The following is a 57671-nucleotide window of genomic DNA, read 5'->3' as shown; positions in this document are numbered from 1 at the left end:
GCGCTGAAGCCGCTCGCCAGGAAGCAAATGGATACTCAGTGGTCTAGCCTCATCCGGCGGTTATGGCGCTCCAAGCCTCGTACGTTCGAATACGAGGCCGTCCTGCGCTCCGAACTGTTCAGTGCAGAGCAAATGGCAACCCATGGTGCCGCGCTCGCACATCAGCATCGACTCAGCCAGCACACCACCTCGGACGCCTTGCTCGAGCGACTGACCGAGAACGCCGGGGTACTGGCGAGCAGCTGCCAGGCCATGACAGCCGCGACGCTTTCCAGCCAACGGGCTACGCCTGCCGCCGAGTGGTTGCTGGATAATTTCTATCTGATCGAAGAGCAGATACGAACCGCCCAAAAGCACCTTCCCAGAGGGTACTGCCGCGAGCTGCCTGGGCTGTCCAATGGGCCATCGTCCACCCTGCCCCGCGTTTACGACATCGCCCTGCAAACCATCTCCCATGGGGATGGACGAGTCGACAGTGAAAGCCTGGGGCGTTTCATCACCGCCTATCAATCCACCACTCCGCTAACGCTGGGCGAACTGTGGGCTGTCCCCATAATGTTGCGCCTTGCTCTGATCGAAAATCTGCGCCGTGTGGCCGCTCGTGTCATGGCCAGCTGGAATGATCGCAATCTGGCCAATCATTGGGCAGACCGCTTGAGCGAAACCGCAGAACGTGATGCCAAGAGCGTCGTGCTGGCCGTAGCGGACATGGCGCGCTCACCACTGCCCATGACCAGCTCGTTCGTCGCCGAGCTGGCGCGTCGCCTGCAGGGGCAGAACACGGCGCTCATCCTGCCGCTGACCTGGATCGAGCAGACATTGGCGGAGTCCGACCTGAACATAGAGCGCCTGGTGCAACAGGACGCGCAATCACAAGCGGCCGAACAGGTCTCCATCAGCAACAGTATCAACAGCATGCGGATGCTCTCGGCAACCGACTGGCGCAAGTTCGTCGAGCGCATGAGCGGCGTAGAACAGGTGCTACGCGAGGATCCTGCGGGCATCTACGCGCGCATGGATTTCGCCACCCGCGATCACTATCGACATGCAGTGGAGCGCCTGTCACGGGCTTGTCAGCACGACGAGACAGACGTCGCGCGCACGGCGCTCGAGCTGGCTGCCGGCGCATCGTCTGGTATTCCGCGCATGGCCCATGTCGGGTTCTACCTGGTAGACAAGGGCGTGCCCACACTGGAGCAACTGCTCGGAGTGCGGTTGTCGCTCATCGAGCATGGGCAACGGCTGCTGAGCCGTGCACCACTGCATTTTTTCCTGATTCCAGCCCTGCTGCTCACCGGCCTGCTGGCCTGGCCTCTGTTGGCCCAGGCTCATGCTGAGCATTGGCCGCTCGTGTACTTGGCCATGCTCAGCATACCGATCCTACTGATGACCAGCCGGCTGGCCATCGCCCTGGTGAACTGGCTGGTGACCCTGACGATGCCGGCGAATATGTTGCCGCGCCTCGATTACAGCGAAGGCATTCCCGCGGACGCCTGCACCCTGGTGGTAGTGCCGACACTCATTGGCAGCACGCTGGATGTCGACGAGTTGGTGGAAGGCATGGAAGTGCGCTACCTGGCCAACCGCGACAGCAATCTGCATTTTGCCCTGCTCACCGACTTCCTCGACGCGCATCAGGAGACGCAGGATGAGGACGCGGCTCTGCTGGAGCGAGCCACCCAGGCAATCGAAGCATTGAACGACAAGTACCCGGCCATGGAAGGCAGCCGGTTTAACCTGTTGCACCGGCCCAGGCGCTGGAATCCGGCTGAACGCCGCTGGATGGGGCATGAACGCAAGCGCGGCAAGCTGAGCGAGCTCAATGCCGTGTTGCGCGGCCAAGGGCAAGAACGCTTCGCCTTGATCGTTGGCGATTTGGCGAGGCTGCAGCAGACTGTCTACGTAATCACCCTGGATACTGACACACAGCTACCGCGTGATGTCGCGCGCCAGCTTATCGGCACCCTCGCTCACCCCCTGAACATCGCGCAGTTCGACGCCAGCAAGCGACGTATCACCAGCGGTTACGCAATCCTGCAGCCACGGGTCGGCATCAGCCTGTCGAGTATCGCGCGCTCGACCTACGCCCACCTGTTCGGCAGCGATGCCGGGATCGATCCCTACACACGCACCGTTTCCGACGTCTACCAGGATCTGTTCAGCAATGGTTCGTTCATCGGCAAGGGCGTCTATGCCGTGGATGCCTTCGAGCGGGCGCTGGAGGATTGCCTACCGGAAAACCGCATCCTGAGCCATGACCTCATCGAGGGGTGTTATGCGCGCTCCGGCTTGATCAGCGACATCCAGGTCTACGAGGAGTACCCCGCCTGCTACAGCGCCGATGCCAAACGGCACTACCGCTGGATTCGCGGCGACTGGCAGCTACTGCCCTGGCTACTCTCATGCCCCCCTACGGCGGGCTGCCAGCCGGCTGCCCGCCTGGATGCCCTGGGCCGCTGGAAGATCTTCGACAACCTGCGTCGCAGCCTCGAGCCGACAGCGTTTCTGTGCGGCCTCTTGTGGGCCTGGTTCGCCAGTTCGCAACCGCTGCTGTGGGTTCTGGCCATCCTGGCGCTGGTGATCACGCAACCTCTGCTGAACCTGCTGTTTGAGTTGCTGCGAAAACCTCACGAGGTGCCGCTGCGCTTGCACCTGACGACGACCCTGCGCGGCAGCGGATCGAGCTTTCATCGAGCCATCCTGCCGCTGGTCTGGCTACCATTCGAGACGCTCAATAGCCTGGACGCGATTGGCCGAACGCTGTGGCGAATGCTGATCAGCCACCGCAACCTGCTGCAGTGGAACCCTTCACGCCAGGTTGAACGCTTTAGTCGTAATGATCTATCCGCGCTGTACCGCCTCATGTGGGTGTGCCCAACGCTGGCTTTCGGCCTGCTCATAGCATTGCTCATGCAACCGCTGACGCTGGCGGTCGCCGCGCCCTTCCTGATCGCCTGGTCGATGGCTCCCGCCCTCGCCTGGTGGCTGAGCAAGCCATCGGCCTCACCAGCGTTCGAACCCACTGTGCACGAGCGGCGCTTCCTGCGTCAGCAGGCCCGGCGGAACTGGGCATTCTTCGAGGACCTGGTAGGCCCCGCAGACAACTGGCTGCCGCCGGACAACATCCAGGAACAGCCAGTGGCCGCAATCGCACATCGCACCTCCCCCACCAACATGGGGATGGCCCTGCTCGCCCACCTGGCCGCCCATGACTTCGCCTATATCGGTGGCGGGTGCTTGCTTGGGCGACTCGAGAACATGCTCACCAGCATGGCGCTCCTGCCGCGCCATCGCCGACATTTCTACAACTGGTACGACACACTCACGTTGCAACCGCTACCGCCGCATTACATCTCGACGGTGGACAGCGGCAACCTCGCCGGCCTGCTCATGACACTGCGCCAGGGCCTGCTGGAGTTGCCTGATGCGCTGCCGGATGACGCACGCACGCTGCAAGGCCTCAGAGATTGCCTGGATGTCCTGCAGGAGTCCGTGCTGGATGCCGGTCTGGATGAACAGCTGCTGGACGAACTGTTCAAGGCGTTGGCGCAGCCTGCGACCACGCCCGAGCCCTCGAGCGACCTGCTACCGACCCTGCAACGCTTTCTCGAGCAGACGGAAAAACTGACCTCACCCCTGGCCCAGCAACAAGAGCCCACTTACTGGTTACAGGTGCTGAGCGCGCAATGCCGGGATCTGATCGCCGATGTGTCCAGCCTGCTGCTGCCGGGCGAGCGCTCGCGGCTCGTCACCTGGCGACAACTGGCAGCACTCGATGCCCACGCCTGGCCTGCGGGCGAGCAGGCGCCGACGCGCAAAGTCAAAGCCTGCGCGATGGAGCGAATCGCCCAGGTAGAACGCCTGGCCACATTGGCCGGCGCCCTTGCAGACATGGATTTCACCTTTCTCTACGACCCGCAGCGAGACCTGCTGGCCATCGGCTACAACGCCGATGAGCAGCGTCTCGATGGCGCCTACTACGACCTGCTGGCCTCCGAGGCGCGGCTGACCAACTTCGTCGTGATTGCCCAGGGTCAGCTACCACAGGAGGGCTGGTTTGCCCTCGGACGCCTATTGACCAGCAGCGGTGGCACCCCGGTACTGCTGTCGTGGACAGGCTCGATGTTCGAGTACCTCATGCCGCTGCTGGTCATGCCCAGCTACCCGAGCACCTTGCTGGATCAGACCTGCAAGGCCGCAGTCGCGCGCCAGATCGATTATGCAGGCAAGCTCGGCCTGCCCTGGGGCGTATCCGAGTCGGGCTATAACGCCCTGGATACACAGTTGAACTATCAGTACCGAGCGTTCGGCGTTCCAGGTCTTGGCCTGAAACGCGGGCTCGGCGACGACATCGTAATCGCCCCCTACGCTTCAGCTCTGGCGCTGCTGGTGGCACCAGTCGAGGCCTGCCGCAACCTGCAGGCGCTGGCCGGCATGGGCATGGCGGGTCGCTATGGCTTGTACGAAGCGCTCGACTTCACCAGCACGCGCTTGCCCCTGGGACGGAGCTCGGCGGTGATCCAGTCGTTCATGGCCCATCACCAGGGCATGAGTTTCCTGGCATTAACTGCCATCCTGCTCGAGCGCCCCATGCACAGGCGCTTCGAAGCTGATCCACAATTCCAGGCCACTGCCTTGCTGCTCCAGGAGCGCATGCCCAAGAGTGCGACTCAATACCTGCATGCGCCCCAGGTGGCGCAAGAGGAAGCGGCGACTCGGGCCGATGAAAGCAAGTTGCGCGTCTATACCCACCCTGATCGTGCTCATCCTGCCGTCCAGTTGCTCTCCAACGGCCATTACCACGTGATGATCAGCCATGCCGGTGGAGGCTACAGCCGTTGCGACGAGCTCGCCGTAACCCGCTGGCAGGAGGATGTCACCTGTGATGCCGCCGGGATGTTCTGTTACCTGCGCGACACCGAAAGTGGTGCATTCTGGTCAAGCGCGTTCCAACCAACGCTGCAGCGCACGGAGAGTTTCGAGGCGATATTCACCGACGCCAGGGCCGAATTCCGCATACGCGAGCAGGATATCGACACGCACACGGAGATCGTCGTTTCTCCCGAGGACAATGCCGAGCTGCGTCGTCTGCATATCAGCAATCGTGGCGCCACGCGTCGCTCCATCGAGCTGACCAGCTACGCAGAAGTGGTGCTGGCGCCACAGCGCAGCGACTCGGCCCATCCAGCCTTCAGCAAGTTGTTCATAGAGACCGAGCTGCATGCGGATCTACAAGCGATTCTGTGTACCCGCCGACCGCGCTCGAAAACGGAACGCAGCACTTGGCTATGTCATTTGCTGGCAGCCCATGGCGTGGACATCCAAGCGATTTCCTACGAAACCGACCGAGCCCGATTCATCGGCCGCGGGCGCAACCTCGCACAACCGGCGGCGATGGACGTCGATGAGCTCTCAGGCACCGCCGGCGCCGTGCTCGATCCAATCGTGGCGATACGCTGCCGATTCGTTCTGGAGGCCGGCCAGGGTGCAATCATCGACCTGGTAAGCGGCGTCAGCGACAGCCGCGCCGGGTGCCTGCATCTGATCAACAAATACCGCGACCGTCACCTCGCCGATCGCGTCTTCGATCTGGCCTGGACGCATAGCCAGGTACTGCTGCGGCAATTGAACATCAGCCACGCCGATGCACGCCTGTTCGAGCAGATGGCCGCGTCGATCCTCTACAGCGCGCCCACATTGCGTGCGTCCCCTCAGATTCTGGCGGCCAACCAGCGTAATCAGAGTGGGCTATGGGGCCAGGCCATCTCGGGCGATCTGCCCATCGTGCTCCTGCAAATTTCCAGCGCCGGTAACATCGAACTGGTGCGGCAACTGGTACAGGCCCACGCCTACTGGCGCCAGAAAGGGCTGGTGGTCGATCTTGTGATCTGGAACGAAGACCAGGCCGGCTATCGACAAAACCTGCAAGACCTCATCCTGGGCCTGGCGACCTCCGGCAGCGAGGCCCATCTGCTGGATCGACCCGGCGGCATTTTCGTGCGCCCGGTACAACAGTTGTCCAGCGAGGATCGGATTCTAATGCAGGCGGTGGCGCACCTCGTGCTCAGCGACAGGCACGGCCGTCTTTCCGAGCAGATCCGCCATCGCAAAGCCGGTCCGGCCTTGCCCGCATTCGATGCGCGTTTGCTGCGTAAGCCCGCGTGCAGCTCAATAATTCCGGAGCCAGATCCAAGCCTGTTGCTGAGCAATCCCTATGGAGGATTCAGCGCCGATGGCAACGAATACGTCATTGACCTGACACCAGGCCAACCCACACCGGCGCCCTGGGTCAACGTGATCGCCAACCCTCAATTCGGCACGGTGATCTCGGAAAGCGGCAGCGCCTACACCTGGCATGAGAATGCTCACGAATTCCGTCTCACGCCGTGGTGCAACGACCCCATCACCGACGCCAGCGAAGAGGCCATCTACGTGCGTGATGAGGACAGTGGCCACTACTGGTCGCCGACTGCCCTGCCCTGTCCGGGAAACGGTCGTTACCTCACCCGCCACGGGTTCGGCTACAGCCTGTTCGAGCATGATGAGGACGGCATCCAGACCGAGCTGCGCATCTACGTGGCACTGGAGGCACCGATAAAGTTCTCGCAGTTGCTGGTGCGCAACACCTCGGATCGGCCACGGCGACTCTCTATCACCGGCTATGTGGCCTGGGTTCTGGGCGAACTGCGCAGTCAATCGACCATGCACATCGTCACTGATGCAGACTTGGACACTGGCGCCCTGTTCGCACGCAACGCCTACTCGATCGAGTTCCCTGGCCGGGTGGCGTTCTTCGACGTCGATATGCCGCTCATGAGCAGTACGGCCGACCGCAGCGAATTCATCGGCCGCAATGGCAACCTCAAGGCACCGGCAGCCATGGCCCAGGAGCAGCTGTCAGGGCGCAGAGGTACTGGGCTCGACCCCTGCGCCGCGCTGCGCGTGGAGATCGAACTGGCGCCAGGGGAAAGCCGTGAGGTGATCTTTCGCCTCGGCGCCGAGCAGAACGCAAAAAGCGCCTCTCGCCTGGTTCAACGCATGCGCGGTAGCGCGACAGCAGCGATCGAGCTGGAAACCGTGCGCACCCACTGGCGCTCGACGCTGGCAGCGGTGCAGATTGAAACACCCGAGCCGGCGCTCGATGTCCTGGTGAACGGCTGGCTGATGTATCAGATCATCGCCAGCCGCTTCTGGGCACGCAGTGGTTACTACCAGTCTGGCGGCGCCATCGGCTTTCGCGATCAATTGCAGGACGGCATGGCCATGCTGCACACCGAGCCGGCAGCGGTGCGTCGGCATCTGCTGCTGTGCGCAGCCCACCAGTACATCGAGGGCGATGTGCAGCACTGGTGGCATCCACCGATGAACCGTGGTGTGCGTACTGGCTGTTCCGATGACTATCTCTGGCTGGCACTGGCAACCAGCCGCTACGTGCAAGTCACGGGTGACCACAGCGTACTTTCGGAAAGCGTTGGATACTTGGAAGGGCGCGCACTCAATAACGGAGAGGAATCCTACTACGACCTACCCGGCCAGTCGGCCCGGTACGAGACCCTCTATCAGCACTGTGTGCGTGCCATCGAGCACAGCCTGCCACGCGGCGTTCACGGCCTGCCGCTGATGGGGCACGGTGACTGGAATGACGGGATGAACCGGGTCGGTGAACAGGGCAAGGGGGAAAGCGTCTGGCTAGGTTTCTTCGGCCACGAGGTGTTGCGCCAGTTTGCGACAATCGCCGAGCTCAATGGCGACCCGGACTTTGCCCGCCTCTGCCTGGAACAAGCCGCAGCCCTCGGTAACAGCCTGGAAGCATCCGCCTGGGATGGTGCCTGGTATCGCCGCGCCTACTTCGATGACGGCACGCCGCTGGGCTCTGCCAGTAATGACGAATGCCGAATCGACTCCATCACCCAGAGCTGGTGCGTACTGTCGGGCGCAGCCCCCGAGAAGCGCCAGCGCACGGCCATGGAGTCGCTCGACCGTCACCTGTTTCGTCGTGACATAGGTCTAATCAAGCTGCTCACCCCGCCCTTCGATAGCGGCGCCATGGATCCGGGCTATATCAAGGGTTATCTACCCGGCATCCGCGAGAACGGCGGCCAGTACACCCACGCTGCCGTCTGGGCAAGCATGGCCTTCGCCGCGCTCGGCGACAGCACGCGAGCCTGGGAACTCCTGCACGCCATCAACCCGATCACGCATGGAGACAGTGCTGCTGCGATTGCGACCTACAAGATCGAGCCCTACGTGCTGGCTGCAGATGTCTACGGCATGCCCCCCCATGAGGGGCGTGGCGGCTGGAGTTGGTACACCGGCTCCGCCGGGTGGATGTACCGTTTGATCGTCGAGTCTCTGCTCGGTGTGCAGCGCAGCGGCGCCTGCCTGCACATGCGCCCGCTACTGCCGGCGCACTGGCCAGGCTTCACCCTGCACTACCGTTACGGCGCCACACCTTACCGAATCACGTTACGGCGCACAGAGCAGGATGAGCAGACGATCGACCTCGATGGTATCCGCCTTGAAGGCGATAGGGTGCCAATGCGTGATGATGATCGGGAACACCATGTGGACATCAAGCTGCCACTGAATCTCATCGGCAGCCCTGACCCCGTCATGCCGCCCACTCAGCCTTTGGGCATCATGGAGTAACCTCAAATGAGCCGACTACTTAGCGACATCATCAAAGGAAAATGGCGGCAGCTGGCTGGTCCGGCCATGATCAACTGGGATGAGTTGACCCTTGATGAACTGATCAAATTCGAAGGGGATCAAGATAAATTGACCCACCTCGTAGAGGCACGCTACGGCATGACCCACGAAGAAGCAGAAAAACAGGTGCTGAGCTTCTTCGAGCGCAATCGCACCACCTGATACCTACACACGTCTTGAAGACGCAGTCTGCTGGAATGACCGAGCAGACGAGCAAAAGCCACCAGCCGAGCTAGCTATCCATCAAGTCATCTTGCAAGTCTCGTGTCGATTGTTCGCGCTTATCGCGCCTGAGAAGTCGACGTTCACGCTGCTCAACCTCTTGCTGGTGACTGCTCGAATCAGAGCTCCCGGGCAAGTACTGGTCAGCAGGTTTACTTGGTTGGTCAGATTTCTTGGGCTTGTGCATATCGTTCACCAATCGGAATTATCCGACGCGAAGCAGACGCGCCATCCATATGGATACTGCCACCCCATAACCACTGGATCCGTACGCTGGCACGCATACGCTGCGGTCTTCACCCGATAGACTGCAGCGCATCGACATGAGAGATACCAGCATTCATCGGTGACGCCCTTGGCTTGCCATGACTGACTGCAGAGTGGATGAAAACCAGGAAGAGATGACACAAGCAACAGCGCTGGCTTGACTGTTTGCGGGCGAGCCCAATGACTTGATGCGACATGACATTCGGTAAGCACATTATCGAACCGGAGGCCCTTGAGACGATGATCGATTCCCTGATGTTGAGCGTGGCACGTATCACCACTATTGCCGGTACGCAGGTGCTAACCAATGCTAGCGGTTTCTTCTTCGCCCGCGATGAGCGCTTGTTCCTGGTCACCAGCCGCCACGTATTGATCGATGAGCCCAGCGGTCATCACCCGGACAGCCTGGAGATAGAGGTCCACACTGATTCGAGCAATATGGCCAGTTCCACGGGCTTCTCCATCCCTCTTTACCGCAACGGCGGCAGTCTATGGCGCCAAGGCCTGGATGGAGCTGGCGAGATTGATGTGGCTGCCATCGAGATCGAACGCCCGGCACTGCCCACGGCCATCGCTTACCACGCCTTCAGACCGGAACATTTGCTGCAGCCTGAGGAACACGTCGAGATCGGCGCTCAGTTGCTGGTGGTTGGTTTTCCACTCGGTTTCCACGACAACCTTCACCATATGCCTGTGGTACGCCACGCAGTTCTGGCGTCCTCGTTCGGCCTTCGCTTTCAGGGGCTCGGCTATTTCCTCACCGATGCTCGCACTCACCGCGGCACCAGCGGCGCACCAGTGGTAATGCGGGCCAGCAATCCCAGCACCGGGCAGCAATCCCTGCCTTGGCGCCTGCTGGGTATTCACTCGTCCCGAGTCGACCTGGGTAGCCGTGATCTGTTGCTGGACGAGGCGCTGGGCCTCAACTGCACCTGGTATGCCGATATCCTCATGACGCTGACCGAGCACTGACGTCCAAACTAAGCGCGGCAACGCACCGACTGGCCAGTAGCAGCCTGTCACAGTCCTCTTCCCGGCACCTCGCACCTTTGCAGTGGCCGGTTTTACCAGAGGTCACCATGCACAAGCCCACCTATCAACAACTGGCCAAGAATTCGGGTAAAGCCGAAGGCCAAACCCAGAAACCGTCAACCGCCAGCAACACCCAGCCGTTCTACAAGGCGGATCGCGATCCGGTAATCAGCAAGGACTCCTTCGAGGGGCCCGCCGAATCGCCTCAACAACCCAAGGAAGCGGCCAACCAAGCCAAGCCGCAGGCCGCTCAGGACAAACGCAACGCGCAGAACCGGGAGCCGAAAAAGTCATGAGCCTGCCCAGTACGGATGCCCTCAAAGGCAAATGGCAGCAACAGGTCGGTGCCGCCAAGATCGCTTGGGGCAAACTGACCGAGGACGAGTTGCTGCAAACCGAAGGCCAGGAGCAGAAACTGGCTGGTCTGATCAAAGAGCGTTACGCCCTCACGCGTGAGGAGGCCGACAAACAGGTCAAGAGCTTCCTGCAGAAATGCAAAAACTGATCTGACCGCGCACTCCATCGCTCCGCCCTATGCGGAGCGTTTGGCTGCCTGGCGTTCAGCGCCAAAGCCCCCTCTCCTGCCCGCTGCAACTGCTTGCAGCGCTATCGCCTGCTTACGTGCGCAGCCGTACAGATCGGCAGCCTTGTCTACGCCATGCTGATGCCATGCATAGCGCCGCTCCCCCCAGCGCCTGCTAAACCCACCCCGTCACCAACGCTGCAAGGAGCCACCTCATGAGCCTGGGCACCATTTTGCTGATCGTGCTGATCCTGCTACTGGTCGGCGCCATTCCCACCTGGCCCCACAGCCGCAGTTGGGGCTACATGCCCAGCGGCGCTCTGGGCCTGATCGTCGTCATTCTCCTCATTCTGGTGCTGCTTGGCCGGATATGAACCTGGGCCTGCCCACGGTGCGCCAACGCACCGACTGACAGCCCACGCGCTGCCAAGCTGCATCACCGGCATCCGCCACTGCCGATGCCGGTGCAACGCCCTCCCCCCCCCATCGGCCAGGCTCCAGCTACACACACAGCGCCGCCGGTTTTCTCGCAAAGGATGATCATCATGCATAAGCAACCCCGCACCCTTCTACTGGCGTCTTCACTCGCTCTGGCCATCGCCACGGCGAGTGGTGGTGCGTTAGCGCAAAGCACGTCCCAGGACATCACCGAAGCGCGCCAGGAAAGCCAGATCTGGACCGCCTACTCCATCAGCCCCTACCTGCGCGCCAGTGACCTGAAGGTCTCGGTGGACAACGGCAAGGCGACCCTAAGCGGCAAAGTGACCGAAGAAGCCAACAAGGAACTGGCCAATGAGATTGCCCTCGGCGTCAGCGGTATAGACTCGGTGACCAACAACATCGTCGTCGATGCCAATTTCACCCCTAACAAACCCAACGGTGAACGTAGCTTCGGCGACACCATCGACGATGCCAGTACCACGGCGGCAATCAAATCCAAGTTGCTGTGGAGCCGACATGCCGAAGGTATGGATACCAAGGTGGTAACCCGCGATGGCAAGGTCACCCTCAGTGGTACCGTGGGCAGCAGCGCAGCCCGCGAACATGCAGCCAGCCTGGCAATGAGCACCAACGGTGTGACTGCCGTCGACAATCAGCTCAAGGTCAAGGCGGCCAAACCGGGCATGGTTGAAAGCGGCAAGCAGGCAGCCAGCGAAGCCGGCGACGACATCGCCGATAGCTGGATCACCACCAAGGTGAAATCCACTCTGCTCTATTCGCGCAATGTCGGCGGCACGGGGATCGACGTCAGCACCGATAACGGTATCGTCACCCTTAGCGGCAAGGTTCACGATGGTGCCGAGCGAGCCCTAGCGGTGAAACTCACGGAAAATGTACGCGGGGTGAAAAGCGTGCAATCGAAGTCGCTGACCTTCTGAGCCAATGACGATAGGTCGGTTCAGCCCAGGCAGGCTGACCAGACTTCGCCACTGCAAACTACGCCACACTAGACACCATGCCCCACGCAGACCGAGCGACTGTCCTGCTTGACACGAGACAGTCGCCAGCAGGCGCTTGAATGGCTCGGCAGGCGCCCTATGAGCCCTTCAGCTTAACCAGCCGTCACGCCCACTCTTGGCCATATCCACATCCTTGCAGACACCACTGGACGCCATCAGCACTTCACGGACCATACGGGTTTGCTCGGCACTGCAGGTATTGGCCAACAGCACGCTGCCACCAGCTGCAATCTCCTCAGGAGTCAGATTGGTACGCCACGGGACAACCGCAGCGAGCCCGCCCAGGGCACCTATGAAGGCCCCCAAAAATGCGCCCCAGCCCATTAGCATGATCGGCGTAAGCTGTGGGCTGGCAGTCAGCACGCCCATGTCCGAGATGACCAAAGCGGCTTGGAGCAGCGCGCCCAATACCCCACCGACCAAAGCGCCGATGGCGCCATAGGTCAGCATCCCATTGCGCACCGAGCGGCTTTTGAGCCGAGCCGCCAGGCTCAGCGGCGTGTGCTCACTAGCATCCAGTATCTGCAACTGCTCGCGTGATAAGCCGCGCTTGAGCAGTTTAGAGAGTGCGCGCTCTGCTGCTGCACGCTGGGCAAAACTGGCGGATACATTATGACGATAGGTGTCCATCGCTCTACTCCCGATTGGCTCCACGCACAAAGCGCGTACGTCTTCAGGCTAAGGGGACGGTAACGCGGCGTCTGTGCGTTCGCGTACCCCCACAGCTCTGTGCCGCCGCCCCTGGGTGCGCTAACGCACGGTCGCCACGCCGCGCATGGCGCAATCTGTGCCGCAGCCCCCCTTTATGCGCGGCACCGTACCGACGGGTATCTGTACGCCAGGCACGCTGCTGCATCAGGAGCAGGTACTCCCGTCGGCTCCGTTCCCCAGCAGAGGTGCACGATGCAGAACCCCACGCAACCCGACCCCACCTATCAACCGTCCCGGATAACCGAGCGTCGGCGCCCGCCAGAACCTGGCTCAATCCCTGAACCCGGCTTTCAACCCAAGCACCAGGGCGATGCGGACAAGAGCACAGCCCCGCAGCAGTAGCCGACGTCGTTGGAGCTGGAGCCTGGCGGCCGCCCTACGCTGAACGCCAGAAAACGCTAAACCGCCACCTAATTATCACTGTGCAGGCAGATGCCAAGGCTCCGCCTGCAACCAGGACAGTCAGATGAACGAGATCAAGAATATCGCCCATGGCAGACCGCTATTGGGCCTTGCCGAAACCATCCTGCTGCTCGGGGCCTATGCCGCCTACCCAGGACCTGCAAACCGCACAATTTGCCACCCAGAGTGACGAACCGGCCGTGTCGGCGAGCAGGCTGCTCACGAAGTGGCCGTGGCCCGTTCGTAAATAGCTAAAGCGAGCATCGTCAATCAGGAAATGCGCGACAGCACCGAGAGCCTGAAGCCGCCCGCAACGAGCCAACCGGCAATCAGAAAGAGGACACGTCATGACCTATCGAATTCTCCTGGTCACGGCGGATGCCGCAGCCGGCAGTGATTTCCAGACCGTAATGAACCAATCCGGCGACGGCTGTTTCGTCGTTGAATGTCTGGATCGGTTGGACGACGCGGTAGCGCGGGCACAGGCCGGCGGTCTGGATATCGTCCTGTTCGAGCAGAGTCTGCACTCCAGTAACGCCCTGACCACGCTTGAGCAGTTGTCACGTATCGCCACCGCCGTACCGCTGATGCTCTATCGAGCCCTGGGCGATAGTCGTGACTCGCCGACCACGCAGTCGCCCTGCGCACCTATCCCGTCAAACCAACTGGCCCATGAGCACGCACACGCCCAGGCCATTCTCGACTCGATCAGTGCCGCGGTGATCACAACCGACCTACTAGGCCATATTGATTACCTCAACCGCGCCGCCCAGCGCATCAGCGGCTGGACGCTGGAGCAAGCGCGCGGCCACTCCATCGGCGAAGTGATGCCGCCGCCCGATGGCCACTCCAGCCGCTGCACTGCCAAAGTACCGCAGACCCTGCGGGAGAATCGTCCAAAGTCCCCCATCAAGGGCAGGCGTGCGCCGCGAACGTTCGAGGACTCGTCGGCACCTATTCACAATGGCGATGGGCAGATCAGCGGAGCGGTGGTTGTCTTTCACGACGTCAGTGCGGCGCAGGCGATGGCCGACAGAATGACGCATCTGGCCCAGCACGACATACTTACCCACCTGCCCAATCGTCTGTTGCTCGATGATCGAATCGCCCAGGCGATCCACCTGGCGAAGCGGCATGCCGGGTCGCTAGCGCTGATGTTTCTCGACCTCGATAACTTCAAGCAGATCAACGACTCGCTTGGCCACGCTGTCGGCGATCAGCTGTTGCAATCCATATCCCGGCGCCTGCTGGCCTGCGTACGCGGCTCGGACACCGTCAGCCGGACCGGCGGCGATGAATTCATCGTGTTGCTGAGCGAAATCCAGGACGAACGGGATGCCGCCGTCAGCGCACGGAAAATTCTCGACGCCCTGGGGGCACAACACTGCATCGAACATCTGGAGGTACAGATTACGTGCAGCATCGGTATAAGCCTGTTTCCAGGCGACGGCAGCAGCGCAGGGGCGTTGCTGCGCCATGCCGACAGCGCCATGTATCAAGCCAAACAGGCTGGGCGCAACCGTTACCGATTCTTTCAGGACCACGTAGAGGTGCATGCAGACGGGAGTCCGTAAGGCTGCGCGTGACTCAGGCCAGACGGCGCAGCGGCAGGCTGAACTGCCGGCTGTAGTCGTCAAGCATCTCGACATAGCACTCGCAGGCCGCCGCCTCCAGCCGCGGCCGGTCGAGAATACTGATTTCGCCGCGGCTGTAGTGGATCAACCCACGCAACTGCAGGGCGCCAGCGGCAATGGTCACCCCGCTGCGGCGCACCCCGAGCATGTTCGCCAAGTATTGATGAGTCAGATGGAAATGGTCGGCATGAGCTCGGTCGTGTGTCATCAGCAGCCAGCGTGCCAGACGTGGCTCCAGTGCATGGAAGTGACCGCAGGCCGCATTCTTCGAGAGCTGTACCAACAACACGTAAAGATAGCGCTTGAGTCGACGCTGCAGCCGCAGGCTAGCCAGCAACTCCCCTTGCAGCGCTTCGATGGTGATACGCAAGGCACTGCCTGCGCCCTGCACCACCGCCCGGCTGGGCGCCGTCTCTACCCCTAGTACAAGGGTGGCACCGAGCATGCCTTCGTGGCCGATCAACCCCAACTCCAGCGGCTGATGGCCGCTCAGGGTGATCACCTGCGAGACAAAGGCTGTAAGCGGAAAGTACAGATAGCGCATCGGCTGGTTGGCCTCGCACAGGAGACTGCCGAACTGCAACTCCACTGCCTCACAGTGCTGAAGCACGGCATTACGTTCTCGGGCCGGCAAACCGGCGAGAAGCAGATTCTGGATGAACCCTGACATGGGCGAGTCTCTGCGGCACGGACGAATCGGAGGTGGCGGAGCAGGTGCCTGACAATCCCGCTTCGCCAGTCTGGGGCAAGCCGCTACCGGCGCTCTGTTCGCTATGGCACGCAACGCCTCTGTGGCACGTATGGCAGCAGCCGGTCGGTCTCCTTCTTCACCACCGCGTAGCACTCGCAGCTGAGCTGTTCCAGCTTGTGCCGATCGAGCACGGTGATATGTCCACGGCTGTACTCGATCACGCCCTGGCGCTGCAACTTGCCGGCCGCCTCGGTCACGCCTTCGCGGCGCACACCAAGCATATTGGCGATCAGTTCCTGGGTCATGGTCAGCTGGTTGCTCGGCAACCGGTCGAGAGACAACAGCAGCCAGCGACACAACTGCTGATCGATGGAGTGGTGACGGTTGCACACTGCAGTCTGCGCCATCTGGGTAATCAGCGCCTGGGTATAACGCAGCATCAGCACCAGCAGTTCACCGTGGCGATCGAATTCTGCTTTGATTAGTGGCCCCTTGAGCCGGAAGGCATACCCGCCGCTCTGTACTACCGCCCGGCTCGGCGTGCTCTCGCCGCCCATGAACAGGGCGATGCCGACCAGTCCCTCGTTGCCGACAACGGAAATTTCCGCCGACGCACCACTCTCCATCACATAAATCAGCGAGATGATCGAATTGGTGGGGAAATAGACATGCCGCATGGTATCGCCCGACTCGTAAAGCACCTTGCCAAGCGGCAAGGGGACCAGCTCAAGGTGCGCGAACAAGCGCTGACGCACCTCTGCTGACAAAGCCGCCAGCAGATGGTTCTGCTGCGACTGATGCAACTCATGCATGATCAGCCTCTCTCGGTGCAAAGCGCAGCGCAAGGCTCCAGCATACGCCCAATGGCTGGGCACTCTGTACGCTACCGCACAGAGTCCGGTCGATGGCCACTCACGGAAGTGAGAATTCAAGTCAACAGAGGTAGCTGGTATGCCCCTCTGCCCGCCTCCACCATCAATAGCGAAATTGACGGGACCCAACACTCGATCCAAAACTACGCCGCAACGGGTTGCCATCCTGAAACCCTGTAGTGGTCTACTAAACCCGGACACCCATTTAGGGCGAGAATACTCGCGATAGAGGGGTGTCTGATGACCAAGCAACGTCGTTCCTTTACGCCTGAGTTCAAACGAGAGGCTGCCAGCCTGGTGCTCGACCAGGGCTATAGCCATATCGAAGCAGCACGTTCGCTGGGGCTGGTTTGGTCGACACTGCACCGATGGGTAAACCAGCTTCAAGAGGAGTGCCTGAGTGTTACCCCGAAGAGCAAAACATTGACTCCCGAACAGCAGAAAATCCAGGAGCTGGAAGCCAGGATCGACCGACTGGAACGGGAGAAAGCAATCCTACAAAAGGCTACCGCTCTCTTGATGTGACGAGTTCAATCGTACGCGCTGATTCCAAAGCAGGGGTTCTTGCCCCCTCAAAATCAAGAAAAATAGACGGTTTCCACCCGGCCGCTGCTCTGGGTGGAGCCTCCGCGATTTTTCCTGATTTTTTCACGACCGCCTTAGTCGCCCTAGTCGGCAGGGGTTCATGCGCAGCGCAAGCGCAGACCCCTGAAGACGAAGGAGCGAAAGCCATGAGCGAACACATCAGGATCTACGTTGCCGACCTGGCCGCCTACAACGCCGGTCATCTGCATGGCGTCTGGATCGACGCCACCCTGGAGCTGGACGACATCCAGAAACAGGTCGACGCCATGCTGGCGAGCTCGCCGGTCGAGGGTGCGGAAGAATACGCCATCCATGACTTCGAGGGCTTAGACGGCTACCGCCTCGGTGAGTACCAAAGCCTCGAGAGCGCCCATGAGATTGCGTGTTTTATCGAGGAATACCCCGAGTTCGGCGGCGCGCTGCTCGCTCACTTCAACGACCTGGAGCAGGCGCGCAAGGCGGCTGAGGAAGATTATTGCGGCTGCTACAGCTCGCTGGCCGACTACGCCCAGGAGCTGACCGAGGAAACCACCAGCATTCCGCCGCACCTGGCTATGTACATTGACTACGGTGCCATGGCCCGCGACATGGAATACAGCGGCGACGTGTTTACTTTGGAGACCGGCTTCGAGCAGGTGCATGTGTTCTGGAATCGCTAACCCAGCGGAAGGCACCGGGAAGACCCGGTGCCTTGTTTTTTTGCGCCCCTGTCCTGCCGGCCACCCGCGCGCCCCACCCGGACGGCTGATGCACAGGCGTCTGCACCCAGCGATCAGCCTGGAGCAACCTCGTTGGGTCGTCCGCTGATTGAGACCGTTACGGTCTTACGGTTTTGCCCAAATCCGTCGATCCGTATCCACGGATTTACGGGTTTGTGGAGAAGCGGATTTACGTTTTTACGGATTTACGGAAATCCGCCGATGCGGTTTTCCGGTTTTGTGGAAAGCCGTAGGCCCGTAAATCCGTAGGATGCGCGCGCGGAGCTTGGCGTGCTTGGGCGCCATGGCCAGTGACCCGCGTAGATGGGCGTATACGGTCAGCGTCCAGACCATCCCGGTATCAATCCTCGCCCCTCCTGCCTGCGCATTCGCCCAGACCCAACCCGGCATGATCGAGCGCGACGGCTGTCGCACGGTGCACCTCCCACGTCAACGGAGGACACACCATGTCGCACTCAACCAATCTTTCCCGCCAGCCGCGCCGCATCGATCTCGATGCCCCGCTGCACCGCAAGGCCGGGCCAACGACGCATGCCATGCGGCCCGTGGAGGGCACTGGCGAGGCGCAAACACCACAGGCCTGCCCTACCCCTCGCTACCTCACCAACAACGAAGCTGCGGCTTTCCTGCGGCTATCGCCGCGCACGCTGGAGAAGCAGCGGGTAATCGGCGGCGGGCCGCGCTTTCACAAGTTCGGTCGGCGGGTGATGTATGCACTCACCGATCTCGAAACCTGGGCCAGTGAGCGCAGTTTCGAGACCACCTTCGATCCCGAGTACATCGACCGCCACCCGGGAGCAAACCGTGATGATCAGTGAAACCTTCGCTTATGAATCGTCGGCCTCACGATCTGCCTTCGCAGAACGAACAACTGGATCTGTTCCGCGCCCTACCCGGCGACATGGCGCCACGCGACGCCCAGGACCTGATGGCGCATCCGTTCTTCTCGCTGGCCAAGTCGCGGCGCACCGTACCCATCGACTTTCGCTCGGGCGAGGTGACGGTGCGTGTGGAGGGCACGCTGGAGCATGGCATCGCCACGATCTGGGACGCCGACATCCTGATCTGGGCGGCCAGCCAGCTTGTCGAGGCGCGCGATGCGGGCATCCCCACTTCGCGGCTGATACGTGCAACGCCCTACCAGATCCTGCGCTTCATCGGCCGCGGCACCTCGCTGCGCGACTACCAGCGCCTGAAGGCGGCGATGGATCGGCTGCAGTCGACCAGCGTGGCCACCTCGATCCGAGAGACCACTGGCCGACGCTTGCACCGTTTCTCCTGGATCAACGAGTGGAAGGAGCTGGCCGCGGCGGATGGCCGGCCACTGGGTATCGAGCTGATCCTGCCAGACTGGCTCTACAGCGGCGTACTGGATCAGGCGCTGGTGCTGACCATCGACCCGGCCTACTTCCGCCTCACCGGCGGCATCGAGCGCTGGCTGTACCGCCTAGTGCGAAAGCACGGCGGCAAGCAGGAGGACGGCTGGCAGTTCGACTTTCGCCACCTGTACCGCAAATCCGGCAGCTCTGCGCGCTATTCGGACTTTGCTTTGGATGTGCGTGCGCTGGTCGCCCGGCAGCCACTTCCAGGGTATCGCCTGGAGGTCGTTCATCTGCCCCCATCGACCGAGTTGCTCGCCTTCCGGCGCGTGCCGTAAACGGCACGGGGATAACTTGCGGAAAAGCTGTGAATGCAGTCGTGCTATCAGGCGCAACTGGGCTCGTGCTATCAGGCGCATCCCCATCGTGCTATCAGGCGCACGAACTCCGCTACAGGCCAAGACTGGCGCGGCTTTCAGCTCTCCTTAACTTAACTAACTTAAAAGCTCTAACTTGTTATTGGGGTAGCGTCTGTGTGTGGACAGGTGCTGATCGGGGCAGTCTGACCGGGGAGATCCGGCCATGATCGTCGCCCTGCTCAACCAGAAAGGCGGGGTGGGCAAGACCACCCTGGCCACCCATATCGCCGGCGAACTGGCCCTGCGCGGGCAGAACGTCATCCTGCTCGATGCCGATCCACAGGGCTCGGCACTGGACTGGACACAACGGCGCAGCCAGCAGGGCTTGCCTAGGCTGTTCAGCGCCGTGGGTCTGGCGCGCGAGACGCTGCACCAGGAAGCCCCAGAGCTCGCTCGTCGCGCCGATCACATCATAATCGACGGACCACCGCGCATCGCCGCGCTCGCCCGCTCGGCGTTGCTGGCGGCAGATCGCGTATTGATCCCGGTACAGCCCAGCCCCTACGACCTGTGGGCCAGCGCGGAGATGGTCAACCTGATCCGCGAGGCGCAGGTGTTCAGGCCGACGCTGCGCGCGGCGTTTGCCATCAACCGCCGCGTCAGCACCACGGTGATCGGTCGCGAAGCCCGCGGCGCCTTGGCCGACCAACCGCTGCCGGCGCTGCTGGCCGAAGTACGCCAGCGCATCGTCTTCGCCGAGAGCGTGGCAGCCGGTCGCCTGGCGCGTGAACTGGCGCCGGACAGCGCCGCCGCGTGCGAGGTCAGCAGCCTGGTCGATGAGCTGCTGAGGTGGTCGCCATGAGCGGCAAGCGCATCGGTATCGGTGCACGCCCGCTTGCCGATCCGCAGGCCGAAGCCTGGATACGCCAGGGCGCTGGAGTCGACAACAGCAAAGTCGAACGCTACAGCGCCCGGCTGACGCTGGACGTGACGCCGGCGCTGCGCACACGGATCAAGCTGGCAGCCTTCGACCGCGGCGTGACCATGGCGGAAATGCTGCGCGAAGTGCTGGAGCGGCAGTTTCCGGAGGCTACGTCATGACGTTAGGTGCTCGCGGCGTGCGGTGGCCACTGGCGCTGCTCGCCGGCAGCCTGGCAGCACTGGGTTGGGCAGCGCTCACAACGTCGCCGCCGCGGCTAGTCTACAACGCGTCCGACAGCGTGCCCGTCGGCTGGTACCGCATCTCGCCGGCCAACTCGTTGGTGTCTGGCGATCTGGTGCTGGTTCGCCTGCCGCCGGAGGCGAGGTCGGTGGCGGCTCAGCGCGGCTACCTGCCGGCGAACGTTCCGTTGCTGAAGAGCGTGGCGGCGGTGGCGCCGCAACGGGTGTGCGTGCACGGCAGCCAGGTGCGCATCGATGGCGTCCTTGTGGCCAGACGCTTGTGGTGGGATCGGCAGGGTCGCGCGCTACCGGACTGGCAGTCCTGTCGGCGCCTGGTTGGCGATGAGCTGTTCCTGCTCAGCAGCAGCAACCCGGCGTCGTTCGACAGCCGCTACTTCGGCCCGGTGTCTGCCGACGCGGTGATTGGTCGGGCGCAGCCCTTGTGGCTGGAGTCGCTTCGATGAACAGGTCTCCTGCGCGTCGATCCGCATGCCGAATGTATGCGCTCGGTGTGCGCACTCGCGCGCCGCCTGGCTGCAGGTACTGCTGTCCCTCACATACCAGCCAGGTGCTCTGGAAGTCACCGCCCCGCCTCTACTGATTACCTAACTCAGCAGCGCAAAGGCACGGAAAAAGCGGAGGGCAAGATAAAAGGGGGCGGCACTTCGTTGGCCCATAAAGCAGTCTGCACGGGGGTTGACGGCGACACAGAGCCTACGTCGCCAGGTGCCGAAATCGTGTTCGCCCCACAGCGACACAGGCTTAAAAGCGTGCCTGACACGCCGTACTGCGATCAACTTGGAGGAGCCCAAACATGAGCAAGGGAAGTCGTCAGGATGATGAATTGCGCTTTCGCCCGCAGCCGGGCAAGCCGCAGCAACGCGGCCAACCCTTCGTCAACCAGGTGCTGCGTCAGGCCAACAAGGCCGGCACCGGCAAGCCGCGCAAATCGAGCCACCAGCCCGGCGCTCGGCTCGGCCGCGGGCATGTCGCCGCTCGCTTCAGCGCGCAGCAACTGCCCTACAACACCCGGCGCATCACCATCAAGACGCGTCTGGTGAACCTGCGCCAGGCCGGCAAGCGCTCGACGCTCAGCCACCTGCGCTACATCGAGCGCGACGGCGTCAGTCACGAGGGCGATCCGGGCCTGGCCTACGGGCCATTGACCGACCAGGCCGACCTCAATGCGTTCGAGAAACGTGGCCGGGACGACCGCCACCAGTTTCGCTTCATCGTCTCGCCCGAGGATGCCGAGCAACTCGACGACCTGCGCACCTACACCCGCCACCTGATGAGCCGGATGGAGGCCGACCTCGGCACCAGTCTAGACTGGGTGGCGGTCGACCACTGGAACACCGACAACCCGCACATCCACATCGTCCTGCGCGGCAAGGACGACACTGGCAAGGACCTGGTGATAGCCCGCGACTACATCGCCGAGGGCATGCGCAACCGCGCCTCGGAGCTGGTCACCGAATGGCTCGGCCCGCGCACCGAACTGGAGATCCAGCAGAGCCTGCAGCGCGAGGTGCAGCAGGAGCGTTTCACCAGCCTGGATCGCACCCTGCTGCGCGAACGCCAGGCCGGCGTGCTCAGCCTGAAATCGCTCGCCAACCATCCGTGCCGGCAGTTGCTGATCGGCCGACTGCAGCAATTGCAGAAGCTTGAACTCGCACATGAAGGTCGGCCCGGACAATGGATCCTGCGTGAAGACATCGAGGCCACTCTGCGTGCCATGGGTGAGCGCGGCGATATCGTGCGCACGATGCAGCGAGTCATGGGTAGCGTGCAGCGCGAGCTGGCGGTCTTCGAGCCGGGCAAGGATGGCTCTGTTGTGGTCGGTCGGATCGTGGCCAAGGGGCTGGCCGACGAGCTACACGACCGCGGCTACCTGGTGGTCGACGGTCTCGACGGCAAGGCTCACTACCTGGCCTTGCCTGCCCGCGCGGAACTGGCCGACTACCCAATCGGCGGCGTGGTGGAAACACGCAGTCTGAGCGAGCCGCGCGTGGCGGATCGCTCGATTATGGCATTGGCTGCGGACGGCCTGTATCGCACTGATCACCACCTGGCCCTGGCACGATCACAGTCAGTCGAAGGACAGGATCCCGAGGCACTGGTTGAGCGCCATGTTCGGCGTCTGGAAGCCTTGCGCCGGGCCGGTATCGTCGAGCGTCTGGCCGAGGGCGTCTGGCGGGTGCCGGCCGATCTGCCCGAGCAAGGCCGACAGCATGATGCTCAGCGCCTGGGCGACGTTGCTGTCGAGGTACGCACGCCGCTGCCCCTTGAGCAGCAGGTGCGCGCCTTCGGCGCGACCTGGCTGGATCAGCAGTTGATCGGTGGCAACCGCGAGCTGGTCGACACGGGCTTCGGCAAGGAAGTGCGCGAAGCGTTGCGGCAGCGCGCGGACTTTCTGGTGGAACAGGGCCTCGCCGAACGCCAGGGCCAACGCGTAGTGCTTGCACGCAACCTGCTGGCCACCTTGCGCGGGCGGGAGCTGACGGCAACGGCACGTGAGATCTCGGCGCAGACGGGCATGCAGTACCGCCCGGCGGTCGAGGGCCAACGCGTCAGCGGGATCTACCGGCGCAGCATGCAACTGGCCAGCGGCCGTTATGCCCTGCTCGATGATGGCATCGGCTTCAGCCTGGTGCCGTGGAAGCCGGTGATCGAGCAGAAGCTCGGGCAGAGCGTGTCGGCAGTGATTCAGGGCAACAGCGTCTCCTGGCAACTGGGTCGCCAGCGCGGGCCGTCGATTGGTTGAGAAATCGGCGCGGGGCTTATACCAGCGCCGGCTCCTGCTGCAGCCACTGCTCGAAGTCGCGGCTCTGCGGCATACCTTCCTTGGCTGCGTAGTAGACCAGCCGCAGGTGGCGATCCTCGTCGATGGTCAGCGTGGTGTGTTCGAACACCACCTGGCCGACCGAATCGATCTTCAGGTGACGGATCCCCTGGCACGGGCCGTGGATGTCCTGCTGTCGCCACCATTCCCTGAAGTCCGGCGAGGCCTTCTCCAGATCCTTCACCAGTGCAGCGATATCCGGATCCTGAGTCGCCCTCACGAAGTCACGACGGAAGCTGGAGAGTATCTGCAGCGCCTGCTCATCCCAAGGGTTGAACAGCTCGCGCATGGCCGGGCTGGTGAACAGTATCCACAACAGGTTGCGGCGATCTGCCGGCAGCGCAGAAAAACCGAACACCCGATCTGCCGCAGCGTTCCAGGCCAGCACATCCCAACGCAGATTGAGCACGTAGGCCGGACGTGACGGCAGATCCCCCATCAGGCGATGAATCAGCGCTGGCACCGTGCACCAGGTTTTGCCCGGCTCCGGCGGCAGGCGTTGGTGGGCGAGCAGGAACAGGTGGCGACGCTCGGTGGCATCCAGCTTGAGCGTGCGCGAGAGGTTGTCGAGGAAAGTCGCGGACACGCTGATGTCCCGCCCCTGCTCCAGCCATGTGTACCAGGACAAACCCACACCGGCCAGGGCTGCGACCTCCTCGCGGCGAAGCCCAGGCGTGCGTCTTCGACCACCTGAAGGCAGCCCCACCTCCGCAGGCGAAATGCGTTCGCGGCGACTACGCAGGAATTCGGCCAGCTCTACCCGAGTGCGTTCAGCTGTGCGAGGCGCGCTCATCCGGTTACCTCCAGTACTAGGATAAACAGTCAAATTGTAACCCCTATAAATCCCGAGAAGAATAGCCCGACCTGGCCGCAATTACCCGCGCCAGGGCTCTCGCTTGATGAGGAAACACACAGAGACGTGTCATCAACTCGCTAAGGAGATAAACGGATGTACCAAGCACTTCTTCGGGAACAACTGGAGACATTGAAGTCCTCCAACCAGTACCGCACCTTCACCACACTCAGCCGTATCTGCGGCCAGTACCCGCTGGCCAAGCTGGATGGCCGCGAGCAAGAACCGGTGGTGGTCTGGTGCAGCAACGACTACCTCGGGATGTCGCAACATCCTGCAGTGCGCGAACAGATGCACGATGCGTTGGAGACCTACGGAGCGGGCTCCGGCGGATCGCGCAATATCGGCGGTTCGCACGAGGTGTACGCCAGCCTGGAAGCAAGCCTGGCCGACTGGCACGGCAAGGAAGCGGCGCTGGTCTTCCCAACCGGCTTTGGCTCCAACGACGCCACCCTCCAGTGTCTGCTGCGGCGTATCCCCGATTGCGTAGTAATCAGTGACGAACTGAATCACGCCTCCATCGTCAACGGCATTCGCTCGACGCCCAACGAGCGCAAGATCTTCCGCCACAACGACGTCGAGCATCTGGAGCAGATTCTCGCTAGCTACCCTCAGGGCCAGCCGAAGATCGTGGTGTTCGAGTCAGTCTACTCAATGGACGGGGACATTGCCCCAATCGCCGAAATCGTTGCGGTCGCCAAGCGCTACAACGCCCTCACCTACCTCGACGAAGTGCACGCCGTGGGCATGTACGGCCCACACGGCGCCGGTATCGCCGCCGAACTGGGCGTAGCCGATCAGGTGGACATCATCCAGGGCACCATGGCCAAGGCCCTCGGCGTAATCGGCGGCTATATCGCCTCGACCCAGGTGATCGTCGATGCCGTTCGGTCCTTCGCCACCGGTTTCATCTTCACCACCTCGCTGCCGCCAGCTATCACTGCAGGCTGCCTGGCCAGTGTCGAGCATCTCAAGGCCAGCAGTACCGAGCGTGATCGCCTGCATACCCAGACCGCTAAGCTGCGCGAGCGCCTCAAGCACCATGACGTGCCGGTGATGCCCTGTTCGCAGACCCACGTGCTGCCGGTGCGGGTAGGTGAAGCCAAGCGCTGCAAGGCAGCGGCCGAACGCTTGCTGCATAACCATGGTGTGTACCTGCAGCCGATCAACTATCCATCCGTGCCGGTAGGGACGGAGCGCTTCCGCGTCAACGCTACGCCGAACCACAGCGATGCGCAGATCGAGCACCTGGCGCTGTCGCTGCGCGAGACCTTCGATCACTTCAGCATCCCACTGGCATCCGAGGTGTTTGCTGCGGAGGTGGCCTGAGATGGAACAGTCCTTCTTCACAGTACGTCCGGCGACCCAGGCGGACCTGACCAGCCTGGTGGAGCTACGCGCGTATCTGCTGGACGGCACCGCCGCCAGCTATTCGAGCAAGACGCCGGAGGACGCGGCGCGCTGGCGGCCGGCCTACCGTACCTGGCTGAGCAGCCGCCTGAGCGAGAGCGACTGCGTGCAGATCCTCGCCGCCGAGCACAAGGAATCCGGCCAGGTGCTGGGCTGCGCGACGGCCATTATCGACCAACGCGCGCCGGCACCGGGCTGCCTCAATGGCCTGTCCGGCTGGGTGCAATCGGTGGTGGTGGAGCCGCAGTGGCGGGGCCGCGGCATCGCCCGGCATCTGATGCAGCACCTGCTGCGCTGGTTCGCCAACCGAGGCGTCGGCTGCGTGGTACTGCAAAGCACCGAGGCTGCCGGCGCGCTGTATCAAGCCCTGGGTTTCATCGCCAGCGACGAGCGCCTTCTGATCCGCCAGGAGGCCTCGGTATGAAGATCCTGATCATCGGTCTGGGTTACGCCGGCAACCGCTTCCGCCGCGCCTTCGAGCATATCGCCACGAGCACCGGGATGCCGCTGTCGCTGGCCTATGTCGGACGCCGGCAGAAGACGAGCGAACTGCCCTACTTCGACAGCGTCGAGCGGGCGCTACAGGTATTCGCGCCGGACATCGTGGTGGTCAGCGTCAACGACCACAGCCATGCGCCTGTGCTCATGCAGCTCGCCGGCTACCGGGGGTTTGTGCTCTGCGAGAAGCCCCTGGCCACGCCTGCTGACGACATGGATGAGCTGCTCGGTGCGCTGGAGCAGGTCGGCGGCTTTGCCCTGGATCTGGTGGAGCGTTACTCGGACGCAACCCAGCAGTTGCGCGAGTGGGTCGAGCGCCACGACTGGCAACTGGCTCGAGCCAGCTTCCACTGGGGCAAGGATCGTATCAACGACTACCGCCCCACCTGCGGCGTAACCAGCGAGGTGATCCATGCCCTGGATCTGGTCGGCTGGATCTGCCCGCGCGCTGGCCAACTCAAGCTCGATGGTGTGCTCGGTGTGCGCTCGGACTTCTCGATCTCCGCCGCAGAGGTACTCGACACCGTGCAACTCACCGCCAGCCTGGGCGAAGCGCGGGTCACCGGCTACGCCAGCTTCGTCAACATCGTGCGCCAACGCACCGTGGATTTCAGCTTCGTCGATCGCGATACCCGCCTTATCCATGCGCGCCTGGTGTTCGATACGCCGCGCTGGGATCACGACCAGTTGCGAATCTGGACGCGCGGCGCCAACGGCGCCGAGGAGCTGCTGCACGAGTTCGCCACCGCCCCCGACGAGCCAGGGCTGGACACCCTGCACAAGCTCTCGCGGCTGTGCCGGCAGGTGGTGCGCGCCGTAGCGCTCAAGGAGCCGCCCCGCCAGCCCTTCGCCGGTCTCGACACAGCCGTGGCGCTGCAGCGCTTGCTCAACGACATGGAAACACATGCCCAAACCCCAGCACCGGCGCGCTACGTCCATGGCGAGACGCGCGTACTGCTGGCCGAGGACAGCGACCTGGAAAGCCTCGGGTAACTCAATCACAAGGAGAACGACTATGTGTGGAATCGCTGGATGGCTGTCCTACAGCCAGAACCTGGAAACGCAACGCGACACCCTGCGGCGCATGACCGACACCATGGCCCTGCGCGGGCCGGATGCCGGCGGGCTGTGGATCGACGGACCGATCGGCCTGGGCCATCGGCGCCTGTCGATCATCGACCTGGAAGGTGGGCGCCAACCGATGACGGCCCTGCACGGTGGCCCACGCGAGGTCGCCGCCATCACCTACAGCGGCGAGGTCTACAACTTCCGCGAGCTGCGCACCGAGCTGCAACGACTCGGCCACCGTTTCGAGACCCGCAGCGACACTGAGGTGGTGCTGCGGGCCTATGTCGAATGGGGCGAAGCCTTCGTCGAGAGGCTCAATGGCATGTATGCCTTCGCCATCTGGGACCTGCGTTCGCAAGAGTTGCTGCTGATCCGCGACCGCATGGGCGTCAAGCCGCTTTATTACTTCCCCACCGCGGACGGTGTGGTGTTCGGCTCCGAGCCCAAGGCGCTGCTGGCCAACTCGCTGGTGCCGCGCAAGGTGCGTGCAGACGGCCTGCGCGAAATCCTGGAGATGGTCAAGACGCCAGGCCATGCTGTGTTCGATGGCATGCGCGAGGTGATGCCCGGCGAGATCGTGCGCATCAACCGCCAGGGTCTGGGCCGTCGCCACTACTGGAAGCTGGAGGCGCGCGAGCACGAACACACGCTGGACGAGACCATCCGCCATACCCGCGATCTGCTGGAGGACATCGTCGATCGCCAGATCGTCGCCGACGTGCCGCTGTGCAGCCTGCTCTCCGGCGGCCTGGATTCTTCGATCATCACCGCGCTGGCATCGAAGAAGCTGCTGGCCGCCGGCAAGGAGAACATCCGCTCCTTCTCCGTCGACTTCGTCGATCACGGCAGCGGCTTCACCGGCGACGCCGTGCGCGGCACCCCGGATGCACCCTTCGTGCGTGACCTGGTGGAGAAGATTCGCTCCAGCCACCAGGAGATCATCCTCGACAGCCGCGAGCTGGCCGACCCGGCATTGCGTGCGCAGATCGTTCGCGCCCTCGACCTGCCACCGGCGTTTTGGGGTGACATGTGGCCGTCGCTCTACCGGCTGTTCCAGGAGGTGCGCAAGCACTCGACCGTGGCGCTGTCCGGCGAGAGCGCGGACGAGGTGTTCGGCGGCTACCGCTGGTTCCACGATCCGGAGGCAATCCAGGCCGACACCTTCCCCTGGCTGACCTCGGTCACCGGCAAGTACTTCGACGGCAAGACCCTGTTCGACCTGGGCCTGCTGGCCCAGCTCGACATGCACAGCTTCCTGCGCGACAGCTACACCCAGGCCATCGCTGAAGCGCCGGTACTACCCGGCGAGAGCGCGGTCGACCAGCGCATGCGGCAGATGAGCTACGTCAACCTGACCCGCTTCGTGCAGACCCTGCTCGACCGCAAGGACCGCATGAGCATGGCCGTCGGCCTCGAGGTGCGGGTGCCCTTCTGCGACCACCGCCTGGTCGAGTACGCCTTCAACATCCCCTGGGCGATGAAGGCCTTCGACGGGCGGGAGAAAAGCATCCTGCGCGCGGCGACCCGCGACCTGCTGCCCGAATCGATCAGCGAGCGGGTCAAGAGCCCCTACCCCTCGACACAGGATCCGGCCTACGAGCAGGCGCTACGTGATGCCCTGGCCGCCATCCAGGCAGATCGCAACGCGCCGGTGACGCCCCTGCTCGACAGCGGCCGTATCCAGCAAACCCTGGCCAAGCCGCTCGGCAGCGTCTCGCCCATGTATGAGCGCATGGGCATGGAACTGGCGGTCGGCCTCAACACCTGGCTGCGCGAGTACGACGTCAGCCTCGAACTCTAGTCCCCAACCGGATGCGGCCCCGGTGCGGGGTCGCATCCCTCCGCTGTACCACCCACGCGTTCCTGCAACGCAAGCGAGTCCGAGCATGCACACACCCAACCAATCACCCATCTACCTCATAGCACTGGGGGCCTTCGCCCTCGGCATGGCCTCATACGTCACCGCCGGGTTGATCCCGATGATAGAGGCCTCGTTCGCGGTCTCCGTCGCGGTGGCCGCCCAGTTGGTCACCGCCTTCACCCTGGCCTACGGCCTGGGTTCACCGATCTTCGTCGCCCTGACCCCGGCGCATCGTCAGCGCGCCGGCTTGTTGCTGGCCCTGAGCCTGTTCGTCATCGCCAACGCCGCCAGCGCGCTGGCCGAGAGCTTCACCGCACTGATGGTCTGGCGCGCCATCGCCGGTATCGGTGCCGGCGTCTACCTGGCCATGGGCATCGGTGCCTCGGCCGCGGTATCGACCCCGGAGCGCCGCGGCAAGGCCATCGCCATCATCATGGGCGGCATGGCCAGTGGCGTGGTGCTGGGCGTGCCGCTCAGCCTGCTGATCGCCGAACAGCTCGGCTGGCAGGCCGCCCTGTGGCTGGTCACCCTGCTCGGTTTGGTGGCTTTCTTTGGCCTGCTGCTGAAGCTTCCTTCCCTACCCGCGGCCACCGCCACCACGCTGGGCCAGAAGCTGGCGATCCTCGGCGATAGCCATGTGCTGGTCATCCTGCTGGTGTCGCTGCTGGCTGCTATCGCCAGCCTGGGCATGTACACCTTCATCGCCCCACTGCTGGCTGACCCGGCATACGGCGCGGTGCGTTCGGTCACGCCCTATCTGTGGGTCTGGGGCATCGGCGGTGTGCTGGGCAGCTTCCTGATCGGTCCACTGGTGGATCGCATCAAGGGCCCGGTGCTGACCTTCGCCATCATGCTGATCCTCGCCGTGTCGCTGTTCGTGCTGCCGCTGACGGCGGCCCTCAGTACCTGGCTGGTGATGCTGCCCATCGCCCTATGGGGCGCGGTCGGCTGGGCACTGCAGGTGCCGCAGAACAACGAGCTGATCCTGGCGCGCCAAGCCCAAGGCGACGGCAACCTGGCCATCGCCCTGAACGAGTCGGCGCTCTATCTGGGCAGCGCCATCGGCGCCGCGGCGGGTGGGTTCGTTCTGCTGTTGCAGCTACCCACCTGGACCCTGGCCGCCAGTGCTGGCGGTGTCGCAGCACTGGGCGCCCTGCTGCAGATCGTCAACCTGCGTCGTCAGCCAACCTGGAACGGCGACGTGCAAGCCGAACCCTACAACTGACGGAGGAAAGGCCGTGGAACTGCGCCACCTTCGCTGTTTCATCGCCGTCGCAGAAGAACTGCACTTTGCGCGTGCCGCCGCGCGCCTGCATATCGAACAATCGCCCCTGTCGCGGATCATCAAGGAGCTGGAGTACCGTCTGGGCGTGCAACTGTTCGAGCGCACAACGCGGCGCACGCGCCTGACCTGGGCCGGCAAGGTGCTCTTGGAAGAAGCGCGCCGGGTGCTGGCCGTGGTCGACCAGGCCAAGGCAAGCGTCAAGAGCGCGGCGGCCGGCTATCGCGGGCGCATCCGCGTCGCTCTGTCCGACGGCATACCCCAAGTACGCCTGGCCACCCTGCTCGCCCAGTGCCGCGAGGAGGAACCCGAGGTCGAGATCTGCCTGTCGGAGGTCACCTTTAGCGAGCAGGTCAGGGGCCTCAACGATGACCTGTTCGACATCGGACTCGCCCAGTCCGACGAGGTGGGCGATGGGCTGGTGGCCGAGCCGGTCTGGTTCGATCCATTGGCTGTGGCGGTACCTGCCCGCCACCCACTGCTGAGCTACCGGCGTGTGCCGCTCGATGAGGTCGTGCGCTACCCGTTGGTCCTTTGCGATCCGCAAGTTTGCGAAGGCTTCTGGCAACAGCTACAGCGGGTGCTTGGCGCCATCGATACACGTCTGACCATCTCCGACCGCGTACCGACATTGGATCTGATGATGGCGTTGGTGGCTGCGGGTTACGGCCTGGGCTTCTCCAGCCTGGCGCGCATCAAAGAACTCAACAATCCGGACGTCGTGGCCAGACCGCTAGACGGCTGTGCATCGATGCTAACAACGTACTTGGTAAGACGCGAAGGCGAGCCAGCCGAGCAGCTGGCCCGATTTATCGGACGGGTGAGACCGGCGGAAAGCCAAGTTTTGCTGCCAGAACACAGGTCACACAAGTAGATCGCCTGATCGCCCCAGGTACAAAATATCCCCTCACGGCGAGCCCCCTCAGAAGAGCGTCTTAGCGGCAGTCCAGCCAGGCTGCCGAATTTCTTGTATCTAGCCAACTACCCGTTCTTGAAAAAAGAGCTCCTGGCAAACCTGAAGGCAGCCACAGTAATCACCAACAGCGGTGGTCTGAGGACGATCCGCTTCGGATGGACTTACCCCTATCGAACCTACGACAGGTGCAGATGCCCCAGGGCGCATTTGCCCAAGCCAGCCACGCCACGCCAAGCCGGCAACCCTCAAATACTGGAACTAGAACCACTCGACGCCCAACGATCAGGCCACCATCCTGATCCGTATCCTAAGCAATCCTCCAGAACTCCTACGAAAACTGGCATAAGCCAGGAAGCGCTACCCTTGTTTAATGCTCGGCGCCCACTTGCCTGGAAGGTGAAAGCCTGCAGGCCTACCGTTTGGTCAGCTCCAAGTTTCCGCCCGTTGCCCCATTCGATGATATCGACGACGCAGATTTCATTTTAAATCTACAATTCTGGAGGGCTTTTCAGCTTCGTTACCCTGTAGCCTCTGAGCATGATGAAAACGAAGATTCCTAAAACACCCATTATTGCCGAGGACGTCATCAGCAATATGGTATGCGCCCCCGAAAAAGCGTCTTTCGCCGCCTCAATCAGGGCAGCGCTCTGGGGCTCGATCAAGCTGTGAGCGACAACGTAGCTATCACCAATCGAGCGCTCTGCTCGCTCTGCTAATGGTTTTGCAAGATCCGCTGGTAGTGAGATTGTGCGGCCATATATATTTGACATGAATACGCCGAAGAAGGTGATCCCGAGACCTGTTCCCAACTCGTACGCAGTGGCTTCTAGCGAGCCCGCCGCACCTCCCTTGCTGGCTTCTACCGAACCCATGATCGCAATGGACGACGCAGTCAGGCCGATACTAAGGGTCAGGCCCAGTAGTGCCAGCATTGCCGGCACACCGAAGCCTGGCTCCTGGAAATCGGCCAGCGCTAGAAACGCAAGAGCCACGGCGGAGAGCAGCAGTGAGGAACTGGCCACTAGGCGCAGGCCACAAAGATTGGACAGATAGCCGGCAACTGGGCCACCGATGGCGGCTGCGGCCATAATCGGGATCATGAAGATACCGGCCTGCAACGGCGTCCTACCCAGCACGTACTGTAGCTCCTGCGCCAGCGTCAGCTCGACCCCGGCCAGTGCGCCAGTTGCCACCATCGCCATGAGGATTCCAGTTAAAATAGCCGGACGCGAGAACAGTGAAAGATCGAGCATTGGCGCAGCCGAACGCAACTGCAGGCGGACAAAGATCACCAGCAGACCAATCCCAAGCAACATCATTGCCACAACCTCGGCTAGCGGTTGTGTAGCGCCGACGGCAGCCTTAATGCCGTAAACCAGTCCCAGCATGCCAGCGATCAGCAGCAAGGCTTGACCGAGTGCCCATGTGCCGGGTGTGGTTTCTTCGGTTCGCGGCAGCAGGAAGTACACCAGCGGCGCGACCACTAGCATGATCGGCACGTTGATCAGAAAGGCCGAGCCCCACCAGAAGTGCTCTAGCAGCACTCCGCCGATCAATGGCCCCAGCGCGGCACCAGCGGCCCCTACCGTACCCCAGAGGCCCAGAGCAATCGCACGCTCATGTTCGTCCTCGAAGGTGCGACGGATGATACCCAACACGCAGGGCATAATCATCGAACCGCCGAGGGCCAACAGCACACGGGCGCCAATGAGCAAGGCAGGGGTCGGAGCGAAGGCTGCCAGCAAAGAAGCGATGCCGAACACAACCAAACCGGTTAGCAGCACGCGGCGGTTACCGATCCGATCAGCCAGTATGCCCATCGGCACCAGCAGACCCGCCATCAGCAAAGGGTATATGTCGATGATCCACAGCACCTCGGTACCCGAGGCTCCGAGCGCCAGAGTCAGCGAGGGTACGGCGATATGCAGGATGGTCATATCGATGACCACAGGCAGGAAGGCCAGCATGACGGCCAGCAGGATAAGCCAGCGACGAGGAATAACAGCAAACATGGAAGTACTCATATGTGACGTGAATGGACTCTACTGAGCAGCCGTGACAGCAGCAATCTCCGCCACATCACGCGCGTGAAGACCGCCACCGAGCGACCTGTAAGGTGCCACCCGTGTGGCAATTGCCGCGCGGCGCTGCTCTAGCAAAACCTGCCAAGGGGCGTGCATCATCGGGCTTAGGCACTCGGTCTCCACACCCGCCCGCCAGGGTCGCCTCGGTGCTCTGCAAGGCGGCTGCGGCGCTGCGCACGGCGGCCACACGGGCTGGCAGGTCCTCGCTGACCGACAGCTCCTGCGTCTGCAATGTCAGCACCGACACCTGCAGCGGCGCGGCCGCCTCGCTTTGCTCAGGCGCGGCGTCGCAGCCTGTCAGAGCCCATACGGCTAGCCCTGCGAGCACGATGCCCAGATGCCGCTGTTTACTGCCCATAACCCACTCCTCGTTGCACGCTAGGCTCCGGTGACCTGATGGCGACCGGGAGCTGATCGAGGCTGCAGTCTGAAGCGGTGCTGTTGCGAATGATTCGAGGCTATGTGGAGAAAGCATGGAGGCCGCGATAGTATTTGCCGCCCCTCTGCGCGAGCCCGCCCATGTCCGATCCCCACGCCCGTACCAGCACTGCCTCCCCTGCCCCGGCATTGGTGCTGATCGCCGAGGACGAGGCCGAGATCGCCGACATCCTCATCGCCTACCTGCAGCGCAGCGGCCTGCGCACCCAGCACGCCAGCGATGGCCAGCAGGCCCTGGCCCTGCACCAGACGCTCAAGCCGGACCTGCTGCTGCTCGATGTGCAGATGCCGGTGTTCGATGGCTGGAAGGTACTCAGCGAAATCCGCTCCCGTGGCGACACCCCGGTGATCATGCTCACTGCGCTCGATCAGGACATCGACAAGCTGATGGGGCTGCGCCTGGGCGCCGACGACTACGTGGTCAAACCCTTCAACCCGGCTGAGGTGGTGGCGCGGGTGCAGGCGGTGCTGCGGCGTACACGGGGCAGCGCGCCTGCTGCCACGCAGATGCTGCGCGTCGGGCCGTTCCAGATCGACCTGGACAGCCACGAGGCCAGCGTGATGGTCGATGATCAGCAGCAAACGCTGGAGCTGACCCTGACCGAGTTCAAACTGCTGGCCTGCCTGATGCGCGCGCCGAAACGGGCGTTCAGCCGTGCTGAGCTGCTGGTCACCTGCCTGCCCGAAGGCGACACCCAGGAGCGCACCGTGGACAGCCACGTCAGCAAGCTGCGCAAGAAGCTCGAAGCGCTCGACATCCAGGGCGTGCCGGCCAGCGTCTGGGGCGTGGGCTATCGCTTCGGCGTCGAGCCATGAAACCGGCACCGGGCCTGCGTCGACAGATCATCCAGTCACTGGCGGTAATGGCGCTGGGCATCATCTGCCTATCCGTGATTGGTACCTACATCTTCTACGCCTTCGCCGTGACCTACCTGCCAGGCAGCATCTCCGACACCATGGTGCCCTCGCGCCTGGAGCTGGTGTGGATCGTCTGCACCATCATCGCCGCGTTGAGCATGGCGGTGTTCGTCGCCATACGCCTGTCACGGCGCCTGATCACGCCGTTGAATTCGGTGGCACACAGCCTGCGCGAAGTGGCCCAGGGCAAGCTCGACGCGCGCGCACCGCTGGACGCACAGGCCATGGGCGAAACCGCACAACTGGTGCGCGACTTCAACGCCATGGCCGAGCGCCTGCAGAGCATGACCCGCGAACGCGAGTTCTGGAACGCCGCCATCGCCCACGAACTGCGCACTCCGGTGACAATCCTGCGCGGCCGCCTGCAAGGCCTGGCCGAAGGCGTGTTCAGCCCCAGCAGCGAGCTGTTCGAGGGCTTGCTGCGCCAGGTCGAAGGCCTCAACCACCTGATCGAAGACCTGCGTGTGCTGAGCCTCAACGACAGCGGCCACCTGGAAGTGCAACGGGCCAGCGTGCGTCTCGCCGATGAACTGGGCAGCGTGCTGCAGGCCTTCGCCACGCCGCTGGCAAAGAAGGGCTTTAACCTGTGGCAGGAGCTGGACGCTGGGCTGCTGGTGGAGTGCGATGCCGTGCGCATCCGCCAGGCACTGATGGCGCTGCTAGAAAACGCCCTGCGCCATGCCGACCCAGGCAACCTCAAGGTGCGCCTGGAGCGAGTAGGTGACGACTGCCAGCTCAGCGTGGAAGACGACGGCCCCGGTATCGACAGCGCCCTGGCAACCGACATCTTCGAGGCCTTTCGCCGTGGCGACCCGTCGCGCTCACGCAAGAGCGGCGGTAGCGGCCTGGGCCTGGCAGTGGTCAAGGCCATCATCGAGGCGCATGGCGGGAAGGCCTTCTGCCAGGCATCGGCCAAGGGTGGCAGCCGCTTCGTTCTGAGCTGGCCGTTGCTGTCATAAAAACAGCCGCCAGAAGGCGGCTGCGTGACACGCGACTAGAGCGTGGTTAGGAGCAAAGCCCGGTCACGCCAAGAGGGTATCGCTCACGTCAGAACGGTACGATGACCATCAGCTGACTGTACACATTGGTGCCATTGCCACCGACCTGATTGCCGCCATTGTCGGCGCTCTTCTTCGGTTGATAGAGGCCCACCAGCGGGCTGATGATCAGGTTGTCGCTAACCACCCACTCGGCATACAGATCCAGCTCGCGGGCATCCAAATTCAGGCTGCTCCGCTCATGCAGGGTGCTGTAGTCGAAGTACAAGGCGCCCAGGGTGAGCCTTTCCATCGGGTTGACCTTCAGGCCCAGATGATGGATGCCAGTGTTGGTGTTGAAGGGGCCGGAATAGTTGGAGGCCACTTCGCCCTGCAGCCAGGTGCCATAACCCGTGCTGAGGCCGGTGAACAGCGAATCCCAGCCACCCGAGTAACGGGTGTAGCGATAGGTCAGGTTGGGCGACCAGGGCGCGTCGGCGAAGGTATAGCCAGCCTCGGCGTACCAGGCTTTTTCTACCCCGGTGTCGACATCCTGCCAGGCATATTCGAAGGCGAAATTGGCATTCTCGATGCCGGCATTGCCTTCACCACGAATGCTGTAGACGTCGAGATTGTCGCGCTCGCTCTGGATCGGGCTGGCCCAACGCTGGTTGACGTCCAGGCCATGCACCCAGGTCAGTCCCAGAGTGCCGGCCTCAGTGGTGTAATCCAGGGTGCCGGCGGCCAGCTCGGTTTCAGCCTGGGCACGGTTGTCGGACTTGAGCCAGACCACCGAACCATGCAGACCTTCCTCGCCGCCCAGACGCAGCACGGCAGTGCGGTCGAAAGCATGCCGTGCGGCAATGTAGTAGGCGCCGCCGCGATTGAGGTCACCATCTGCCGGGCCCTTGCCCAGGTTCGGGCCATCGTCGTTGATCAGGAAGCCGCGCCCCAGCTTGACCACCTGGCGCCCGGCGGAGAAATCCACGCCATCCTTGCCCAGCACGGGAAACAGGTCCCCCGAACGCCAGCCCAGGTAGGCATCTTCGATCTTGGTGGTGCGCTCGGTGCCGATGGTATTGCCAGCCGGATCACCATCACCCCAGGTGCGCGAGCTGACCATTGCGAAAGCCCCGTACAAGCTACCAGCACTGCCCAGCCCCTGTTGGCCACTGAGACCGTACTTGATGAAACCTTCGCGCCAGGTGGAGCCCCCCGTGGTGCCGTCGTAGTTCTTGCGGCTGTTCATCATGCCGAAGACGGCCAGTACGTCGGCGTTCAGCTGGGTGTCGTCATCGGCGTAAAGCTCGTAGGCCTGGGCCTGCCCGGACAGTGCCGCGCTAACGGCCAGGGCCATGGCGAGCTTGCTGCTGTGTCGTACATTCATCTTCATTGAGCTCCTCAGTGCGTGTGCAGGCGTTCTTATTGGTTTGGCGGGAGGGATAAGCGCCCGCGCCGAGAGGCGCGGGCTGGCAGGTTCAATGCGTGGTCAGGGCGCGGCTCAGCGCGTCGACGATCAGGTCGGCTTCACTGGTGGTGAGGGTCAGAGGCGGCGAGATGATGATCTTGTTGCCCACCGGACGAACCAGCACGCCTTGCGCGCGCGCCGCTTCGGCGATGCGCGAGGCCTGGCCCGACGCCGGGTCGAGCGGCTGACGGGTGCGTTTGTCGGCGACCAGATCGAGGGCGATCATCAGGCCCTTGCCGCGCACTTCACCGACCACATCAAACTGCTCGCTCAACGGCTTGAGTCCTGCGATCAGGTGCGCGCCAACCTTGGCTGCGTTGCCCGGCAGATCTTCCTTCTCGACGATGTCCAGCACAGCCAGGGCAGCCGCGCAGGCAGTCGGATGACCGCTGTAGGTGTAGCCATGCATGATCACGTTGGCGAAGCCGGGGGCATTCTCGATGGCATCGACGATGCGCTGGTTGAATACCGTGGCGCCCAACGGGATGTAGCCGGCGGAAATGCCCTTGGCAAGGCACAGGATGTCCGGCGCCACGCCCCAGCCACGGCTGCCGAGGATGCAGCCGCTGCGTCCGAAGCCGGTGACCACTTCGTCGGCGATCAGCAGGATGCCGTGGCGGTCGCAGACTTCGCGCAGGCGCGGCCAGTAAGCCGACGGTGGCACGATCACGCCGCCAGCGCCCTGCACCGGTTCGGCGATGAAAGCGGCGATGGTGCCGGCGCCGAGGAAGGCGATCTGGTCTTCCAGTTGGCGAATGCAATGCTCGACCAGTTGCTCGGCGTCGGCGCAATCCCAGGGATTGCGATACAGCCAGGGGGTATCGAGCAGGTGGCAACCGGCGAGCAGTTGGCCGTGATTATAGTGGTAGACGCCATTGCCGCCGACCGAAGTTCCACCGACGTGCACGCCGTGGTAACCGTTGCGCAGCGAAAGAAAGCGGGTGCGGCCCGGCTGGCCGGAGGCGATCCAGTACTGGCGCGCCATCTTCAGTGCGGTTTCAACGGCATCGGAGCCGCCGGAGTTGAACAGCACGCGGGCCATTTTCTCCTGGGCGAACATCGAGGTCAGGCGCTCGGCCAGGTCGAACACGCGTGGATGGGCGATGCCGTCGAAGGTCTGGTAGTAGGCCAGCTCGTCAAGCTGTGCGGCGATAGCGGCTTTCACTTCCGGGCGGTTGTGGCCGACGTTGACGTTCCACAGGCCACCAACGCCATCGAGCATGCGGTTGCCCTCGATGTCGGTGATGTAGTTACCGTCACCGCGGGCGATGATCAGGGTCTTGGCACGATTGGCCGGCGCCGAGGCGCTCATCGGGTGCCAGAATTTCTTTTCCGCTGTCTTGTATTTCGCGTACATGGCTTCGCCCTGCGCTGCTTCGGGAGTTTCGCTGTGCTTGAACATGGCATTGGTCGACATGGTGGTGATCCTCACTGCTGAGCCGCAGGCTTGCGGACGAACAACAGCTGCTGCGTGGTGAATTCCAGCAGCCCTTCCTGGCCGAACTCGACGCCGAAACCGGACATCTTGCAGCCGCCGAACGGGGTGTTGGGTTGAATCTGGGCGTGGCAGTTGACCCACGCCACGCCGCTTTCCAGGCGCGCCGCGACAGCCTGCGCGGCAGCCGCATCCGGGCCCCACACCGAGCCGCCGAGGCCCATGGTGCTGGCGTTGGCGCGACGCAGTGCGTCCTCCACGTCGCGGTAGGCGATCAGTGGCAGCACCGGGCCGAACTGCTCCTCGTCCACCAGGCGGTGGCCGTCGCTGACGCCGGTGACGATGGTTGGCGGGTAGAAAAAGCCAGCGCGCGGCAGCGGCGCACCGCCACACAGCACCTGGCCGCCCTTGGCGCAGGCGTCGTCCACCAGCTCGGCGACCAGCTCCAGTTGCTCGGGATTCTGCACCGGGCCGAAGGTGACGCCCTCTTCCAGGCCATCACCGACCACCTGGCGCAGGGCGATGACGGCCAGTGCCTCGGCGAACGCCTGGTACTGCGACTCGTGCACGTACAGACGCTTGAGTGCGGCGCAGGTCTGGCCCATGTTGAGGAAGGCGGCCTGGAAGATGTCCTCGGCTACCGCTTCGACCGGCGTACCGGGCAGGACGATGGCAGCATCATTGCCACCCAGCTCCAGGGTCAGGCGCTTGAGGTTGCCGGCCGCGGCCTGCATCACCCGCTGGCCGGTCTCGGTGGAGCCGGTGAAGACGATCTTGTGGATGCCCGGATGGCTGGCGATGGCGCTGCCGAAGCCACGTTCGCCGGTGACGATGTTGATCACCCCGGCCGGCACGTGACGGGCGATGATTTCGACCAGGCGGATGGTGCTCAGCGGGGTCAGGCTCGATGGCTTGCTGATCACACAGTTGCCTGCGCGCAGCGCCGGCATGATGTGCCAGATGGCGATCATGAACGGCCAGTTCCACGGGGTGATCGAGGCCACCACGCCGAGCGGCTTGCGGTGCAGCTCGACGCGCTGGGTCGGGGTTTCCTCGACCAGTTCCACCGGCAGTTCCTGAGAGGCGGCGTAGCGCGTCCAGGCGACCCCGCCCATGACTTCGGAGAACGCCAGCGCCAGCGGTTTGCCCTGTTCCAGGACGATCAGCCTGGCCAGCTCATCGGCTTTGCGCTCGATGTCAGCGGCGATCAGTTGCAGTCGCTCACAACGCTCGGCGCATGAGCTGCGGCCCCAGCTCGTGAACGCGCGCTGGGCAGCCACCACGGCCTGCTCCAGTTGCGCCACGGTGCCGGCCGGGCACAGGGCGAAAGCTTGCCCGGTGGCAGGGTTGATCACCTCGAAGGGATCGCCCTCGCCCGCCACCCGGGCACCGTCGATGAGCATCTGATAATCGTTCATATGAAGCATCCCCTTGGCCGCCGGCGACACGACGTGCACGGCGGTTAGCTGGTGGTGTGTGTGACGTGATGGATGAATGCCTGGCAGCCGCTCAGAGCCTGTGGCTGCCCAGTGCCTGGAAGCGCTCGGGGGCAACCCGGCGCAGACGTGCGGCGAGCATTACGCCGACGAAGAGGGAGATAGGGATCAGGATGCACAGCCCGTAGGAGAGCAGCTTGCTGGAGCCTGTCAGCACCTCGAAGTGGATCACCGCAACCACCAGCACGCAGATCAACGCCAGGCCGGAGAACGCCGGCATGATGAAGCGGCGCAGCAGGCCCAGGCCCAGCTCCGGGTGCTTGTGGAAGTAAGCCAGCACGGCTACCGAGGTCAGCGCCATGAGCAGGATCAGCGACAGCGCAGCCAGGCTGGAGAACCAGGCGAACAGCTGCAGGATCGGGTCAGCGCCGGCGGCGGCGAAGATCAGCACCACCACGGCGGCGATCAGGGTCTGCAGGGCCGAGCCCATGTGCGGGCTCTGGTGGATGCGGTGGGTGGTACCCAGCAGGCCATGCAGCAGACCATCACGACCGGTGGCGTAGAAGTAGCGCGCTGCCGAGTTGTGGAAGGCCAGCAGGCCGGCGTAGATGCTGATCAAGAACAGCACGCGGATCACCTGGGTCAGCTCGGCACCGACGAAGTGATCGGACAGGCCGTAGATGAAGGTGGTCGGGTCTTCTAGCGATTGCAGCAGCGGCACGATCTTGTCGGAGCCGACACCAATCACCATGGCCCAGATCGACAGCGCATAGAAGCAGCCGATCAGCAGCACCGAGGCATAAGTGGCGAAGGGAATCGCGCGCTGCGGGTTCTTCGCTTCCTCGCCATAGATGGTGGTGGCCTCGAAGCCGATGAAAGCGGCGAAGCAGAACAGCAGACCGATCGACGGGTTACCGCTGAACACGTGTTCGGGCTTGAACGAATCGAGGTTGATACCGTGCTCGCCGCCGCTGCGCAGAATGGCGATATCCAGGGTGAGGATGGCCACGTACTCGGCGATAACGATGACCGACAGCACGCGCGCCGACAGGTCGATGTTGCGGTAGCCAAGGATGGCGATGCTAACCATCGCCAGCAGCGAGTAGACCCACCATGGCATGTCGATGGCGAACACACTGGCCATGGTGCCGGCAGCCACGCCGCCGAACATGCCGTACAGGCCAACCTGAAGGATGTTGTAGGCGAACATCGCCAGCACCCCGGCCGCACCGCCGGCGAGGCCACCCAAACCGCGTGCCGAGAAGGCATAGAAGCCGCCGGCGTTGGTCACATGGCGGGCCATGGTGGTGTAGCCCACCGAGAAGGTCAGCAGCACCAGCAGCGTCAGTGCCAGCAGCACGGGAGTGCCGGCGCCGTTGCCGAGCATGATGCCGATGGGGAAACCACCGGCCAGTACGCTCAGCGGGCTGGCCGCAGAAACCACGAAGAAGATGATGAAACCGACGCTGAGGGCGCCACGCCGCAGCTCGGTCGAGCTGACGGTCGGACTCATGGATACGCTCATTTTCTTGACCTTGTTTTATGAGGCAGTCGTTGGAAGACCGGTGAGCCGCTTGTGCCGCTCATGCCGACCAGCGAATTCATTGTTGTAGTCACGCTAGCGATTTCGATGCTAGGCCGATCCCCAACCAGGCGTTAGCCCAAATCGGCAGCATCGCAAGACCCGCCCCAGCAGGAGGCATGCACGCAAACAGGGCGTGCAAGGACGCTGCCGATTTGGGCTAACGCCAGCTCTTTTGCGCTTCCTATAGTGGCGCCAACGCCGCGCAGCGGGAGCCTCATCCCGCCACGATAGAAGAACAACAAGCCGAGGCCTGAAACCATGATCCGTGGCAGCATCGTTGCCCTCGTCACCCCCATGCGCGAAAGCGGCGCCATCGACTACGCCGCACTCGACCGCCTAGTGGAAGTCCACCTGCACGAAGGCAGCCACGGCATCGTCGCCGTCGGCACCACCGGTGAATGCTCGACGCTCGATTTCAAGGAACATCTGCACGTGGTCAGGCGCATCGTCATGCGTGTCGCCGGACGCCTGCCAGTGATCGCCGGCACCGGCAGCAACAGCACCCGCGAAGCCATCGCCCTGACCGCTGCAGCCGCAGACATCGGTGCCGACGCCTGCCTGCTGGTCACGCCCTATTACGTGCGGCCAACCCAGGAGGGTCTGTACCGCCATTTCGGCGAAATCGCCCAGGCCGTGCCCATCCCGCAGATTCTCTACAACGTGCCGGCGCGCACCGCCTGCGATCTGCTGCCGGAAACAGTGGCCAGGCTGGCCGAGTTCGACACCATTGTCGGCATCAAGGACGCCACCGGTAATCTGGCCCGTGCCCAGGCGCTGCTGCCACTTGTGCAGCACGGCTTCGCCCTGTATTCGGGCGACGATGCCAGCGCTGCGGAACTCATGCTGATGGGTGGTCAGGGCAACATCTCGGTCACCGCCAACGTTGCCCCGCGTGCCATGGCCAAGCTGTGCGATGCGGCACTGGCCGGCGATGCCACGCACGCCCGCGCCCTGCAGCGCTATCTGCAGCCCCTGCATGCCGCGCTGGTCACACAAACCAATCCGATCCCCGTGAAGTGGGCCCTGCAGCGGATGAATCTGATCCGTGCGGGCATTCGTGAGCCATTGACCTGGCTCGCCCAGGCTCACCAGCCCCTTGTGCAGCAAGCCATGGACGATTGCCTCATCACACCTCAGCCCTGACAGCCCAGCCCGTGCACCACCAGGAGGTTCGATCATGTCTTTCGAGCGCATCAGCATTCAGTGGCGCATCAGCCTGCTCAGCGGCTGTAGCCTGCTGGCCGTGGTCGCCGTGGTACTCGGCATCACCCTCTACCAGGTACATCGCAACGTCGAGCTGTTCAAGCGCGAGAGCACGCGCATCCTCGAAGAGTCGGCACAGGCACGACTGGACGCCAGCGCAGTGGCGCAGAAACTGCGCATCGAACACTTCTTTCGCAGCATGGAGCTGTACGGTGACGGCATCGCCGGGCAGGTGCTGCAATTGCGTAAGCAGCATGATGGCGGTGCCGGCTCGGCCGACACGTTGCGCCAGCAACTGGTCGTACTGATCCATGACGCCCTGCTCGCCAGTCCGAAAACGCTCGGAATCTATCTGGTGATGCAGGCAGATGCTCTCGACGGCCAGGACAATGATTTCATCGCTCAGGAACCTGTGTCGAGCAACGAGAAAGGCCGCTTCGCCCTGTACTGGTCGCAAAGCGAACCCGGCAAGCTGGTGCAGGCGACACTGACTGAAGAGAACATCAACGCCAACCAGGCGCCAGCGGGTGCAGAGCCGCAGAACGCCTGGTACGTCTGCCCGGTGCAGAGCGGCAAACCCTGCGTGGTTGAGCCCTATGCGGTAGAGGTGGAAGGCCACAATACGCTGATGAGCAGCTTGTCCATCCCGCTGCTCGACAACGGCCGGGTGATCGGTGTGCTGGGCTTCGACATCAGCCTGGCCACCCTGCAACGCCTGACCGAAGAGCTCAGCGCCGAGCTGTATCAGGGCCAGAACGCGGTTTACATCCTTTCCGCCAGCAACCTGCTGGCCGGGCACAGCGCCCAGCCCGACAAGCTGGGCAGCCCGTTCGCCAACGCACCCGCCGACAACAGCGTGCAGCTGAGCCAGGTATTGCAACCCCTGACCGATTCGCGGCCCTGGCACCTGCATATCGACATCCCCAACGCACAGTTGCACGCCCCCGCCCAACGCCTGCAGACGCAGATGGACAACGGCCAGCAGGATGCGCTGTGGCAAAGCCTGGGCCTGGGGCTCGGTGTCAGCCTGCTTGGCGTGCTGCTGATCGGCCTCACGGCGCGCAGCATCAGCCGCCCACTGCAACGGGTGGCCGAGATGCTCGACGAACTGGTGGAGGGCGACGGCGATCTGACCCGGCGCCTGCCCAGGCAGCGCAGCGACGAATTGGGTCGGCTGGTCACCGGCTTCAATCGCTTTCTCGATCATCTGCAACCGATGGTTGGCGAGATCCAGAAGGCTGCCTTAAGCACCCGTGAAACCGCCGACCGCGCGGCCAGCGTCGCCGAGGACATCAACGCCGGCATGCACCGCCAGCACCAGCAGGTGGAGCAAGCGGCCGTGGCGCTGCAACAGATCAATGCCAGCGCCCAGGAAGTCGCCGGCAGCTCGGCCCAGGCCGCCGACGCTGCGCGCGCTGCCGATCAGGCTGGCCAGCAGGGCGTGCAGTCATTCGCCAGGACCACCGAAACCATCACTCAGTTGGATCAGCGCCTCGAAGCCGCGATGCAGGACGTACAGGCACTGGCCGGCAGCAGCGAGGAAATCGGCCAGGTGCTCGATGTGATCTGCACCATCGCCGAGCAGACCAGCCTGCTCGCGCTAAATGCCGCCATCGAGGCCGCACGCGCTGGCGATCAGGGTCGCGGCTTCGCCGTGGTCGCTGACGAGGTGCGCCACCTAGCGGACAACACGCAGAACTCGGTGGGCAAGATCCGCCTGGTGGTGGAGAACCTGCAGCAGCTCAGCCGTGACGTGGTCAGCGGCATGCATCGCAGCCGCGAACAGGCGCGCAACAGCGTCGGCCTGCTCGACGATACCCACACTGCCCTGCACACCATCGGCGAGGCGATCGGCGTGATCGACCGCATGAACCGGCAAATCGCCGAAGCCTCCCAGGCGCAAAGCGCTGGGTTGGAGGACGTGGCCCAGCGTGTCGATGGTATCCACAGCATCAGCGCGACACTCACGGCGCAGATTGACGCGTCATCACATATCGGCCGATCCCTGCACGATATGTCTATCCAGCAACAGCGTCTGGTGGAGCATTTCCGTACCTGACCCCCGCATATCCAGGAGCCACCTCATGAAACGTCTGCTCTATCCGCTGCTCCTCGCCACCAGCCTGCAGGCACAGGCCCAGGACGTGATTCGCTTCTACAGCTGGAAGGACTATTTCGACCCCGCCGTGCTCAAGGACTTCGAGACGCAGACCGGCATCCGCGTCGACTACCAGGCCTATACCACCGCGCAGGAGCTGGATCAGGCCCTGCGCAGCGGCAAGCCCTACGACCTGGTAGTGCCCAGCCACTTCATGCTCAAGCAGTTGATCGCCGAACAGCGTCTGACCCGCATCGACAGCAAACGCCTGCCCAGTTATGCGCAGCTCGACCCCTGGTTGCTGTCGATACTCGCCGGCATTCCCAGCGCCAATCAGTACAGCGTGCCCTACCTGTGGGGTTCGATCGGCCTTGCAGTCAATACCGAGAAGGCCCAGACCACCTATACCGACACCTTGCCCAACAGTTGGGCAGTGCTGTTCGACCCGGCGCATTCCGCCCGGCTCAGCGCGTGCGGTATCGGCCTGCCGGATGCCCCGGAAGAGGTCACCTCGGTGCTGCTCAACTACCAGGGGCGGCGCCTGTCCGCCAGTGGCAACCGGCAGATCGCCCGCAGCGTGCAAACGCTCGTCCCGCTTGCACCGCAGCTGCGCGCACTGGACAACTGGGAACATATCGACGCGCTGGCAGCAGGCCGCCTGTGCCTGGCCATGACCTGGAGCGGCCACGCCCTCAAGGCCATGCAGAACAATCCGCAGCTGACCTACCGCATCCCGCAGGAAGGCAGCGCGATCTACATCGACACCCTGGCCATTCCCAGCAATGCCGGCCAGCCCGAACTGGTCTACCGCCTGATCGATTTTCTGATCGCACCAGACAACATCGTGCGCAATGCTCGCGCCACCCAGTTCTATGCCCCGCTGCCCAGTGAAGCCGCCGCGTTGCAGACGCTGATCGCGGAAAATCCGCTGCAGGTACTGAGCCCGGCGCAGCGGCGCCGAAGCTATCTGCTGGAAAGCCTGCTACCGGCTCAGAAGCAGACGCTGGAGCAGAGCTGGCAGCAGTTCAAACGTGCCGCCAGCCAGGTGCCGACGACACAATAAAGCACGAGAGATACGGCGCTAGGCGCGCCGCGTTTCGGAGGGATATTCGCCGAACAAGGCGCGGTAGTGAGTGGCGAAATGACTGAGGTGATAAAAGCCCATCTCCGCCGCGACTTCACCGACCTTGAGCCGGCTGGCCGGCGTGCTGACCAGGCGCCGGCGCACCGCGTTCAAGCGCAGGTTGCGCAGGTATTCCACCGGCCGCGTGCCGGTGATCACCTGAAAACTGTTCTGCAGGGTGCGGCGGCTGACGCGCAGTTGCTCGCACAGATCGATGATGCTGATCGGCGACTCGGCGCCCGCCTCCATCGCCAACTCCTGGCTGCGCTTGACCAGATAGGCGCACACCGCGGAACTGCCGCGCCGGTCGCGCCCCTCTTCCGAGGCATGACTGAACAGGTCGAGGAAGGCATCGAGCAGGGTGTCTTCGAGCATCTTCTCGACGGCGGCATTGACTGGCTCGCTGCGCTGCAGCAGGCACTCGAAGACTGGATAGATACGCTGGCGCACGCGCTGCAGCACCGGCTCGGAAAGCGACAGCTGCGGCATCGACTTGAGCAGCTCGAGCTTGTCCGAGGACAGCTCCAGCGCGGCCAGCTTGGCGAAGCGCACCAGATCGACATTAGCGCCGAGAAAGCACAGGCCTTCCGGTGAATGCAGGAGGAATTCCTCGCCATCGCGCAGCAGCACCACGTTGTGTGCGCCGACCTTCTGCCCCAGCACCAGCGGCGAACGGTCGGCACTCATCAGCAGGGCGATACACAAACGCCCTTTGGGCGAACGCCCATACTGCACGATGCGCTTGTCCAGGCTTTCCTGGAATATCTGGAAGTGGTCAGCAGTCACCTGACGCAATTCACTGGAAAAGCTCCCGCAGCTCTGCTGGTCGTAGACCTGCTGCCAGCCCAGCAAGGAGCTGGCATGCTGCTGCGGGTCGGAAAAGGAACGAATCTCGCTGAACATGACCATCGCCTCTCTGCGCAATTCACCGCCAGGAATCCCTCATCCCTGAACGGCTACGCGCTTTCTTAGCTTAGTTATTCGAAGCGTAGAGCCAACTCTACTCCCATCATCTGCACCTTGTATTGGCCCTTTTGCACATCCATTGGCGCCAGCAGTGCACCGGACAGAATCACCTGGCCGGCGCGCAGCGGCTGACCGTCAGCCAACAAGCGGCGCAGCAGCCAGAGCAGGTTCTGCTCGGGAATCTCACCGGCCTCGGCGCTGCCGAGCGCGGCATCGTCATGCATCAGTTGGCAATCGATACGGCGGCAAGCCTGCGCGTCGAACGCCTGCCAGGGGCCGAGGCAATACAGCGCCGCCGCGGCATCGTCAGCCAGGAACGCACCGATATCGAAGCGCCAGCCTTGCCAGCGGCAGTCGGCAACCTCGAAGGCCGGCGCCATGCGGAGCACCGCAGCCAATAGGCTGGCGTCGTCATGCTCGCCAGGGGCGATGTCGCGGCCCAGTTCGAAGGCCACCTCCACCTCCAGCTTGGGCGCGATGAGCTGCGCCAGCGGCAGCGCGCTGTCGGACGCGCGCTGCATGTCGGCGCTGAGCCAGCCATACACCGGCTCGCTCAGCCCCAGCCGTGCCTGGGCCAGTGCGCCGCTCAGGGCCACCTTCCAGCCGCCGAGGGCCACGCTGGCCTGCGCCAGCGCCTCGCCCTGCAAGCTGTAGCCCTGCTGCAGCGACAACGCCTGCTCCAGCTTGGGCAGGGCTTGCGCTTGCTGCAGCGCCTCGCGCAACTCGGCAGGCAGTTGGTTCAGGTCATTCATGACAGTTGCCGGGCCAGCTTGCCCAGCACCTCGTTGAGCCGCTCCGGCGTGGTAATGGCGGCGATGAAGCGATCCGGGCGTACCACCACGATGCTGTCGCGGGCCTTGCAGAACCAGTCGCCCAGGCGGTTATCGAGGTCTTCCACGCTGATCACGCCAGCGGCGCTCAGCGGCTGGTTGCGAGCACCGCTGCGCGAACGGTTGACCTGGATAAAGCGGGTTTCCAGACCCTGCCAGTAGGCCTGCATCTCGGCGCTGACCTGCTCCAGCGGGTTGCAGCGATAACCGATCACCGCGTACCAGGGGCCGAGCACTTCGTCGAAGCGTTGGCGCTGACCCTCGGCGTTCTCGACGTTCGGCTGGATGAACAGCTGGCCGACCAGATCGCCCTCGCTCAGGTCCGGGCGTTCGTGATGCACAAGGCCCTTGGTCAGAGTGGCCTTGGGTTTGAACTTGAACTCCACCAGGTGCGAGCGCAGGTTGTCGACGGTGTTCACCGCCTGGAACAGCCAGTCACGCACCCCCGCCACCAGCGGGTTGGTCATGCCCAGTACCGCGCCCATGTTGTCGGCCAGGGCGATCAGGTCGGTGGCATGGCCACGCCGTTCGACGTCGTAGGTGTCGATGATCGAGGGCTTGGCGCGGCCCTTGAGCACTGCCGCCAGCTTCCAGCACAGGTTGGCGACGTCACGCAGGCCGGAGTTGAGGCCCTGCCCGGCCCAGGGCGGGGTGATGTGCGCGGCATCGCCGATCAGCGCGACGCGGCCACTGACGAAACGCTCGGCGACCCGCGAGTTGTGGGTGTAGGCGCGGATACGGACGATTTCCAGCTGATCCACGGCCTCGCCGATATGGCCACGGATCAGGCGCCGGATATTGCCCTCCTCGCACATGGCTTCCTCGCTCTCGCCTTCGAGCAGCATGAACTCCCAACGGCGTTGGCGGTACGGCAGGTAGATGCACACGAACGGCCGCTGCGGGTCGGCGTGCAGCGCGGTGTAGGGCGCATCCAGGGTGTCGTTGGCGGCATCGACCACCACCCATTTGCGCGGGTGGGTCAATCCGACCAGGGGAATGCCCAGTTGCTTGCGCACGCAGGAGCGGCCGCCATCGGCGCCGATCACGTAGCGCGCACACAACTCGTAGGTTTCACCACCCGCATCGCGCACCTGCAGGGTGACGCCGTCATCGTCCTGATCCAGCGCCAACATCTCGTGGCCTTCGCGCAGGTCGACGCCCTCGTGGCGCACCAGCTCTTCGCGCAGGGTGCCTTCGAGCAACTGCTGCATGAAGATGTTGCGCATCGGCCAACCGTAGTCGGCGACGCTCGGCTTGACCTCGGCGAAGCACACGCCGCGCGCGTTGTAGTAGCGCAGCGGCACGTTGGCGATCATGTCGCGGTGCGCACGCTCGGCTACCCCGACGGTCTGCAGCACACGCAGGGCCTCATCGTCCATGCCCACCGCACGCGGGTACGGCAGGATGCCCTGGGCCAGTTCCAGCACCACGCAGTCGATGCCGTAAAGGCCCATGTAATGAGCCGCGGTGATGCCATTGGGGCCGCCACCGACTATCACGACCTGGGTAGTTTCCCGTTTCATCTTTCGCTCACCCGTTTTTTATTCTGAAGGCTTGGTCATTTCCCGAAGATAACCGGCAACGATGCGGTTGAACGCGTCGCTCTGGTCATCGTGCACGTAGTGGCTCGCGTCGGCGATCTCCACCGTGCGGATGTTGCTGTTGTGTTCCTGCATCGCCGTCAGGGTCGCTGGCGGCAGAAAATCCGAATTGCCGCCACGGACGAATAGCGTCGGGCAATCCAGTGCGCGCACCGCCGGCCACAGGTCGACCGGCTCGATGCTCAGGCGCGCCTCGGCGATGCCCTGCTGATCATGCCGCCAGACGATGCCTTGCGCGGTCTCCTGCATGGAGTGGGCCAGACGCGAACGCAGGCCCTGCTCGGAAAGCCCGGGGCGTGACTTGACCCAGAATGCCCGCGCCGCGTCCCAATCAGCGAACAGCAGCGGCGTCTGGCGCATCTCGCGGCGGATGCGCTCGGCGCCGTCGCCGACACTCGACGAACCGGGACCGATGTCCTCGACCACCAGGGCAAGCAGGCGACCTGGATGCTGGCGTGCGTACTCCAGCGCATTGGCCCCGCCAAGGGAGTGACCCACCAGGGCGAAGCGCTGCAACCCCAGGTGCGCGACCAGATCTTGCAGATCCTGCACGTAGGACTGGGTGTGATAGCTGCTGCTCTCGGCCCAGTCGCTCAGGCCGCGTCCACGCTGATCCAGGGCATAGCAGCAGAACTCATCGCCCAGCGCCTGCGCCAGGGGCTCCCAGGTCTGCGCGTAGGCGCGCAGACCGTGCAGCAGGATCAGCGGCGTACCCTCGGGGTTGCCCCAGCGCAGGACATGTAGACGCAACCCGCTGCGGTTGTTGAAGAACTGGCTGTGCACGGTCATCGCAAAACTCCGGATCAGGTCAGGCCGTTATCGCCCTTGATATCGCTGGCCTGCAGACCGCCCAGACGCGCATGCAGGCGACCACGGGTGGCGAAGGCCCAGATGATGATCACTTCGTCCGGGGCCGGGCCGTCGCCGAAGGTCACCGAAATGGTGTCGTACTGGGCGCGCACATAGAGCGCATCCTTGTGCGCCAGCGGCACGTCGATGGTGCAGCCCGGCGCGCCGCGCTTGCCGGTGGACGGCACCCAGGACTTGCCACCACCCAAGGCCACGCGCACCGGGTCGGCTGCCGGGTTGGTGAGGAAGGCATTGCCGTGTTCGTACTCGCCATTGGCGCCCACCAGGCAGGCCTTGCCATAGCTGAGGATCTGGCGCTCGCCAGCCACCTCGCGGATGCGCCGGCCGAACTCCTCACCGAGGGCTGGCGAGTCGTCGATCAACTGACTCAAATCCTGGCTGAAACGCCCGGCGTAGGGGTTATGCACGGCGGCGGCGATGACGTACTTGAACAGCGGCTCACCGTCGGCCAGTTGCCCGGTCTCGTTGGCCAGGGTTTCCTCGGTGAAGCTGTACCACTTGCGGATGTGGTAGCTGGCAAAGTTGCTCGCTTTCATGGTCGTGTCCTTAAAGAGGGTCGAGGGTGATATTGCGACTGGGTGCGCAGGCGGCCTTGAAACGAGCCTTGGCGCGTTCGTCGTCGTGATCGGTCTCGAGGAAGAACTCCAGACGGTTCGCGTCCGGGTCGTTGAAATACAGGCCGTTGCCGATCTCGTGGTCGGTGATCTTCACCACCTCAACGCCCTTGCTCAGCAACATGCCGTAGAGCTGGCGCAGGGTGGTCATGTCGCCGGCGATCTCCAGCCCGTAGTGCTGCAGGCCCAGGCCGCCATGATGAGCGCCGGGAGCGGCCTTAATCAGGGCGATATCATGGTGCTTGCTGCCGAAAGCCATCATCACCCAGGCCTCACCACGGGCACTCTCATGCATGCCGAGCACATCGGCATACCAGAGCGCGGAAGCATCCGGATCGCTGACGAACAGGGACAGATGGGTACGTACGACCTCGACTTTCATCGCGCTTCTCCTCACTTCTTGCTGGTGACAGAGGTATGCGCCGGCTTGATCTGCGCGACCGCCGGTGTCCAAAGCACATCAGCGATCTCGCTGAAGTCGCGCCACTGCTTGAGCCAGCCGTCACCGCCGTTTTCCGAGGTGAACAGATGGCCGTACTTGGTGCCGGCGATGATCTGCCGTGGGTTGCTCGGGTTGATGCCGATGGCCCAGATGCAGGAGTTGGGCTGTTGCGGCAGCGGCAGCACTTCCCAGGTCGCGGCGGCATCGCGCGAGACGAGAATCTTGCTGGTGGTGCCCGGCGTGCCGTCGGAAATGCTCAGGTAGACGGTGTCCTCGCTGTCCAGCGGCGCATTCATGGCGCGCACGTAGTACAGACCGAAGTCGTCCCTGGCCAGTTGCCCGCTCCAGGTCTGGCCTTCGTCTTCACTGCGGTAGATGGCGTTGACGCACACCACCACGATGATCTTCTTGCCGTGATTGGGCATAACCAGGATGTTGTGGATGTCCGAGTTGTAATCCCACAGCAGGCGGTCATCGACACGGGTGAAGCTGTCGCCACCATCGCGGCTATGGAACAGCCCGCCCTCCTCCAGGCCGAACCAGACCTGATTGCGGTCGCACGGGTCGTAGGCGAAGGCCAGCAGGCGCGGCTTGCTCACACCGGCGCAGAACTCGGGAATTTCCACCGGCACGCGGTACCAGCTCTGCCCAGCGTCGAGGGTGCGCCACAACACTGCACGCGACGGCGCGCCGGTGCCGACGAAGATGCGCTGCGGATCCTGCGGATCGACCGCCACCTTCCACACCGTCTGCCCGTTGAACGGCGAGTCCACCAGTTGCCAATGGCTGCCCACGTCGTGGCTGACGATCAGGCCGATATCGGCACCGGCGTAGATCACTTCCGGGCGCTGCGGGTCGAGGCTCAGCGAGCGGGTGATCGCATCGAACTCCAGCGGCTGGCCGAGGCCCTGGCGGTGCCAGGTGGCGCCGTTGTCGGCGCTGCGGATGATGGCCTGGCCAACGGTGGCGACCAGAAAGGTTCCGTTGCTCATAGCTGCTTGCTCCTCAGATGAAGATACCGCGAGTCAGGCCGCCGTCGATGCCGATGGACTCGCCAGTGATGGCGCCGGCCTTGGGCGATGCGAGAAAACCGATCAGCCAGCCCATCTCGATGGGTTGCAGGGTGCGGCGGATCGGCGTGGCGTCGATGTAACCCTGCTCGACCTGCTGCGGGGTCTTGCCCTGCTTGACGCCTTCGCGCTCGTAAAGCTCCTGGATGTGCGGGGTGTCGACTACGCCCGGGTGAATCAGGTTGACGGTGATGCCGTCCGGGCCGAGCTGGTCAGATAGAGTCTTGGTCATGTGCGCGATGGCCAGGTTGCGCATGCCCGACAGCACCTTGCTGCCGCGGCCGGTCAGACCACCGATGTTGATGATGCGACCGAAGCCGGCGGCCTTCATGTGCGGGGTCACTGCCTTGGCGCAGCGGAAGTAGCCGATCACCTTGGTATTCAGATCCGACAGCAGCTCATCGTCACCGGCGTGCTCGATGTCGTTGCGTACCACGCCGGACGGCGCGGCAGCACCGTTGACCAGGATGTCGATGCGGCCGAAGTGACGCTGGGTCTCGGCGACCATCTCGGCCACCGCGCTCATCTCATTGGTGTCGCAGAACAGCGGCAGCACTTCGTTGCCGGTCTCGGCGCTGATCTCCTCGGCAGCCTGCTTGAGGTACTCCATGCGCCGCGCACAGATCACCACCTTGCAGCCTTCCTGGGAGAGAAAGCGCGCCACTTCCTTACCGATGCCCATGCCGCCGCCGGTGACGATGGCTACGCGGTCTTTGAGTTGCAGATCCATGATTGATCCTCTTGTTTTGTCAGGTCAGGCGAGATCGACGAAGACGCTCTTGGTCTCGGTGTAGGCGTCGATCACGTGCTTGCTCATTTCCCGGCCCCAGCCGGATTGCTTGTAACCGCCGAAAGGCGAGGCCGGATCGACCACGTTCCAGCAGTTGATCCACACCGAACCGGCCTTGAGTTCGGCAGCCAGGCGGTGAGCGGCGCGCAGATCACGCGTCCATAGGCCGGCAGCCAGGCCGAACGGGGAATCGTTGGCGCGGTTGACCAGCTCGCCGGTGTCGGACCAACTCATTACCGTCACCACCGGACCGAAGATTTCCTCGCGCGCCACGCAGGCGTTTTCGGCGCGGTCGAGGAACACGGTCGGTTCGATGAAGTGGCCCTTGTCCAGATGCTCGGGGCGCTTGCCGCCGCAGATCAGCTCGGCACCTTCGGCCTGGCCGCGTTGCAGGTAGCCGCTGACCGTGCCCAGTTGCCGTCCGGAAACCAGCGGCCCCATGCTGCTCGCCGGATTCAGGCCGGAACCGAGCACGTAGGAAGTGGCATGGCGGCGCAGCTCAGCGAGCACCTGGTCGAGTACGCTTTCGTGCACGTACAGGCGTGAGGCGGCAGTGCACACCTGGCCCTGGTTGTAGAAGATGCCGTCGGCGGCACCCTTGGCGGCGCGAGCGATGTCGGCGTCGGGGAGGATGATGTTCGGCGACTTGCCACCCAGTTCCAGCGACACCTTCTTCATGTTGCCGGTGGCAGCCTGGGCGACCAGCCGGCCGACCTGGGTCGAGCCGGTGAAGGCGATCTTGTCCACGTCGGCATGCTGGGCCAGCGGTGCGCCGGTGCGCGCACCGAAGCCGGTGAGCAGGTTGACCACGCCGGCGGGAATGCCCGCCTGCTCGATCAGTTGCACCAGGCGCACGGCTACCAGCGGGGTCTGCTCGGCGGGCTTGAGCACGGCGGTGCAGCCGGTGGCCAATACTGGGCCAAGCTTCCATACGCACATGGTCAGGGGGAAGTTCCACGGCACGATCAGCGCGCACACACCCACCGGCTCGCGCAGGGTGTAGTTGAGCATCGGCGCGCCGCTGGCCGGCGACACGGGTATGGTGCTGCCCTCGATCTTGGTCGGCCAGCCGGCGAAGTAGCGAATGATGTTGGCGGCACTGGCTGCCTCGCCCCGGGCGTTGGCGATGGGCTTGCCGTTTTCCAGGGTAATCAGTTGCGCCAGCTCTTCGGCGTGGGCCTCCATCAGGTCGGCCAGGCGCATCATCAACAGGCCACGGCGGGCCGGTGTCTCGCGCCGCCAGGGCCCCTCGAAGGCAGCACGAGCTGCCGCCACGGCAGCGTTGACGTCGGCTTCCGAGGCGTCGGCGACCTCGCACAGCACCTGCTCATTGGCAGGGTTCTCTACGGCGAAGGTCTGACCGAGGGCAGCGTCCTGCCAGGAACCGCCGATGAACAGGCGACGTGGTGTACTGAGAAAATCACGTACCGCAGGCAACAGCTCAATATCGCTCATGGTCTTACAGCTCCATTTCGATCAGGCAGGGGGCGGCAGAGGCGATGGCGCGGGCCAGCGCCTGCTGCAGTTCGGCATTGGTACGCACGCTGCTGGCCGGTACGCCGTACCCCTTGGCCAGGGCCTTCCAATCCACGCGTGGGCGATCCAGCTCGGTCAGCGCCAGCGCCTGCGGGCCGAATTCGGTGACGCCGAAGCGACGCAGCTCGTTCTGCAGGATCGCGTAACGGTGGTTAGCAGCGATCAGGATGATCACCGGCAGTTGCTCTCGGGCAATGCTCCACAGGGTCTGGATGGTGTACTGGGCGCTGCCGTCTGACTGCAGGCAGAACACCGTGTTGCCGCGCTCGGCCAGGGCCGCGCCGAAGCCGGCCGGAATGCCCTGACCGATGGCGCCGCCGGTGTTGGTCAGCACGCGATGACGCGCCGCGCCGGCCGAGGCAGTGAAGAAGGGATAACCGCAGGTGCCGCCTTCGATAGAGACGATGCAGTCGTGAGTCAGGGCCGCCGACAGCACCTTGCCAATGGACTGCGGCGACAGCGCGTCTTCGGCCGGCGGCATCTCGATGCCTTGCGGCACAGGCACATGGGCCGGCGCCTGCAGGGCGTCAGCAACGGCGGTGATGGCGCCGACCACATCGTCACCGACCTCGGCCAGCGACAACAGGCGGTCACGCTCGGCCAGGCGCGAGGCGATGCCTTCGTAGCCGAAGTAGCTGATCGGCTCCGGCACGCCAGCGCACACCACTAGGTCGTACTGGTCGAGAATTTCGATGGCCACTTCCGGGAAGTACGGCAGGCGGTCGAGATCCGGCAGGCCACCACCGCGATGGCTGACCCGCGGGAAGGTTTCGGCGAACAGCCGCACACCCGGCAGGTGGGCGAGGCGGCCAGCAGCCTCCAGGCCTTCGGCCGTCAGGCCGCTGTCACCGACGATGAACACCAGGCGCTTGCCGGCCTTGAGTGCGGCCACCACCTGCTCGACCTTGTCACCGGCCAGGCGGCGAATCGGCGCCAGCAGCGGCGCGAAGTGCGCAGCACCTGCCGACACCAGGTTGGCCTGCAGATCCATCGGCAGGATCAGGCTGGCGATCTGCCCGCGTGGCTGCCAGGCAGCCTGCACAGCGCTCTGGAAATCCTCGCCGATACGCTCGGCGCTACGCGAGGTGCGCACCCAGCCGGATACCGCGCCGGCCATGGCTTCGATATCGCTGGCCAAGGGCGGATCGTAGTTGACGTGCCACGAGGCGTGGTCGCCGATCACGTTGACGATGGGGGTATTGGCACGGCGGGCGTTATGCAGGTTGGCGATGCCGTTGGCGAAGCCCGGGCCGAGGTGGGTCAGGGTCATGGCCGGCTTGCCGGCGATGCGTCCGTAACCATCAGCGGCGCCAGTGCAAACACCCTCGAACAGCGACAGCACAGGCTTGAGTTTCAGCGCTGGATGCTTGGCGATAGCGGCCACCAGCGGAATCTCGGTGGTTCCAGGGTTGGCGAAGCAGTATTCGACCCCGCTGGCGGCAGCGGCTTCGATCAGGAGTTCGGCACCATTCATTTGACGATCCCATGGCATGCGTTGACGAATGCGAGATTTATTGCATCGCACTGCAATACCAACAAGTATTTTTTATCAAAAAGCTCAAAATACGAGATAAATGAGATTTTTAAGCCTAAAAATGCGCTCGAAAAACAATCCATTTCCCAGCTATGCTTCGAGGCACGCGTCCACCAGCCCCTCACACACGGGCAGAACCCGGAAGGAACATCATGAGCAGCTTGAGCAAAACCCTGGGGGTACTGGACCTGTTCGGCCCGCAGCAACTGCAGTTGGATCCGGAAACCATCGCCGAGCGCATGGGGCTGTCGCGCGCCACGGTCTACCGCTACGTCAAGGATCTCTGCGAAGCCGGGCTACTGAGCCGCGTCGGCGCCGGCAACTACGCCCTGGGCCCACGCATCATCGAACTGGACTGGATGATGCGGCAGTACGACCCCATCCTCATCGCTGGCCGCGAACCGATGCAGCGCCTGGCCGAGGAAACCGGTCTGGCGGTGTTCGCCAGCGTTTTCTACGACGGCCACATCATCAACACCTACATCACCGACCCCAACGAGCAGTACCACTTCTCCTTCGGGCGAGGTCATCCCCTGCCGCTGTTTCGTGGCGCGCAATCGAAGGTGCTGGTGGCCTACCAGAAGGGCCGGCGCCTGCTCAAGCTGTTCGAGGAGCAGATCTCCAAGGATCCCAACAACCCCTACAGTAGTCGCAGCTGGTCGGAGTTCGCCCGCGCAGCAAAGAAGATCCGCAAGGATGGCTACTGCATCACCCACGACGAACTGAACCTGGGGCTCACCGGCATCGCCGCGCCGATCATGCTCATGGAGGGCAAGGAAGTGGTCGGCAGCGTCTCGGCGGTCGGCACTACCGACACCTTCAAGCTGCTGCGCCAGGAGCGCGTCATCGACCTGGTGATCCAGACTACGCGCCTGATCGCCACCAACATGCAGGCCCAGCACAGCACCTCAGACGCATGAAAGGGCGACATATCACCTCATAAAATCTCAAAAATCTCTTATATTGAGTTTTTTATCAAAAATAGATTGATAAAAATCGTGGCTGAATAAAAAAATCTCCGAACAAAAGCGCCTCTCGACCTGGGGAGCATTCATCACGCGCCCTCCCTGCACCGCTCAGAGGGCGCTTCTACTTCGGAGCCCAAGCCATGCAACTCAATCACTCCAGCCTGTTGCGTGAACGCGCCTATATCGGTGGCCTCTGGGTCGAGGGCGACGACCAGGCCCGCTTCAGCGTGACCAACCCGGCCAATGGCGAACTGATCGCCATGGTCGCGTCAGTCGGCCAGGCCGAAAC

Annotated in this window: 48 protein-coding genes and 3 pseudogenes (1 of these 51 only partly in view); 32 read left to right on the top strand and 19 right to left on the bottom strand. The window is 63.4% G+C overall.

Going from position 1 to position 57671, the window contains the following annotated elements:
- The first annotated feature begins 27 nt into the window (after positions 1 to 27).
- The 7 genes from ACN8M7_RS20645 to ACN8M7_RS20615 all read left to right on the top strand — a co-directional run bounded on the left by ACN8M7_RS20645 (position 28) and on the right by ACN8M7_RS20615 (position 12132).
- On the top strand, positions 28 to 8649 hold the full coding sequence (locus ACN8M7_RS20645; protein ID WP_490262002.1) for a glycoside hydrolase family 94 protein: 8622 nt from the start codon (positions 28 to 30) through the stop codon (positions 8647 to 8649).
- Positions 8650 to 8655: 6 nt separating this feature from the next.
- Positions 8656 to 8871 (top strand): CsbD family protein, encoded by a 216-nt coding sequence (locus tag ACN8M7_RS20640; protein WP_490262001.1) that lies wholly within the window; start codon positions 8656 to 8658, stop codon positions 8869 to 8871.
- Between the two features lie 567 nt (positions 8872 to 9438).
- Positions 9439 to 10170, top strand: a complete 732-nt coding sequence (locus tag ACN8M7_RS20635) for a trypsin-like peptidase domain-containing protein (RefSeq protein WP_179527561.1) — start codon at positions 9439 to 9441, stop codon at positions 10168 to 10170.
- 107 nt (positions 10171 to 10277) lie between these two features.
- Positions 10278 to 10526 (top strand): hypothetical protein, encoded by a 249-nt coding sequence (locus tag ACN8M7_RS20630; RefSeq protein WP_490262000.1) that lies wholly within the window; start codon positions 10278 to 10280, stop codon positions 10524 to 10526.
- Positions 10523 to 10735, top strand: a complete 213-nt coding sequence (locus ACN8M7_RS20625) for a CsbD family protein (protein WP_490261999.1) — start codon at positions 10523 to 10525, stop codon at positions 10733 to 10735. Before ACN8M7_RS20630 ends, ACN8M7_RS20625 begins: the two co-directional genes overlap by 4 nt.
- A gap of 233 nt (positions 10736 to 10968) precedes the next feature.
- Entirely contained in the window at positions 10969 to 11127 is a 159-nt protein-coding gene (locus tag ACN8M7_RS20620) for a DUF3309 family protein (RefSeq protein WP_017676990.1), read from the top strand.
- A 171-nt stretch (positions 11128 to 11298) separates the two neighbouring features.
- A complete protein-coding gene (locus ACN8M7_RS20615) occupies positions 11299 to 12132 on the top strand; it encodes a BON domain-containing protein (protein ID WP_179527558.1) in 834 nt (277 codons plus the stop codon).
- Positions 12133 to 12300: 168 nt separating this feature from the next.
- Here ACN8M7_RS20615 and ACN8M7_RS20610 read toward each other — a convergent pair whose 3' ends face one another.
- A complete protein-coding gene (locus ACN8M7_RS20610) occupies positions 12301 to 12843 on the bottom strand; it encodes a hypothetical protein (protein ID WP_490261998.1) in 543 nt (180 codons plus the stop codon).
- Between the two features lie 547 nt (positions 12844 to 13390).
- Here ACN8M7_RS20610 and ACN8M7_RS20605 point away from each other — a divergent pair.
- Entirely contained in the window at positions 13391 to 13516 is a 126-nt protein-coding gene (locus ACN8M7_RS20605) for a hypothetical protein (RefSeq protein WP_490261997.1), read from the top strand.
- A gap of 157 nt (positions 13517 to 13673) precedes the next feature.
- Positions 13674 to 14900, top strand: coding sequence for a diguanylate cyclase domain-containing protein (locus tag ACN8M7_RS20600; RefSeq protein ID WP_490261996.1), 1227 nt, complete (start codon positions 13674 to 13676; stop codon positions 14898 to 14900).
- Positions 14901 to 14913: 13 nt separating this feature from the next.
- Here the strand turns inward: ACN8M7_RS20600 and ACN8M7_RS20595 are convergent, their stop codons facing one another.
- Both ACN8M7_RS20595 and ACN8M7_RS20590 read right to left on the bottom strand, forming a co-directional pair.
- Positions 14914 to 15630, bottom strand: coding sequence for a Crp/Fnr family transcriptional regulator (locus ACN8M7_RS20595; protein ID WP_490261995.1), 717 nt, complete (start codon positions 15628 to 15630; stop codon positions 14914 to 14916).
- A 101-nt stretch (positions 15631 to 15731) separates the two neighbouring features.
- Positions 15732 to 16463, bottom strand: a complete 732-nt coding sequence (locus ACN8M7_RS20590) for a Crp/Fnr family transcriptional regulator (protein WP_490261994.1) — start codon at positions 16461 to 16463, stop codon at positions 15732 to 15734.
- Between the two features lie 300 nt (positions 16464 to 16763).
- Here ACN8M7_RS20590 and ACN8M7_RS20585 point away from each other — a divergent pair.
- The 8 genes and pseudogenes from ACN8M7_RS20585 to ACN8M7_RS20550 all read left to right on the top strand — a co-directional run.
- A pseudogene (locus tag ACN8M7_RS20585) lies at positions 16764 to 17078 on the top strand (transposase); the annotation flags it as partial.
- Positions 17079 to 17254: 176 nt separating this feature from the next.
- Positions 17255 to 17767 (top strand): antirestriction protein ArdA, encoded by a 513-nt coding sequence (locus tag ACN8M7_RS20580; RefSeq protein ID WP_490261993.1) that lies wholly within the window; start codon positions 17255 to 17257, stop codon positions 17765 to 17767.
- Positions 17768 to 18273: 506 nt separating this feature from the next.
- Positions 18274 to 18645, top strand: a complete 372-nt coding sequence (locus ACN8M7_RS20575) for a helix-turn-helix transcriptional regulator (protein WP_490261992.1) — start codon at positions 18274 to 18276, stop codon at positions 18643 to 18645.
- A gap of 11 nt (positions 18646 to 18656) precedes the next feature.
- Positions 18657 to 19484 carry a replication initiator protein A gene (locus ACN8M7_RS20570; protein ID WP_490261991.1) on the top strand — a complete coding sequence of 276 codons (828 nt, stop codon included), beginning with the start codon at positions 18657 to 18659 and terminating at the stop codon, positions 19482 to 19484.
- A gap of 244 nt (positions 19485 to 19728) precedes the next feature.
- A complete protein-coding gene (gene parA / locus ACN8M7_RS20565) occupies positions 19729 to 20367 on the top strand; it encodes a ParA family partition ATPase (RefSeq protein ID WP_490261990.1) in 639 nt (212 codons plus the stop codon).
- Positions 20364 to 20606, top strand: coding sequence for a hypothetical protein (locus tag ACN8M7_RS20560; protein WP_490261989.1), 243 nt, complete (start codon positions 20364 to 20366; stop codon positions 20604 to 20606). The genes parA and ACN8M7_RS20560 overlap by 4 nt, the downstream gene beginning before the upstream one ends.
- On the top strand, positions 20603 to 21130 hold the full coding sequence (locus tag ACN8M7_RS20555) for a S26 family signal peptidase (RefSeq protein ID WP_490261988.1): 528 nt from the start codon (positions 20603 to 20605) through the stop codon (positions 21128 to 21130). Before ACN8M7_RS20560 ends, ACN8M7_RS20555 begins: the two co-directional genes overlap by 4 nt.
- 350 nt (positions 21131 to 21480) lie before the next feature.
- Complete coding sequence (locus ACN8M7_RS20550) at positions 21481 to 23430, top strand: DUF3363 domain-containing protein (protein WP_490261987.1); 1950 nt, start codon at positions 21481 to 21483, stop codon at positions 23428 to 23430.
- Between the two features lie 16 nt (positions 23431 to 23446).
- Here the strand turns inward: ACN8M7_RS20550 and ACN8M7_RS20545 are convergent, their stop codons facing one another.
- A complete protein-coding gene (locus ACN8M7_RS20545) occupies positions 23447 to 24301 on the bottom strand; it encodes a helix-turn-helix transcriptional regulator (protein WP_490261986.1) in 855 nt (284 codons plus the stop codon).
- 156 nt (positions 24302 to 24457) lie between these two features.
- Between ACN8M7_RS20545 and hemA the strand changes: the two genes are divergently transcribed.
- From hemA to ACN8M7_RS20510, 7 genes and pseudogenes are all read left to right on the top strand, one after another.
- Positions 24458 to 25690 (top strand): 5-aminolevulinate synthase, encoded by a 1233-nt coding sequence (gene hemA, locus ACN8M7_RS20540; protein WP_490261985.1) that lies wholly within the window; start codon positions 24458 to 24460, stop codon positions 25688 to 25690.
- Position 25691: 1 nt separating this feature from the next.
- A complete protein-coding gene (locus ACN8M7_RS20535) occupies positions 25692 to 26195 on the top strand; it encodes a GNAT family N-acetyltransferase (RefSeq protein WP_490261984.1) in 504 nt (167 codons plus the stop codon).
- Positions 26192 to 27262, top strand: a complete 1071-nt coding sequence (locus ACN8M7_RS20530; protein WP_490261983.1) for a Gfo/Idh/MocA family oxidoreductase — start codon at positions 26192 to 26194, stop codon at positions 27260 to 27262. The genes ACN8M7_RS20535 and ACN8M7_RS20530 overlap by 4 nt, the downstream gene beginning before the upstream one ends.
- A 22-nt stretch (positions 27263 to 27284) precedes the next feature.
- On the top strand, positions 27285 to 29138 hold the full coding sequence (gene asnB / locus ACN8M7_RS20525) for an asparagine synthase (glutamine-hydrolyzing) (protein WP_490261982.1): 1854 nt from the start codon (positions 27285 to 27287) through the stop codon (positions 29136 to 29138).
- An 85-nt stretch (positions 29139 to 29223) separates the two neighbouring features.
- Positions 29224 to 30423 carry an MFS transporter gene (locus tag ACN8M7_RS20520; RefSeq protein ID WP_490261981.1) on the top strand — a complete coding sequence of 400 codons (1200 nt, stop codon included), beginning with the start codon at positions 29224 to 29226 and terminating at the stop codon, positions 30421 to 30423.
- 13 nt (positions 30424 to 30436) lie between these two features.
- Positions 30437 to 31354: a LysR family transcriptional regulator gene (locus tag ACN8M7_RS20515; RefSeq protein WP_490261980.1), complete on the top strand. Its 918-nt coding sequence runs from the start codon at positions 30437 to 30439 to the stop codon at positions 31352 to 31354.
- Between the two features lie 431 nt (positions 31355 to 31785).
- Positions 31786 to 31872 (top strand): annotated as a pseudogene (locus tag ACN8M7_RS20510) (RES domain-containing protein); the annotation flags it as partial.
- 12 nt (positions 31873 to 31884) lie between these two features.
- Here the strand turns inward: ACN8M7_RS20510 and ACN8M7_RS20505 are convergent.
- Positions 31885 to 33408, bottom strand: a complete 1524-nt coding sequence (locus ACN8M7_RS20505) for an MFS transporter (RefSeq protein WP_490261979.1) — start codon at positions 33406 to 33408, stop codon at positions 31885 to 31887.
- 591 nt (positions 33409 to 33999) lie between these two features.
- Here ACN8M7_RS20505 and ACN8M7_RS20500 point away from each other — a divergent pair.
- Both ACN8M7_RS20500 and ACN8M7_RS20495 read left to right on the top strand, forming a co-directional pair.
- The gene (locus tag ACN8M7_RS20500) at positions 34000 to 34734 is read left to right on the top strand and encodes a response regulator (RefSeq protein WP_490261978.1); all 735 of its coding nucleotides are present in this window, start codon (positions 34000 to 34002) and stop codon (positions 34732 to 34734) included.
- Positions 34731 to 35795: an ATP-binding protein gene (locus ACN8M7_RS20495; RefSeq protein ID WP_490261977.1), complete on the top strand. Its 1065-nt coding sequence runs from the start codon at positions 34731 to 34733 to the stop codon at positions 35793 to 35795. Before ACN8M7_RS20500 ends, ACN8M7_RS20495 begins: the two co-directional genes overlap by 4 nt.
- Positions 35796 to 35883: 88 nt before the next feature.
- On the opposite strand, the gene ACN8M7_RS20490 is transcribed toward ACN8M7_RS20495, so the two are convergent.
- From ACN8M7_RS20490 to ACN8M7_RS20475, 4 genes are all read right to left on the bottom strand, one after another.
- On the bottom strand, positions 35884 to 37200 hold the full coding sequence (locus tag ACN8M7_RS20490) for an alginate export family protein (RefSeq protein WP_490261976.1): 1317 nt from the start codon (positions 37198 to 37200) through the stop codon (positions 35884 to 35886).
- A 91-nt stretch (positions 37201 to 37291) separates the two neighbouring features.
- Positions 37292 to 38638 carry an aminotransferase class III-fold pyridoxal phosphate-dependent enzyme gene (locus ACN8M7_RS20485; protein WP_490262022.1) on the bottom strand — a complete coding sequence of 449 codons (1347 nt, stop codon included), beginning with the start codon at positions 38636 to 38638 and terminating at the stop codon, positions 37292 to 37294.
- A gap of 71 nt (positions 38639 to 38709) precedes the next feature.
- Positions 38710 to 40134, bottom strand: a complete 1425-nt coding sequence (locus tag ACN8M7_RS20480; RefSeq protein ID WP_490261975.1) for an aldehyde dehydrogenase family protein — start codon at positions 40132 to 40134, stop codon at positions 38710 to 38712.
- A 91-nt stretch (positions 40135 to 40225) separates the two neighbouring features.
- Positions 40226 to 41677: an APC family permease gene (locus ACN8M7_RS20475; protein WP_490261974.1), complete on the bottom strand. Its 1452-nt coding sequence runs from the start codon at positions 41675 to 41677 to the stop codon at positions 40226 to 40228.
- A 318-nt stretch (positions 41678 to 41995) separates the two neighbouring features.
- On the opposite strand from ACN8M7_RS20475, the gene dapA reads away from it, so the two are divergent.
- The 4 genes and pseudogenes from dapA (at position 41996) to ACN8M7_RS20455 (ending at position 46101) form a co-directional block, all read left to right on the top strand.
- Positions 41996 to 42880 carry a 4-hydroxy-tetrahydrodipicolinate synthase gene (gene dapA / locus ACN8M7_RS20470; RefSeq protein ID WP_490261973.1) on the top strand — a complete coding sequence of 295 codons (885 nt, stop codon included), beginning with the start codon at positions 41996 to 41998 and terminating at the stop codon, positions 42878 to 42880.
- Between the two features lie 34 nt (positions 42881 to 42914).
- Positions 42915 to 44141: pseudogene (locus tag ACN8M7_RS20465) on the top strand (PDC sensor domain-containing protein); the annotation flags it as partial.
- Positions 44142 to 44156: 15 nt separating this feature from the next.
- Positions 44157 to 44999, top strand: coding sequence for a methyl-accepting chemotaxis protein (locus ACN8M7_RS20460; protein WP_490262021.1), 843 nt, complete (start codon positions 44157 to 44159; stop codon positions 44997 to 44999).
- A gap of 25 nt (positions 45000 to 45024) precedes the next feature.
- On the top strand, positions 45025 to 46101 hold the full coding sequence (locus tag ACN8M7_RS20455; protein ID WP_490261972.1) for an extracellular solute-binding protein: 1077 nt from the start codon (positions 45025 to 45027) through the stop codon (positions 46099 to 46101).
- 18 nt (positions 46102 to 46119) lie between these two features.
- Here the strand turns inward: ACN8M7_RS20455 and ACN8M7_RS20450 are convergent, their stop codons facing one another.
- The 10 genes from ACN8M7_RS20450 to ACN8M7_RS20405 form a co-directional block, all read right to left on the bottom strand.
- Positions 46120 to 47064 carry a helix-turn-helix domain-containing protein gene (locus tag ACN8M7_RS20450; protein WP_490261971.1) on the bottom strand — a complete coding sequence of 315 codons (945 nt, stop codon included), beginning with the start codon at positions 47062 to 47064 and terminating at the stop codon, positions 46120 to 46122.
- A 74-nt stretch (positions 47065 to 47138) separates the two neighbouring features.
- A complete protein-coding gene (locus tag ACN8M7_RS20445; RefSeq protein ID WP_490261970.1) occupies positions 47139 to 47879 on the bottom strand; it encodes a 2-keto-4-pentenoate hydratase in 741 nt (246 codons plus the stop codon).
- Entirely contained in the window at positions 47876 to 49480 is a 1605-nt protein-coding gene (locus ACN8M7_RS20440; protein ID WP_490261969.1) for a bifunctional 3-(3-hydroxy-phenyl)propionate/3-hydroxycinnamic acid hydroxylase, read from the bottom strand. The genes ACN8M7_RS20445 and ACN8M7_RS20440 overlap by 4 nt, the downstream gene beginning before the upstream one ends.
- 18 nt (positions 49481 to 49498) lie before the next feature.
- Positions 49499 to 50347, bottom strand: a complete 849-nt coding sequence (locus tag ACN8M7_RS20435; RefSeq protein ID WP_490261968.1) for an alpha/beta fold hydrolase — start codon at positions 50345 to 50347, stop codon at positions 49499 to 49501.
- 14 nt (positions 50348 to 50361) lie between these two features.
- A complete protein-coding gene (locus ACN8M7_RS20430) occupies positions 50362 to 50964 on the bottom strand; it encodes an amino acid synthesis family protein (RefSeq protein WP_490261967.1) in 603 nt (200 codons plus the stop codon).
- Positions 50965 to 50974: 10 nt separating this feature from the next.
- The gene (locus ACN8M7_RS20425) at positions 50975 to 51424 is read right to left on the bottom strand and encodes a VOC family protein (protein WP_490261966.1); all 450 of its coding nucleotides are present in this window, start codon (positions 51422 to 51424) and stop codon (positions 50975 to 50977) included.
- A gap of 11 nt (positions 51425 to 51435) precedes the next feature.
- Positions 51436 to 52476: a glycosyl hydrolase gene (locus ACN8M7_RS20420; protein ID WP_490261965.1), complete on the bottom strand. Its 1041-nt coding sequence runs from the start codon at positions 52474 to 52476 to the stop codon at positions 51436 to 51438.
- Between the two features lie 13 nt (positions 52477 to 52489).
- Positions 52490 to 53284, bottom strand: coding sequence for an SDR family NAD(P)-dependent oxidoreductase (locus ACN8M7_RS20415; RefSeq protein WP_490261964.1), 795 nt, complete (start codon positions 53282 to 53284; stop codon positions 52490 to 52492).
- Between the two features lie 24 nt (positions 53285 to 53308).
- Entirely contained in the window at positions 53309 to 54799 is a 1491-nt protein-coding gene (locus tag ACN8M7_RS20410; RefSeq protein ID WP_490261963.1) for an aldehyde dehydrogenase family protein, read from the bottom strand.
- Between the two features lie 4 nt (positions 54800 to 54803).
- Entirely contained in the window at positions 54804 to 56354 is a 1551-nt protein-coding gene (locus ACN8M7_RS20405; protein ID WP_490261962.1) for an acetolactate synthase large subunit, read from the bottom strand.
- Between the two features lie 212 nt (positions 56355 to 56566).
- On the opposite strand from ACN8M7_RS20405, the gene ACN8M7_RS20400 reads away from it, so the two are divergent.
- The gene (locus ACN8M7_RS20400) at positions 56567 to 57334 is read left to right on the top strand and encodes an IclR family transcriptional regulator (RefSeq protein WP_490261961.1); all 768 of its coding nucleotides are present in this window, start codon (positions 56567 to 56569) and stop codon (positions 57332 to 57334) included.
- Positions 57335 to 57522: 188 nt separating this feature from the next.
- Positions 57523 to 57671, top strand: partial view of an NAD-dependent succinate-semialdehyde dehydrogenase gene (locus ACN8M7_RS20395; RefSeq protein WP_490261960.1) — the 5' portion only. Its footprint extends 1306 nt past the window's final position; only the first 149 of its 1455 coding nucleotides appear in the window; it begins with the start codon at positions 57523 to 57525; the stop codon falls past the right edge of the window.

This window comes from Pseudomonas spartinae (assembly GCF_965197125.1).
GTDB classification, from domain to species: domain Bacteria; phylum Pseudomonadota; class Gammaproteobacteria; order Pseudomonadales; family Pseudomonadaceae; genus Aquipseudomonas; species Aquipseudomonas composti_A.
Note: the sequence above shows the minus strand (reverse complement) of the source record. Positions and strands in the feature narration are given on the sequence as shown.

Bases quoted from the DNA above. Each gene is read 5' to 3' on its own strand.
- ACN8M7_RS20645 (WP_490262002.1), top strand. From the start codon at position 28: ATGGATACTCAGTGGTCTAGCCTCATCCGGCGGTTATGGCGCTCCAAG.
- ACN8M7_RS20640 (WP_490262001.1), top strand. From the start codon at position 8,656: ATGAGCCGACTACTTAGCGACATCATCAAAGGAAAATGGCGGCAGCTG.
- ACN8M7_RS20635 (WP_179527561.1), top strand. From the start codon at position 9,439: ATGATCGATTCCCTGATGTTGAGCGTGGCACGTATCACCACTATTGCC.
- ACN8M7_RS20630 (WP_490262000.1), top strand. From the start codon at position 10,278: ATGCACAAGCCCACCTATCAACAACTGGCCAAGAATTCGGGTAAAGCC.
- ACN8M7_RS20625 (WP_490261999.1), top strand. From the start codon at position 10,523: ATGAGCCTGCCCAGTACGGATGCCCTCAAAGGCAAATGGCAGCAACAG.
- ACN8M7_RS20620 (WP_017676990.1), top strand. From the start codon at position 10,969: ATGAGCCTGGGCACCATTTTGCTGATCGTGCTGATCCTGCTACTGGTC.
- ACN8M7_RS20615 (WP_179527558.1), top strand. From the start codon at position 11,299: ATGCATAAGCAACCCCGCACCCTTCTACTGGCGTCTTCACTCGCTCTG.
- ACN8M7_RS20610 (WP_490261998.1), bottom strand. From the start codon at position 12,843: ATGGACACCTATCGTCATAATGTATCCGCCAGTTTTGCCCAGCGTGCA.
- ACN8M7_RS20605 (WP_490261997.1), top strand. From the start codon at position 13,391: ATGAACGAGATCAAGAATATCGCCCATGGCAGACCGCTATTGGGCCTT.
- ACN8M7_RS20600 (WP_490261996.1), top strand. From the start codon at position 13,674: ATGACCTATCGAATTCTCCTGGTCACGGCGGATGCCGCAGCCGGCAGT.
- ACN8M7_RS20595 (WP_490261995.1), bottom strand. From the start codon at position 15,630: ATGTCAGGGTTCATCCAGAATCTGCTTCTCGCCGGTTTGCCGGCCCGA.
- ACN8M7_RS20590 (WP_490261994.1), bottom strand. From the start codon at position 16,463: ATGCATGAGTTGCATCAGTCGCAGCAGAACCATCTGCTGGCGGCTTTG.
- ACN8M7_RS20580 (WP_490261993.1), top strand. From the start codon at position 17,255: ATGAGCGAACACATCAGGATCTACGTTGCCGACCTGGCCGCCTACAAC.
- ACN8M7_RS20575 (WP_490261992.1), top strand. From the start codon at position 18,274: ATGTCGCACTCAACCAATCTTTCCCGCCAGCCGCGCCGCATCGATCTC.
- ACN8M7_RS20570 (WP_490261991.1), top strand. From the start codon at position 18,657: ATGAATCGTCGGCCTCACGATCTGCCTTCGCAGAACGAACAACTGGAT.
- parA (WP_490261990.1), top strand. From the start codon at position 19,729: ATGATCGTCGCCCTGCTCAACCAGAAAGGCGGGGTGGGCAAGACCACC.
- ACN8M7_RS20560 (WP_490261989.1), top strand. From the start codon at position 20,364: ATGAGCGGCAAGCGCATCGGTATCGGTGCACGCCCGCTTGCCGATCCG.
- ACN8M7_RS20555 (WP_490261988.1), top strand. From the start codon at position 20,603: ATGACGTTAGGTGCTCGCGGCGTGCGGTGGCCACTGGCGCTGCTCGCC.
- ACN8M7_RS20550 (WP_490261987.1), top strand. From the start codon at position 21,481: ATGAGCAAGGGAAGTCGTCAGGATGATGAATTGCGCTTTCGCCCGCAG.
- ACN8M7_RS20545 (WP_490261986.1), bottom strand. From the start codon at position 24,301: ATGAGCGCGCCTCGCACAGCTGAACGCACTCGGGTAGAGCTGGCCGAA.
- hemA (WP_490261985.1), top strand. From the start codon at position 24,458: ATGTACCAAGCACTTCTTCGGGAACAACTGGAGACATTGAAGTCCTCC.
- ACN8M7_RS20535 (WP_490261984.1), top strand. From the start codon at position 25,692: ATGGAACAGTCCTTCTTCACAGTACGTCCGGCGACCCAGGCGGACCTG.
- ACN8M7_RS20530 (WP_490261983.1), top strand. From the start codon at position 26,192: ATGAAGATCCTGATCATCGGTCTGGGTTACGCCGGCAACCGCTTCCGC.
- asnB (WP_490261982.1), top strand. From the start codon at position 27,285: ATGTGTGGAATCGCTGGATGGCTGTCCTACAGCCAGAACCTGGAAACG.
- ACN8M7_RS20520 (WP_490261981.1), top strand. From the start codon at position 29,224: ATGCACACACCCAACCAATCACCCATCTACCTCATAGCACTGGGGGCC.
- ACN8M7_RS20505 (WP_490261979.1), bottom strand. From the start codon at position 33,408: ATGTTTGCTGTTATTCCTCGTCGCTGGCTTATCCTGCTGGCCGTCATG.
- ACN8M7_RS20500 (WP_490261978.1), top strand. From the start codon at position 34,000: ATGTCCGATCCCCACGCCCGTACCAGCACTGCCTCCCCTGCCCCGGCA.
- ACN8M7_RS20495 (WP_490261977.1), top strand. From the start codon at position 34,731: ATGAAACCGGCACCGGGCCTGCGTCGACAGATCATCCAGTCACTGGCG.
- ACN8M7_RS20490 (WP_490261976.1), bottom strand. From the start codon at position 37,200: ATGAATGTACGACACAGCAGCAAGCTCGCCATGGCCCTGGCCGTTAGC.
- ACN8M7_RS20485 (WP_490262022.1), bottom strand. From the start codon at position 38,638: ATGTACGCGAAATACAAGACAGCGGAAAAGAAATTCTGGCACCCGATG.
- ACN8M7_RS20480 (WP_490261975.1), bottom strand. From the start codon at position 40,134: ATGAACGATTATCAGATGCTCATCGACGGTGCCCGGGTGGCGGGCGAG.
- ACN8M7_RS20475 (WP_490261974.1), bottom strand. From the start codon at position 41,677: ATGAGCGTATCCATGAGTCCGACCGTCAGCTCGACCGAGCTGCGGCGT.
- dapA (WP_490261973.1), top strand. From the start codon at position 41,996: ATGATCCGTGGCAGCATCGTTGCCCTCGTCACCCCCATGCGCGAAAGC.
- ACN8M7_RS20460 (WP_490262021.1), top strand. From the start codon at position 44,157: ATGGTTGGCGAGATCCAGAAGGCTGCCTTAAGCACCCGTGAAACCGCC.
- ACN8M7_RS20455 (WP_490261972.1), top strand. From the start codon at position 45,025: ATGAAACGTCTGCTCTATCCGCTGCTCCTCGCCACCAGCCTGCAGGCA.
- ACN8M7_RS20450 (WP_490261971.1), bottom strand. From the start codon at position 47,064: ATGTTCAGCGAGATTCGTTCCTTTTCCGACCCGCAGCAGCATGCCAGC.
- ACN8M7_RS20445 (WP_490261970.1), bottom strand. From the start codon at position 47,879: ATGAATGACCTGAACCAACTGCCTGCCGAGTTGCGCGAGGCGCTGCAG.
- ACN8M7_RS20440 (WP_490261969.1), bottom strand. From the start codon at position 49,480: ATGAAACGGGAAACTACCCAGGTCGTGATAGTCGGTGGCGGCCCCAAT.
- ACN8M7_RS20435 (WP_490261968.1), bottom strand. From the start codon at position 50,347: ATGACCGTGCACAGCCAGTTCTTCAACAACCGCAGCGGGTTGCGTCTA.
- ACN8M7_RS20430 (WP_490261967.1), bottom strand. From the start codon at position 50,964: ATGAAAGCGAGCAACTTTGCCAGCTACCACATCCGCAAGTGGTACAGC.
- ACN8M7_RS20425 (WP_490261966.1), bottom strand. From the start codon at position 51,424: ATGAAAGTCGAGGTCGTACGTACCCATCTGTCCCTGTTCGTCAGCGAT.
- ACN8M7_RS20420 (WP_490261965.1), bottom strand. From the start codon at position 52,476: ATGAGCAACGGAACCTTTCTGGTCGCCACCGTTGGCCAGGCCATCATC.
- ACN8M7_RS20415 (WP_490261964.1), bottom strand. From the start codon at position 53,284: ATGGATCTGCAACTCAAAGACCGCGTAGCCATCGTCACCGGCGGCGGC.
- ACN8M7_RS20410 (WP_490261963.1), bottom strand. From the start codon at position 54,799: ATGAGCGATATTGAGCTGTTGCCTGCGGTACGTGATTTTCTCAGTACA.
- ACN8M7_RS20405 (WP_490261962.1), bottom strand. From the start codon at position 56,354: ATGAATGGTGCCGAACTCCTGATCGAAGCCGCTGCCGCCAGCGGGGTC.
- ACN8M7_RS20400 (WP_490261961.1), top strand. From the start codon at position 56,567: ATGAGCAGCTTGAGCAAAACCCTGGGGGTACTGGACCTGTTCGGCCCG.